This window comes from Rhizobium sp. Root1220, from assembly GCF_001426265.1.
In the GTDB taxonomy this organism is placed as follows: Bacteria; Pseudomonadota; Alphaproteobacteria; order Rhizobiales; family Rhizobiaceae; genus Rhizobium.
On the sequence record NZ_LMDG01000035.1, the window covers coordinates 1 to 57,671 of the forward strand.

A 57,671-nucleotide genomic window follows, 5' to 3' on the forward strand; every position below is an offset into this window, starting at 1 on the left:
GGCGGTGTGGCGAGAATGCCTCGTCGAGTTGAGCTCCGGACGTGCCTGTGTGGCACACAAGGCCCCTCCAGGGGGAAGCGCAGGCTTCTCCCGACGAAGGTCGGGAGGGGAGCCAGAGGGACCGGAGTTGCGGGCATAAACCGCCGAACGGGACGCTGGGAAGCGCCATATTTACTCTACTCTCACGCGGCAATTTCCAGTGCCCCGTCCGAGCAAGCCAGCATGGTCACACCACGGGTGAAAACCGCGTAACCGCGAAGCTGCGTCTAGACGGATGCGGGCGTGAAGCGTGCCACCAGCGCATGCCGGTCACCTGGATAGGTGAAGCGCACATGCGTGACCGGACCGACATTGCTCCAGGTCCGGCGCTCGACGATGAGGCAGGCGGTGTTACGGGCGATATCAAGTGCGGCCGCCTCCCCGGTACCGGCCGAGACGGCATGGATGCGATGCTCGGCGGTGCTCCACGGGATCTGGTTGATGAGCCAGGCGCCAGGCGCGATGTCGGAGAAATCGGCGTTACCAGCTTCGGGTACGGTCGCCAGGCTGATCAGACGCTCTTCCAGGCAAAACGGACGCCCGGCCGCGTGATGGACGCAGATCACCTCCAGCACCGAGGAGCCCGGTTCGACGTCGAGCCTGCGGATATCCTCGGCCTTGGCCTTGCGCTGGACACGCCTGATGACCGCGAAGGAGTAGGCAAGGTTGAGCGATTGCACCTCGGTCTTGATGTCATGGATTTCGAGAACGGCGGATTGCGCCTGTGGCTGGGTGACGAAGCTGCCGGATTTGCGGCGTCGCTCGATAAGGCCCGCTTTGGCAAGCTGGGTCATCACCTTGTTGACGGTCATCCGCGAGCAGTCGTATTGCCTTGTCAGGTCGCTCTCGAACGGGATGCGGTATCCGGGCGGCCACTCGCCCGAGACGATGCGGCCTTCGATATCGCCGAGGATACGCTGGTGCAAGGTTGCGTCCTTGCCTTGGCTCATTGTCACGCTCCGGTTCCTTTTCCCCCCTCTAGTGGCAACCCTCGCCCGAGGAAAGCCCATCAGGCCGCCAGCAGTTCGCCCATTGCCTTCAGGAAGCGACCGTTGATCTCGTCCCGGCCGACGTGCCGCCCGCCCTTGACCTGCTTGCGGCCAAGCGCCCAGACGCTGTCGACGCCCACCCCGCCGGCGAAAACCCAGTGGTCGAGCAACCGATCGCCGGAAAGGTAGGGCACGGCACTCGCATCGAGCGACACGATGTCGGCGCGATTGCCGACAGCCAATCCGCCCGCCGCCTTCAGCGCCGCGCCGCCCCCGGTAATCGCGTGGTCGAAGAGGCTGCGCGCCGTCGAGCCGCCGGGTGCGGCGACGACGTTGCGCGCCTTCAGCGCCAGCCGCTCGGAATATTCGAGCTGCCGCAACTCGCCCGGCAGCGAGATCAGCACGTTGGAATCCGAACCGACGCCATATCGCCCGCCCGCTTCGAGAAACAGCGGCGCCGGAAAGGTGCCGTCGCCGAGATTGGCCTCGGTGATCGGGCAGAGCCCGGCGATCGCGCCGCGCGCTGCCATGCCGCGGGTCTCGTCGTCGGTCATATGCGTCGCATGGATCAGGCACCAACGGCCATCGACCGGCGCGTTTGCCAGCAGCCATTCGACCGGACGCGCGCCGGACCAGGCGATGCAGTCCTCGACTTCCCTGACCTGCTCGGCGACATGGATGTGGATCGGCCCGTCACTAGCCATCGGCACGAGCTCCGCCAGTTCCTCGGGCGTCGCCGCCCGCAGACTGTGCGGTGCAAGCCCGAGCTCGGCGCCGTCGAGCCTGCCGGCAATGGCGCGGCAGCCTTCCATCAGCCTGGCAAAACTGTCGAGGGAATTGATGAAGCGCCGCTGGCCGTCGATCGGGGCGGCGCCGCCGAAGCCGGAGTGGGCGTAGAAAACCGGCAGCAACGTCAGCCCGATGCCCGCCTCGGCGCTCGCCGCGCCGATGCGTTCGGCAAGCTCGGCGATGTTCCCATAGGTCTGGCCATCCTTGTCATGATGCAGGTAGTGGAACTCACCGACGCGGGAAAAGCCGGCTTCCAGCATCTCCATGTAGAGCTGGGCGGCCACCGCCTCGACATGCTCCGGCGTCATCGACAGGGCGAACCGGTACATGACGGTGCGCCAGCTCCAGAAGCTGTCATTGGCCGGTCCCCTCACCTCGGCAAGTCCGGCCATGGCGCGCTGGAAAGCATGGCTGTGAAGGTTCCCCATAGCCGGAACCAGCGTATGATAACGCTCGTCGGTGCCGCCTGCCGCAACGTCCGTTTCGATCCTGGAGATACGGCCGTCGATGAGCGTCAGGCGCACGCCCGTCTGCCATCCATGCGGCAGGAGGGCCGCGCCTGCGTGAAGTGTGGTCACTGCCGTTTGTGCCATGATCGCTCTTTCTCCTCTTTGGCGCCGCGCATCCTTCTCTCACGAAGGCGCACAAATTTCTACTTGTCACCAGTTTATTATGTATATACATATACCAGCATAAGGAAAGGCGCAAAGCTGATGAACGGGAACAGTTTTCCTAGCGATAGTGCATCCACAGAGGCACGTCCTCACCTCTGGCGCAATGCGCGCCTGGCAACGCTCGACCCACGGAAGCAGGGCCTCGGCATCGTCGAAAAGGGCGCCGTCGTTGTCGAGAACGGCCGCATCGCCTTTGCCGGTCCCGAAAGCGAGCTGCCCGTCCAGGCGATCGAGCGCGGCGAGATCACCGATCTCGAAGGCCGCTGGCTCACGCCCGGCCTCGTCGATTGCCACACCCACATCGTCCATGGCGGCAACCGCGCCCGCGAATTCGAAATGCGCCTCGAAGGCGCGACCTACGAAGAAATCGCCCGTTCCGGCGGCGGCATCGTCTCCTCGGTGAAGGCGACCAATGCGCTGTCCGTCGAGGGTCTTGTCGACGCCGCCCTTCCCCGCCTCGACACGCTGCTCGCCGAAGGCCTGACGACGATCGAGATCAAGTCGGGATACGGCCTAAACATCGAGGCCGAGCTCAAGATGCTGCGCGCCGCCCGTAAGCTTGGCCAAGTCCGCCCGGTCCGCGTCGTCACCTCCTATCTCGGCGCCCATGCGACACCGGTCGAATACAAGGGCCGCAACGGCGACTACATCACTGACGTCGTGCTGCCCGGCCTCGAGCAGGCGCATGCCGAAGGCCTCGTCGATGCCGTCGACGGCTTCTGCGAAGGCATCGCCTTTTCGACCGCCGAGATCGCTCGCGTCTTCGACAAGGCGAAGGCTCTCGGTCTGCCGGTGAAGCTGCATGCCGAGCAGCTCTCCAATCTCGGTGGCGCGAAGCTCGCCGCCTCCCACCGGGCGCTGTCGGCCGACCATCTGGAATATCTGGATATCGAGGGCGCCGTCGCCATGGCCGATTCCGGCACCGTCGCCGTGCTTCTGCCCGGCGCCTTCTACGCCATCAATGAGAAGCGGAAGCCGCCGGTCAAGGTGCTGCGCGAGGCGGGCACCCATATCGCCATCGCCACCGACTGCAATCCCGGCACCTCGCCGCTGACCTCGCTGCTGCTGACGATGAACATGTCGGCGACGCTCTTCGGCCTCACCGTCGAGGAATGCATATCAGGCGCCACCCGCGAAGGCGCCCGTGCCCTCGGCCTGCTCAGTGAAACCGGCACGCTGGAAGCCGGCAAGTCCGCCGACTTCGCCATCTGGGACGTCGAGAGCCTGGCGGAACTCGTCTACCGCATCGGCTTCAACCCGCTTCATGCACATGTCTTCAAGGGCGAAAGGATCGACCGTTGACCATTACCCTTCATCCAGGCTCCGTATCGCTGAAGGACCTGGAAACCATCTACTGGACCGGCGTACCGGCGAAGCTCGACGCCTCTTTCGACGCCGGCATCGCCAAGGCCTCCGCCCGCATCGCCGAAATCGCCGCCGGCAACGCCCCTGTCTACGGCATCAATACCGGCTTCGGCAAACTCGCCTCGATCAAGATCGACAGCGCCGACGTGGCGACGCTCCAGCGCAACCTCATCCTGTCGCATTGCTGCGGCGTCGGCGCGCCGCTGCCGGAAAACATTGTCCGGCTGATCATGGCCTTGAAGCTCGTCTCGCTCGGCCGCGGCGCCTCCGGCGTGCGGCTGGAGCTGGTGCGGCTGATCGAGGGCATGCTCGAAAACGGCGTCATCCCGGTCATTCCGGAAAAGGGTTCCGTCGGCGCTTCCGGCGACCTCGCACCGCTCGCCCACATGGCCGCCGTGATGATGGGCGAAGCCGAAGCCTTCTTCGCCGGCGAACGGCTGTCCGGCGCGGACGCCCTTGCAAAGGCTGGCTTGAAGCCCGTCGTGCTCGCCGCCAAGGAGGGCCTGGCACTGATCAATGGCACGCAGACCTCCACCGCCCTTGCCCTCGCCGGTCTCTTCCGCGCCCACCGGGCAGCCCAGGCGGCGCTGATCACCGGCGCGATGTCGACGGATGCGGCCATGGGCTCCTCGGCGCCCTTCCATCCCGACATTCACACGCTGCGCGGCCACAAGGGCCAGATCGACACTGCCGCAGCGCTTCGGGCCCTGCTCGACAATTCCATCATCCGTCAGAGCCATATCGAGGGCGACGAGCGCGTGCAGGATCCCTATTGCATCCGCTGCCAGCCGCAAGTGGACGGCGCCTGTCTCGACCTGCTGCGGTCGGTCGCCCGCACGCTCGAAATCGAAGCCAACGCCGTCACCGACAACCCGCTGGTGCTCTCCGACAATTCCGTCGTCTCCGGCGGCAATTTCCACGCCGAGCCGGTCGCTTTCGCCGCCGACCAGATCGCCATTGCCGTCTGCGAGATCGGCGCCATCGCCCAGCGCCGCATCGCGCTGCTGGTTGACCCTGCCTTGTCCTACGGCCTGCCGGCGTTCCTCGCCAAGAAGCCCGGCCTCAACTCCGGCCTGATGATCGCCGAAGTCACCTCCGCCGCACTGATGTCCGAAAACAAGCAGATGTCGCACCCGGCCTCGGTCGACTCAACGCCGACTTCGGCCAACCAGGAAGACCATGTCTCCATGGCCTGCCACGGCGCCCGCCGACTGCTGCAGATGACCGACAACCTCTTCGCCATCATCGGCATCGAGGCGCTGACCGCCGCCCAGGGCGTCGAGTTCCGCGCCCCGCTTGCCACCAGCCCGGAACTGCAGAAGGCGATTGCCACGATCCGCAGCTCAGTCGCGACGCTGGAGGTCGACCGCTACATGGCGAACGACCTGAAGGCGGCGAGCGAACTGGTGGCGACCGGGGCGCTCAACGCGTCGGTGTCGAGAGGCATTCTGCCAATTCTGGAAGGTTGATGGCAATGGCTTCAGAACTCTTGGGCCTGGCCCCTTCCCCAACCCCTTGCTGGGAATGGTTTCCCCGATGAGCACCCCCCACGAAATCCGCCAGGGCACGTCGCCCGTCATCCTCGGCCTTCCCCACACCGGAACCGAGGTGCCGCCGGAGATCTGGAACCGCCTGAATGACAACGGCCGGCTGCTCGCCGACACCGACTGGCACATCCACCAGCTCTATGACGGCCTGCTCGACGGCGTGACCACCGTGCGCGCCACATTCCACCGCTACGTCATCGACGCCAACCGCGACCCTGAGGGCGTCAGCCTCTATCCCGGCCAGAACACCACCGGCCTCGTTCCGGATACCGACTTCGACGGCAAGCCGATCTGGAAGAATGGCAAGGCGCCGACGCCGGAGGACCTCGCGGAACGGCTGCGGGATTTTCACGCACCTTATCACGCTGCCCTCGCCGCCGAAATCGAGAGAGTCAGGGCGGTCCATGGCGTAGCGATCCTCTACGATTGTCATTCGATCCGCTCGCACATCCCATTTCTGTTTGACGGCAAGCTGCCGGATTTCAACATCGGCACCAACCTGGGCAGGACCTGCGACAGCACCATCGAACAGGCTGTCGCTACAGTGACGTCGTCTGCCGAGGGCTACGACAGCATCCTCAACGGCCGCTTCAAGGGCGGCTGGACCACGCGCCATTACGGCAGGCCGGAAAGCGGCGTGCACGCGATCCAGATGGAACTGGCGCAATCCACCCATCTTACGACCGAGGCGCCACCCTTTACCTACGACCGGGCCAAGGCCGACCGCCTGCGCGTTCACTTGAAAGACATTCTGGCGCGCCTCGCCGAGATCGCACCAAGCCTGAAAAGATGAACCTGAAACGATAAGCCTTCAAACCCAGATCAGGGGAACCACAATGACCAGCAATCCACGCCACAACATTCGCGAAATTCGCAGCCCAAGGGGCAACGAGCTCACCGCCAAGAGCTGGATGACCGAAGCGCCGCTGCGCATGCTGATGAACAATCTCGATCCCGATGTGGCCGAGAACCCACATGAACTGGTAGTTTACGGCGGCATCGGCCGTGCCGCCCGCACCTGGGCCGATTTCGACCAGATTGTTGCGACCCTGAAGACCCTGACAGAGGAAGAGACACTGCTGGTTCAGTCCGGCAAGCCGGTCGGCGTGTTTCGCACCCACAAGGACGCGCCGCGCGTTTTGATCGCCAATTCCAACCTCGTGCCGCACTGGGCGACCTGGGACCACTTCAACGAGCTCGATAAGAAGGGCCTTGCCATGTACGGCCAGATGACGGCCGGCTCGTGGATCTATATCGGCACGCAGGGCATCGTACAGGGTACCTACGAAACCTTCGTCGAGGCCGGCCGCCAGCATTACGGCGGCAACCTCAAGGGCAAGTGGATCCTCACAGGTGGCCTCGGCGGCATGGGTGGCGCCCAGCCGCTGGCGGCTGTCATGGCCGGCGCCTGCTGCCTCGCGGTCGAGAGCGACGAGACCCGCATCGATTTCCGCCTGCGCACCCGCTATGTCGACGCCAAGGCGAAGACGCTCGATGAAGCGCTCGCCCTGATCGACAAGTGGACCAAGGCGGGCGAAGCCAAGTCCGTCGGCCTGCTTGGCAACGCCGCCGAAATCTTCCCGGAGCTCGTGCGCCGCATGAATGCCGGCGGCCCGCGTCCCGATATCGTCACCGACCAGACCTCGGCCCACGACCCGCTCAACGGCTATCTGCCGATCGGCTGGACCGTCGCCGAACACAAGGCCAAGCGCGAAAGCGATCCGAAGGCTGTCGAGGCCGCCGCGCGCGCCTCGATGAAGCAACATGTCGAAGCCATGGTCGCTTTCTGGGATGCTGGTGTGCCAACGCTCGACTACGGCAACAATATCCGCCAGGTCGCCAAGGACGAGGGCCTGGAAAACGCCTTCGCCTTCCCGGGCTTCGTGCCGGCCTATATCCGCCCGCTGTTTTGCCGCGGCATCGGCCCGTTCCGCTGGGCAGCGCTGTCCGGCGATCCGGAGGATATCTACAAGACCGACGCCAAGGTGAAGGAACTGCTGCCCGACAACAAACACCTGCACAACTGGCTCGACATGGCCCGCGAGCGCATTGCCTTCCAGGGCCTGCCGGCGCGCATCTGCTGGGTCGGTCTCGGCGACCGCCACAAGCTCGGCCTCGCCTTCAACGAAATGGTCCGCAACGGTGAACTCTCAGCCCCCATCGTCATCGGTCGCGACCATCTCGACAGCGGCTCCGTCGCCTCGCCGAACCGCGAGACGGAAGCGATGAAGGACGGATCCGATGCCGTCTCCGACTGGCCACTGTTGAACGCCCTGCTCAACACAGCATCCGGCGCCACCTGGGTATCGCTCCATCACGGCGGCGGCGTCGGCATGGGCTTCTCGCAACACTCCGGCATGGTCATCTGCGCCGACGGCTCGGAAGAAGCCGACCGCCGTCTGGAGCGCGTGCTGTGGAATGACCCGGCCACCGGCGTCATGCGTCATGCAGATGCCGGCTACGACATCGCGATTGATTGCGCCGGGGAAAAGGGTCTGCGGCTGCCGGGAATCCTGGGGAACTGACGGGGTCCGCTAGATCATTCGCTTCATGCGTTCGCAAGATTGGAAGCTCGATGCCGCGCGCCACCGTTTTGAGAGCCAGCACCTACCGCCGCATGCCCTGGAAGAACGGCGGCGGCGAGACGGTCGAGATTGCGATTTCACCGGAGGGCGCTGCGCTCTCGGAATTCGACTGGCGCATCAGTATGGCAACGGTGGCGACCGATGGGCCGTTTTCGATCTTTCCCGGCATCGACCGGACGCTGTCGATCATCAAGGGCGACGGCATGTCGCTTGCGATCGCGGGTCGCCCGCCGGTGCTGCTTACGCAGGAAAACCATCCCCTCGCCTTCCCGGCAGACGTTGCAGTGTCCGCAACGCTCGCCTCCGGACCGATCACCGACCTCAACGTGATGACGCGGCGTGCCGGTCTGCGGCACGACGTCGAACGTGCCGAGGTGAACGACCGCTTCAAGGCTGGCATCGGTACCCTCATATGGCTTGTGTTGTGCCACAGAGGCTCTGTCTCCGTGGAATGGCAGCAGGAATCCGAATTTCTCAACTCGGGTGACACGCTTCTCGTTGAAGGCGCGGTTGGCTCCGACGTCACTCTCAGTGGCAAGGCGCTATGCTATCTCATCTCCATCGGCCCCGCCTGAGTTGTCAAATGGTTGCCGTTTCGGCAATGCCCTCATCGGTGACTGGGAAATCATCTCGATGTAGTTTCCTAGTCAACAATAAGGGAAAGTCGATGGTCCCCGTATCCGACCTGACCTCGCATCTTGGCTATTGGCTGCGGTATGTCTCGAACCACGTCTCGCATGAGTTCGCACGCAAGCTCGAGGAGCGCGGTGTGACGGTTGCCGAATGGGTGCTGTTGCGGGGGTTGTACGATATAAAGCCGGCGTCGCCGAGCCATGTCGCTGAGCGACTGGGGATGACGCGCGGCGCCATCAGCAAGCTTGCCGATCGGCTGATCGACAAGAGGCTGGTGGAGAGACGGGCCAATCCCGACGACGCCCGAGCGCAGACGCTTTCCTTGACGCAGGGGGGACGCGCCCTCGTGCCCGAGCTTGCATCGCTCGCCGACAAAAACGACTCCGAATTCTTCGGTCATCTGTCACTTGGCGAGCGCCAGTTGATCCAGCGGATACTGGAAGACGTCGTCAAGCGACGAGACTTGAAGGCGATACCGACAAGCTGACCTCCAGATAAAAGGGATGACCGCGATGCACAATCACGTGAAATCGATCGTCGAAGAATGCAGCAAAGGCTCCGAGGAGAACCGTCTGAACTTTCCGCAGGTGATTGCAAAGTTAGCCGAAGCCGGTGTTGAAGGCTACTTTGCCGATCTGCGTCGATCCAACAAGATCTACTACCTGCCGGATGGGACCAGCATCGAGATGGCGTCCGCGCCGGTCGAATTTCCCGTCGCCGCCACATTCGATGCCACGGGCGTCGAAACGGCAGTCCGCCAGGCGCAACGGTCGGAGATTACCTACAGAATCTTCTGCGAAAGCGTCATGGCCGCCGGCTGCGCAGGTTATCTGGTCTCTCTCCCCGGTCGTCGGGTCGTCTATTTCGGCCGCACGGCCGAGCTGCACGTTGAACATTTCCCAAGCGCCAACTGAAGCGTGGCTGGCACTCAGGCGGAATTGCCGCCCGTGCTAATGGGCAGGACGCGGTTGTCATCCGGGATCACTGCGGAGAGGCGTCGCTTCCCTTGCGTCGCGTTAGCAACGCAGCTCGTATTTGCTCTGTCCTGCTGAGCACAGGCGCGGAGTGCGATACGCTTTCTGCAGGCGATGCGCTGGTGCGCTTCAAACTTTGGTATCGCTCTTGTGCCGCCAGCCTGTCGACCTCGGACACCGGTTCGGCCGGATTGCCTTGCAGGTCATAGCGCATGGCGCCGGGTTGGGCGATCGCGAAGTGGTATCGCTTCGAATGCAGGTAGGCGCCAGTCGCACGCCGAAGGGCCGTGACGCCGGTATCGGGATTCAGGAGAGGGCGGATCTCATTCCAGAGGCCGAGCGCGAACGGTTTGATCGGATCACCGACTTTTGCCGGCAGAATCTCGATCGCGCGCTGCAGCATTGCATTGATCGCCTGCGCCTTAGCGAGATCTGCTTCGTTTGCCGTCACAGGTCCGCGGTTTGTTGTCCAGGGTTTGGTCATGATCATATCCACTTCAGGGCCATACCTAGATATGGATCGTGAAGGGAATTTGAAAGTCCGGCCTGCCGAACGGCAGGTGCATTTAAAATGCCTTGGAGACAATACGGCCGGAAGCCAAGCTTCCGGCCGTGTTTTTCACCCGAATTTTACCAGGTTGAGTGCGGGTAGAGGGCCACCTGGAAACTGGACAAGTTTCCCACCTATCGAGATCGGGCCAAGATCGACGCCGCAAAAGCCGAGTTTGACGATCAGCGCGCCCACTTCGGCCTTCGACCGCGCATCGTCTCCCGATTAGAAGAGGACGCGGCTTCCACCCTCGGCACGCGGATCGCCGGAGATCAGATGCGGAGGAAGATGATTGAACGCCTTCACGACACGGGCGCCTCGTACCATCCCCGCGAAAATTTCCGTCGACAGGCGGCCGTGAAGTTCGACCGGTTTGAAGAGCGGACGCTCGATCGGGTTGTTGGCGTCGATCACGATGCGGCCAGCCCAATCGGGAAGCATCGCCAACGCCTGGGCCAGTTTCGACCACGGCACAGCGACCAGAACGAGATCGGCACGCGCTGCTTCCCTGACCGTCCCTGCCGTAATGTAGGGTGTGAGTTCGCGGGCGAAGTCCTGAAGCGTGTCGGGACTCCGGCTGTTGGAGATCGTTGCTGAGATACCGTTGCGAGCAAGCGCGCGGGCGAAGGCCGAGCCGATCTCGCCGCCTCTGATGATTCCGATGGACATTGGTCCCTCCGGGTTCGATTGATGGTCAGGCGGTGAAGCCGCCATCGGCAACGATGTCGGCGCCCGTGACGAAGGCGGCTTCCGGGCTGGCGAGATAGGCCACGACGCTGGCGATCTCGTAGTCCTTGCCGTAGCGGCCTATCGCCATGCCGGGACCGACGATTTTCGAAACCGGGCCACCGTCGGGGTTCATGTCGGTATCGGTCGGACCGGGATGCACGGTGTTTACCGTGATGCCCTTCGGGCCGAGATCTCGCACCAGGCTACGATTGAAGCCGGCCACCGCGCCCTTCGTCAGCGTATAGAGCGAGGCCGTCGGAAACGCCGCATAGCGGACCATGGAGGAGCCGATATGGATGATGCGGCCGCCTGGTTTCATGCGACGCGCGGCTTCCTGTGTTCCGACGAAGACACCTGTCACGTTGACGGCGATCATACGCTCATAGTCTTCGAACTTGATTTCCTCGATCGGACCGCCGAGCGCGATGCCGGCATTGTTGACGAGAATGTCGAGGGAACCGAATGTCTCTTCGGTCTTGGCGATCGCGGCCCGGACAGAGTCTGGGTTACCGGAGTCGGCATGGATGGCGATGGCACGACCCCCGGCGTCTTCGATTTCCTTCACGACTGCGGCGGCCTTTCCGGCAGACGCGCTGTAGGTTATGGCAAGCGCCGCACCATCGGCGGCGAGGCGCTTTGCGATTGCCGCACCTATCGAACGCGAACCGCCGGTGACGAGAGCGGTCTTTCCGAAGAGTTTCAAGGAAGTGTCAGTCATTGCGATAACTCCATGTTTGGTTTCGGTGGAGTGAATATCGTCTTTCTATTCCGCTATTATTAGACAGAAATTCCTGTTATTAATTTCAAACAATTCTTGAAAAGACCGTGCCGTGGAAACACTGACAAATCTGGAATCGTTCGTTCGTAGTGCGGAGCTCGGCAGCTTCTCGTCGGCCGCCCGCAGGCTTGGAATGACGCCAGCGGCGGTCAGCAGGAACGTCGCCACCCTCGAATCGAACCTCAAGCTTCGACTCTTCCAGCGAAGTACCCGCAGTCTTGCGCTTACGGAGGCCGGCGAGCGCTTTCTTCATTCCATTCGTGATCAACTGGAGAGTCTTCAGGGAGCGATTGCCGAGGCATCCAACGCGCAGAGCGAACCCGCAGGTGTGTTGAGGTTGAGCATGAGCCCCACGTTCGGAGTTGAGTACATCCTCCCGACGCTTCCCGAATTCATGCGAAAATACCCGCGAATCAGACCGGAATGGATGTTCGAGAACCGGCAGGTGGACCTGATCGCCGAGGGATACGACGCTGCAATCGGTGGCGGCCTCGACCTGACGCCGGGCATCATCTCAAAGACACTCGCACCGGCTCACATCATTGCGGTTGCCTCTCCGGAGTACATGCAGGACCGTGTTCCGCCTAACGATCCATCGGGACTGGTCGAACTGGACGGGATCGTTATGCGCTCGATGCGCACCGGTCGAATTCGACAATGGCAGATGCAAAGCGTCTCAGGCGAAGAGCAGCCGGCGCTGTTGACGGAAAGGATCGTCGTGAACGACCCGGCCGCTATGCGACGCGCAGCAATTCTCGGGCTCGGCGTAGCAATGATCGCCAAGCCCGATGCCCTGCTGTATCTCGAAAACGGCGAGCTTATCCGGCTGCTACCCGCGTGGTACGCGGACGCCGGTCCAATTTCGATTTACTACACGAACCGAGCTTTGCTACCGGCGAAAACCCGGGTGTTTATCGATTTCATCGCCGAGGCTTCTCAACGTGAAAGATGGCCGGAACGGCTTGCAGGCACTTTGGGATAGCGTCTTTCCGCCGCGTTCCGATGCATCCGAAGGCGGTTCGTGCGCCAGGGTAAAACGCGGTCAACGTTAGAGAAGGACGGCCGGTTAATTTAGTTAAATGCGATTCCATCCTCGTCCGATTATCCTGCAGGCAGGTGGAGCCCAATGCCGCAGCTATTCACATGAGGTCCAAATGACACGGAAACCGGAACGATCCAGCACCGCTCAACGCCAACAGCGCTTTGAGGAAACCGACCGGACCGCGGCGAAAATGATCAATGCGGAAACGTTGGCCCGGAGGAAGAAGACAGAGCGATTGCAGGCCGCTCGCGAGGAACGCCGGGCATCCCAGTCGAAGACCGGCTGATTGCCTGGATTTGCCTTGCAACCACGCATGCTTTTGTGTCGGCTTGCGCGAAGCGATGCAAACGGCCGCGTCATGGACAAGGGCGCGTGAACTGACCTGCAACGGTGATCCGGGCCGTGCCGCAAAGGCGTTGCGACCGGATCACAAGCCAGTCCGAGATGAGCGATCTGCTTCGTGAACGTTACTCATATTGGAGGTCTTGAAGTTGGCGGGCGGGCGGCGAAAATCATCCGATCACGGAGAGTTGATTTGATGGTGCAGCCCTTGGAACCAAAGCGCTTCGATCATCGCAAGGGACGTGCGAGCAGGCTCTACGCCGCACTGGAGCAAATTCAGGCAGATGAGAGGCAGCTTCGCGGCGACGACCCTGCGAGAAACGCCCATCATTTGACCCATGACGGCGATCTCGTGACCCGCGTGGATGAAAGCCACTTTCTGATCATGCTCAGGGAACCGTAAATCGGTTAGGGCATGCGCGGCTTCAGGCACCAAATGAGGTAGGTCGTTGCTCGAAAGGAGATCGTGCCATCGGTGCGCGATTGCCTACACTCACGCGGCCTCGAGGCCAATCGGGGCGCTCCTGTTGAAGGCCCGCCTCTCACCCATCCCCAAGGCGGGCCTTTTTCCAGAATGATTTCGTCCCGCTTGATTCAACCGATGTTATGCGCCTCGCCGCAGCGCAGACCGCAACGGCGCTGCGCGCGTTCCCCCCTGTCGTTCATGTTCGGCGCTCACAGTCGTCGAACGCAGACGGGAACAACCCTTCTGCCATGTCGTTTACAAACACAGTGAACCGAAAGGGAAAGTGCAATGGCAAACCCGCCACCTCCAGTGCCGACGCTCGCGCTTGAGCAGACGAAGCACGTGCGTTTTGGAAAGAACGGATCGAGATTTTTTCCAATGGAGAGCGACACGAAGTCATTTCGCACCTTCCGACGATAAGTACGGTGTGACTGGATGGCGGCCGTGAAGCGAGGTCCCAGATATTGCTTTGCGAACTTCGACGTAGCCCGATCATCAGGGACCACCTTCCTTTTGGTCGACAACATCAGTGCATTGAAATCGCTTGGTCATTCGTCCTATGGAGTGAGTGCTTCGGCGAGACGTGCATCAATAGAGGAACTGGCGCATCCATCCGCTGCCAGTTGGACTGAAATGGAAGCAAGGCAAACTCCGCGCAGGCGGACTTTTATCGGGGGTAAGATACTCCTTAACGGCGGCGCCAGCGTTTTTGATTGCACGGTGAAAGACCTGTCTACCGGCGGTGCACGTCTCTCGCTCGATGGCGCTTTGGCCGTCCCATCTGAATTCGAATTGTTACTTTCGGATGGACGGATGTTTCACTGTGCCGTCAAGTGGCGCCGGTTGAATACATTGGGCGTCAGCACGTTGCCGAAGGAGGGCAGCTGACCGACAGTGCACGACGCCCCTTGAGCTTGTCGGATCGATCGCGGGGACCACTTAATACGAATGTATGGCCGGCGGTGTCAGGCCATGCATATCGGTTGGCTCGCATCAATGAGACACGTACCGGGGCTTGCCTTTTCGCTCTGTCGAAGCGAAATCCTCGAGCTCCTTTTCGCTCATGGATTCGACCATTTGCTTGGAAGCGCCCTTGAGTTTCGATCTCGGCGCTTTACCGCGCTTGGCCGACAACGCGGCACCTGCGGCCTGTTGCTGGGCTTTGGACTTTGCTGGCATGACGGTTCTCCATGTTCCCATGCCAGAGTTCAGAACACCGATCATCGCGATCTACGAGCTTCCCGAAACCCGCTTACCGGCTAGCTATCGAGATCTGGGGCGGTCTCCATGATGACAAGACCCGCTTCGAGGGCCGCCAGCACAAACGCTTTGCGCGCTTCAACCGCCGGAAGTCCAGCGGTGATCGTATCGAGGCATGCTTTCACCGCATCGAAGTATGCCTCACCGTCATCGAACGGCCAGTCGTGCAGGAGAGCACGTGCCGCGTCGAACGTAGAATTAATGACGAGATAACGGCTTCGTCCTTTGCGTGCCAACCCTACGGGCTTAAACTCATGAATCTGTGCCATTTCGCGACGAATGCCTCTTCTCATACTCAATAATGAGGGAGACTTGCAATTTCCGTGCCGCAGATCACCTCTTGGCGGTGGCGGTACTTCTGCAAACCGTGTCGCCGTCCGCGGTGTTTAAGCCGCAGGATAGCATCTCCGCGCGCGCATTGCCCGACGAGCCCTATCCGCCGCCAACAGCCTGACCGACGCCCTTGTCGGCGGGATTATCGATGTCGGCGACCCGCACTCTGCCCCTGCAAGGGCCGGAGGAACGGCGCTCGATAATCCTGGAAGCAACGTTTATGCGGCGAGCAGGATCGCTTGGCAGTCGCGGCCGCTCAATGCGCTCGAGCAGGAGGCGCAGGCCGACAGCGCCGCATTCCTGGCCTTCCATGCGCACGGTGGTCAGCGACGGCGAAATCTGGGTGGCGGGGGAAAAATCGCCGAAGCCGACGACCGAGACGTCGTCGGGGATGCGATAGCCCTGACCCAGCAATTCGGAAACAACCGTCAGGGCAAGACCGTCGTGCGCGCAGAAGAAGGCGGTCGGCTTCACGCCCTTTTCCTTGAGCGCCCGATAGGCGTCGCCGAAACCGCCCTGCTCGTCGAATTGCATGACGTGCAGCGTGACATCGGGATGCGCCTCGGCGATCTCGCGGGCGCCATAGAAGCGCTCGCGGCGGCCGCGGTATCCGGGCACACCATAGACATAGGCGATGGAGCGGTGACCGAGTTCGACCAGATACTGGATGACAGCCTGGCCCGCCTCGTGGTCGGTGCCCGACACCTGGTCGGCCTGTTCCAAAGGATCCACCCAGCCGAACCGCACGATCGGAATGCCGGTGGCGGTGGCGGCGGCGATGGCCTCGCGGTCATGTGGGCCGACGAGCAGCAGCCCGGCGCAAGCCCGCGCCAGATCTTCCAGCTGTCGGGCGCTATGGGTCCAATGCACGCGCAACCCCATGCCCAGCCTGTGCGCCTCGCCTTGTACGCCGTTCTGGATCTGCATGTAGAGTTCGCTGTTGACCGGGTCGAGATCGTGGAAGGCCACGGCGATGTCATTGGAACCCGACTGGGCGGCAGGCTTGATATAGCCGAGACGCTCGGCCATTTCACGAATGCGTTCGCGCGTCTCCTCACTGACCCCACTCTTGCCGGCAAGCGAACGCGAGACGGCGTATTTCGAGAGACCCACCTCCCGCGCGATCGTCTGCAACGTCACCCGTCCCCTAGTTCCCACATCGCACCTCTGCGTTATCTTTCGATCGCTGCTTCGCTACACTGCTCCAGGCAAGAATGCAAATTCACACAATAACGAAACATAACGCTTTACCTAACAGTATCCAAGTGTAATCTTTCCTCATCCAAGCCCGGGAGCAGAACAATAACAAAAGGGCGCGGATCTTTGGAGGAGATATCCATGATCAAGCTGAAACGTCGTGCGTTTCTGGCCGGGACCTCGGCCGTTCTGATTTTACCGGCATTGCCGGCATTTGCCGCCGATTACAAAGAGGCGGATGTACTGAAGGAAAAGGTTTCGAGCGGCGCGCTGCCTGCACTCAAGAACCGGTTGCCCGCAAACCCCCTCGTCATCAAACCAGTCGAAAGCGTCGGAAAGTACGGCGGGGACTGGAATATGGCGCTGGTCGGCGGCGGATCGCTATCGATGCTGTTCCGCTATCAGGCTTACGAGCCGCTGCTCCGCTACACCCCGGATTGGTCCGGCGTGACGCTCAATGTCGCCGAGGCTTTTGACGGCAACGCCGATTCCACCGTCTATACGATCCGCCTGCGCACGGGCATGAAGTGGTCGGACGGCCAGCCCTATACGACGGCCGACGTGAAATTCTGGTACGATACCGTTCTTACAGACAAACGCGTCGCGGTCACCAGCCAGGGTCACTGGAAGACGGCCGGTAACCCGGCGAAACTCGAAGTCGTCGACGAGCAGACCTTCAAGGTAATCTTCGCGAAACCTAACGGTATGTTCCCGTTGCAGGTAGCCTGGGCCAATAACGACCATACGACGCGTTGCCCGAAACACTACCTCGAACAGTTCCACATCGACTACAATCCGAAGGCCGACGAACTGGCCAAGCAACGCGGCTTCGAAAGCTGGATTGCTGCCTTCCAATCTGCCTCTGGTTTCCAGGACGACAATGCCTTCTTCCTCAATTCCTCGAAGAAGCCCTGTCTCAACGCCTGGATGTTCACGGTCGCGCCCGGCGAGAATACCGAACGCGTACTAGCCGAACGCAATCCCTTTTACTGGAAGGTCGATACCGAGGGCAACCAGTTGCCCTACATGGACCGGATCGTCTACCAGATGGTCTCCGATCCGCAGGTGTTGCTGCTCAAAGCCATGCAGGGCGAGATCGACCTGATGGACCAGTATATCGCCACGCCGAACAACAAGTCGGTGCTCTATGATGCGCGCCAGCAAGGCGGCTACGATTTCTACACGCTGACCTCGACAGAGGCCAACGTGATGAACTTCATCTTCAACCTGAACCACAACGACCAGACCAAGCGTAAGCTTTTCCGGAACAAGGATTTCCGTGCGGCTCTCTCGACGGCGCTCGATCGCCAGGCGCTGATCGATGCCGTGCTCGTCGGCCAGGGAGCCCCGGCCCAACCTTCCATCAAGCCGGAAGATCCGCTCTACAACGAGCAGCTCGCCACGCAGTTCACGACCTATGATGTCGAAAAGGCGAATGCCATGCTCGACCAGATCATACCGAAGCGTGACGACCAGAACTTCCGCCTCGACGACGAGGGGCGGCGAGTGACGGTGATCTTCGAGATCGACCAGGCACGTGCAGTCTTTCTCGATCTGTTCCAGCTGGTCATCCCGATGTTCCAGACGGTCGGGATCGATGCGCAGATGCGCACGATGGACCGGTCGCTTTGGGAAACCCGCGTCCGACAGGGCCGTGATTTCGATGCTACGGCGCACCAGTTCGGTGCGAACGGCGGCATCGCTGCCATGCTCGACCCACGCTACTATGTGCCGACGGATTCGAACGCGATGTATGCCCCGGCCTGGCAGCTCTGGTATCTCGACCGCAACAACGAGAATGCGGAAGAGCCGCCGGAAGAAACGAAGAAGCAGCTCGAGCTCTACGACAAGCTGAAGGCGACATCGGACCCGGCCGCCCAGCAGGAGGTCATGAAGCAGATCCTGCAGGGTGCCGCCGACAGCTTCTATGTCTTCGGCATTTCGTTGCCGCCCGACGGCTACGGTGTCGTCAAGAACAACATGAAAAACATCACGCGGACCATGCCGAATTCCTTTGGCTGGCCGACGCCTGCTCCCACCATGCCGGAGCAGTTCTACAAGGCCTGACGGCCTTTCAGGATCAGATAAGCGTCAGACGCCGGCCGGCATGGCCGGCGGCTGATCCCTCTTTGCCTTTTTTGCCAACGATCGGATGAAGCGATGCTCGATGCCAGAAAACAGAACACCGGAACGCTGAGAACGCCGGACTGGTTCAAGACCGCGACCCGCTGGACCCAGCTGACCTTCGTCGAGGATGATCCGGAGAAATACGACCCGGCCTTCTGGGTCGATGTCTTCAAGCGCACGAAGTCCAACGCGGTCTGCCTCAGCGCCGGCGGTTACATCGCTTTTTACCCGAGCGAGGTGCCGTTTCACTACGTCAGCAAATATCTCGGCGACAAGGATATTTTCGGCGCGCTGGTTGATGCTGCCCGCAAGCTCGACATGCATGTGATGGCCCGCGTCGACCCGCATGCCATCCATGACGATGCGGCCAAGGCCCACCCTGAATGGGTGATGATCAATGCCGACGGCACGCCGCGCCGCCACTGGGCCTATCCCGACGTCTGGGTTACCAACGCTTACGGCGATTACAACACGGTCTTCATGCCGGAGGTGGTGAAAGAGATCGTACGCAAATACGACATCGATGCGGTTTTCGCCAATCGCTGGCAAGGCCACGGCGTCGACTACAGCGAGGACAGTGCTCGCCGCTTCAAGGATATGTTCGGCCACGCCCTACCGACGAAGCCCGACGCCGAGGATCCGGCATGGCAGGCCTGGGTGCAGTGGCGCCGCCGGGTGCTCACCGACATGATCGCCCAATGGGACGACGCGGTGAAGGCGATCCGCCCGCATGCAAGCTTTATCCCCAACATGGGCGGCGCCTCGCTGATGGAATTCGACCTTTCCGTCATCGCCAAGCACTGCCCGTTCCTCGTCGTCGACCACCAGGGCCGAAAGGGTCTGGAACTCGGCTGGTCGGCAGGGCGCAACGGCAAGCGCATCCGCGCGACTTTCCCGGACCGCCCCGTCGTTCTCATCACCTCGATCGGTCCGGAAGAAGAATATCGCTGGAAAGATGCCGTCACCTCGGGCGAGGAGATGCAGCTCTGGATCAACGATGGCACGGCTCATGGCCTGTACGCCTGGTTCACCAAGTTCAACGGAGTGGTGCCAGACGAGCGCTGGGTGGAGCCGGTGGCCGACGCCTTCGCCCTGCAGGCAGCCGTCGAGCCGGTCATCGAGAGCATGAAGCCGACCGCCGAAATCGCTGTCATCGACCCGTCCACGACGCTGCGCCACTGGGCACCCGAGGAGCGACCCAACGCCGAGAAGCACGACCTTGGCTTTTACCACGCGCTTGTCGAGGCCCGCCTTCCCTTCGAGCTTCTTTCGGACCAGGTTCTGACGGAGGAAAATCTCGATCGCTTCAGGCTCATCATCCTTGCCAACACCTCCTGCCTGTCGGATGAACAGAACGCGGCGATCCGTGCCTACGTGGAGCGCGGCGGCAGCGTGATTGCATCCTACGAAACGTCGTTGCGCGACGAGCTTGGCAAACAACGCCCGGAATTCGGCCTGTCCGACGTGCTCGGCGCCAAATTCGTTTCAGGCCCGCGCGGCATCGTCAAGAACGCCTACGTGGCGCTTTCCGGCGATCATCCCCTCAACGAGGGCTATGAAGGCGCCGAACGCATCATGGGCGGTACGCGGCTGCTCCACGTCGAACCGGTGAACGGCGCCGAGACGCCCTTCCTCTACGTGCCCGACTTCCCGGACCTGCCGATGGAGGAGGTTTATCCGCGCAAGGCGCCGGAAGGTGCTGCCGTCATCGCCCGAGAGACCGGAAAGGGCGGCCGCACTGTCTATATTCCCTGGAATATCGGCGAGATCTTCTGGGAAGTCTTTGCCGTCGACCACGCCCGCCTGATTGCCAATGCCGTCCATTGGGCGCTAGGCAAGACGCCACGCATCACCGTCAACGGGCCGGGAGTCGTCGACCTGTCGCTGCGGGAGAATGCCGACGGCATTGCGCTCAGCCTCTTCAATCTCACCAATCCGATGATGATGAAGGGTCCGATACGCGAAAATTACCCACTGGCGGCGCAGTCCGTTTCCGTGGAAATTCCCTCCGGCAAGTCGGTGGCGCGGGCCTGGCTCGTCGTCGCCGACCGCGCCGCGAACGTCAGCATCAGGGATGGCCGTGCACAGGTGGAGGTGCCGGGCATCGAGCGGCTGGAGGTGCTGCACCTCACCTGGAAATGAGGTGTGCTGCAAGGAGGAGCGCTTCTGGCCCCAACGGGCCGGAGGCGGATGGATATCCGAAGAAGGCGGCTGTCAGGCGCTCTCAACGGGAGGAGAAACATTCCGATGCTTGGCTATATCTTCAAGCGCATGCTCTACATGATACCGACCCTGTTCGGCATGTCGTTGATCTCTTTTCTGATCATCCAGCTGCCGCCGGGTGATTATCTTACGTCGATGATCGCAACGATGAGCGACAGCGGGCAAGCCGTCGATCCGGCGCAGATCGAACGGCTGAAGCATATCTACGGCTTCGATGATCCCTTCTATGTCCAATATTTGAAATGGATGTGGGGGATCGTCAGCCGCGGCGACTTCGGCTGGTCCTTCGAATGGAACCAGCCCGTATCGGGCCTCATCTGGGCGCGCATGGGCTCGACACTGGTGATCTCGCTGCTGAGCCTGATCTTCGTCTGGATCGTCGCGTTGCCGATCGGCATCTACTCGGCGGTACGCCGCCATTCCATCGGCGACCACGTGTTCACCTTCTTCGGCTTCATCGGCCTTGCCGTGCCCAACTTCATCCTGGCGCTGACGCTGATGTACATTGCCTACAAATATCTTGGCCTCAGCGTCGGCGGCCTTGTCTCGCCGGAATATGCGGACGCGCCCTGGAGCTTCGCCAAGATGGGCGATTTTCTTGCCCATATCTGGATTCCGATCATCATCATCGGTGCCTCGGGAACGGCAGCGATGATCCGCATCCTGCGCGCCAACCTTACGGACGAACTGCACAAGCCCTATGTCGTCACCGCCCGCGCAAAGGGCCTGCCAGAATACAAGGTCATCCTCAAGTATCCTGTTCGCATTGCCCTGAACCCTTTCGTTTCGGCGATAGGCTGGGTATTGCCGCATCTGGTTTCGGGCGTGACGATCACAGCCATCGTGCTGAACCTGCCGACGGCCGGCCCGCTGCTTTTCCGGGCGCTGGTCTCGCAGGACATGTACCTCGCCGGCAGCTTCATTCTGCTGCTCTCCGCGCTGACCCTCGTCGGCATGCTGCTGTCGGACGTGCTGCTTGCGCTGCTCGATCCGCGCATCCGGTTCAACTGAGGAGAGCCCGATGAGTACGCACGAAACATTCGGAACCCACACCGGTCCGGTCCTTGTCGTCGCCGAAGGCCCGTCGATCAGCCCGTTGAAGCAAGGCAAGGCGGTCTCGACCGCCGCGGTCGGCCCCTGGCGGCTGGTTGCGGGCAAGCTGATACGCCAGAAAGTGGCCATAGTCGCCGGCGGGATCATCCTCTTGCTCTATTTGGTCGGCCTCTTCGCCGAATTCTTGGCACCCAGCCTGCCGTCCACCTCGAGGCCGCAATACACCTATGCGCCGCCACAGGGCATCAGCTTCTTTGTAACCAAGCCCGACGGCAGCTCCGAATTCAATTTTCATGTGAAGGGCTACAAGGTCGAGATCGACAAGGTGGCGCTCAGGCGCACCTTCGTCGTCGACGATACCAAGGTCGTGCCGATCGGATTCTTTGTCAAAGGCCCGGCCTACAGCCTCTGGGGCCTGATCCCGATGAACCGACATTTCATCGGCCCGGTCAATCCGAACGATCCGATGTATTTGCTCGGTGCAGACCGCCTCGGTCGTGACGTCCTTACGCGGTTGATTTACGGCACCCGCGTCTCCATGTCGATCGGGCTCGTCGGCGTCGCCATGTCGCTGATCCTGGGTGTCATGCTCGGTTCGATTTCCGGCTTTTACGGCGGCTGGGTCGATACCATCATCCAACGTGTCATCGAGGTGGTGAGCGCCATGCCGACAATTCCGCTCTGGCTCGGGTTAGCAGCGGCTATCCCGCTGACATGGTCTCCGCTCAACGTCTATTTCGTGATCACCATCATCGTCTCGCTGCTCGGCTGGACCAGTCTTGCCCGCGAAGTGCGAGGGCGATTCCTGGCGCTGCGCAGCGACGATTTCGTCACCGCCGCAAGGCTCGACGGATCGAGTGAGGCGCGACTGATATTCCGTCATATCTTGCCGTCGCTGACGAGCCACATCCTGGCCGTCGTCACGCTCGCGGTGCCGACGATGATCGTCGCGGAAACGTCGCTCTCCTTCCTTGGCATCGGCCTCAAGCCGCCGGTGGTGAGTTGGGGCGTACTGCTGCAGGACGCCCAGAACATCCGCACCGTCGCGACCGCGCCGTGGCTGCTGATCTGGCCGTCGCTCGCGGTGGTCGTTGCCGTGCTTTCCTTCAATTTCTTCGGCGACGGCCTCCGTGACGCTGCCGACCCCTATGACAATTGAGGAGGAAGCCATGCCCGACCTTCCCGACGACGTCGTTCTTTCCGTCGAGGACCTCTCGATCGACTTCCGGCTGCGTACTCATATCCTGCACGCGGTCGAGAACGTCAACTTCCAGCTCAGGCGCGGCCAGACGCTTTGCCTCGTCGGCGAAAGCGGTTCCGGCAAGAGCGTTACCGCTCGCTCGCTGCTGCAGATCGTCGACAGTCCAGGCCGCATCGTCGGCGGCCGGATCCTGCTGCGCAACGGCAGCGACATCACCGACGTCGCGACATTGACGCCTGGCAGCAGCGCCATGCGGGCGATCCGCGGACGGCGCATCGGCCTGATCTTCCAGGAGCCGATGAGCTCGCTGTCGCCCGTCCATACCATCGGCTCGCAGATCGTCGAAGCGGTGCGCCTGCACAGCAATCTCGACAAGAAGGCTGCCCGCGACCTGACGGTCGAACTGTTGCGCCAGGTCGAAATCCCCAATCCCGACAAGATGGTGGACCGCCATACCTTCGAATTTTCCGGTGGCATGCGTCAGCGCGCCATGATCGCCATGGCGCTGGCCGGCAATCCGGATATCCTGATCGCCGACGAGCCGACCACGGCGCTCGACGTCACCACCCAGGCCGAAATCCTCGACCTCATCAAGCGCCTACAGGTGGAGCGCGGCATGGCAATGCTGCTCATCACCCATGACATGGGCGTGGTGGCGGAAGTGGCTGACGAGGTCGCGGTCATGCGCTTCGGAAAGATCGTTGAGCGAGGCCCCGTCGACAAGATCTACCATGCGCCGGAGCACCCCTATACGCGCCAGCTGCTGGCCTCGACGGTCAAGCTCACCCATCATGTCGAAGGCAGGTTGCCCGCCGTCGCGCTGTCGTCCGAGGCGCCGCGACCGATCCTGTCGGTCCGCAATCTCGGCAAGACCTTCGGCTGGCACGGAAGCACCAATACCCTGCGCGCCGTCGACGACGCCAACTTCGATCTCTATCCGGGCGAGAACCTTGGTATCGTCGGCGAAAGCGGCTCCGGCAAGACAACGCTCGGACGGCTCATCCTGCGCACCGTCGAACCGACCAACGGCAGCGTCACCTACCACGGCAGGGACGGAGGCGAGACCGAGGTTACCAAGCTCACAAGCAAGGAGCTGCGCGGCTTTCACCGCGAGGTACGGCTCGTTTTCCAGGATCCTTTCGCCTCGCTCAATCCGCGCATGACGGTCAAGGAGATCATCGGCGACCCGCTCATCGTCAACGGGCTGGCCAAGGGCAAGGCTATGGAGGGCCGTGTTGCCGAACTCATGCGGCTGGTCGGCCTCGACCCGATGGGCATGGAGCGATATCCGCACGCCTTCTCCGGTGGCCAGCGGCAGCGCATCGGCATCGCCCGTGCGCTTGCGCTTGATCCGCGCATCATCATCGCCGACGAAGCCACGTCAGCGCTCGATGTCTCCATCCGCAGCCAGATTCTCGACCTGCTGCTCGACCTCCGCCAGCGACTGAACCTCAGCTTTATCTTCATCTCGCACGACATCTCCGTGGTGCGCTACTTCTGCGACCGTGTCGCGGTGATGCATCGCGGCAAGATCGTCGAACTCGGTGAGGCCGAGCAGATCTGCACCGCGCCGCGAGAAGCCTACACCAAGAGCCTCATCTCAGCCGTTCCCAATCCCGACCCACGCGACAAGCGCATGCTGCACCGGCATCGTTTCGTCGCGCCTGCCAATGCATAAGGACGCTCCAGTGCCCAAATTCTCCGCCAATCTCTCGTTCCTGTACCAGGAGCTTCCCTTCCTCGACCGCTTTGCTGCTGCAGCCAGAGATGGATTCGCTGCGCTCGAATATCTCGGCCCCTACGCCGAGCCGAAGGAGAAGGTCGTGGAAGCGCTGAAGGCAAGCGGCTTGCAGCAGGCGCTCTTCAACGTGCCCTCCGGAGACTGGGCAGGCGGTGAGCGCGGCATCGCCTGCCTGCCCGATCGCATCGACGAATTCCGCAATGGCGTCACATTGGCGCTGGACTACGCAAGGGCGCTCGATTGCCCGCAGATCAACGTCATATCTGGGCTCGCGCCCAATGGAAGCGATCTTGAAGTGCTGGACAGGGTGCTGGTCGAAAACCTCAAATATGCCGCCGAACGCGCAGCCGATGCGGGTGTGAAGCTGCTGATCGAACCGATCAACCTGCGCGACATTCCCGGTTTCTTCCTGTCGACGACCGCCCATGCCGAGCGCATCCTCGACAAGGTCAACTCCGGCAATCTCTACATCCAGTACGATTTCTACCACATGCAGGTCATGCAGGGCGACCTGATCCCCACCTTCACGCGGCTCAAGGACAGGATCGCCCATGTGCAGATCGCCGATAATCCCGGCCGCAACGAACCTGGAACCGGCGAGATCAACTACGGCTTCATCCTCTCCGAACTCAACCGCCTCGGCTACGACGGCTGGGTCGGCTGCGAATACAAGCCGAAGGCCGGCACCAGCGAAGGCCTGAACTGGATGAAACCATATCTGAAGTGAGCGAGAACAGCATGAACATCGGATTTATCGGACTGGGCGTCATGGGCCGCCCGATGGCGGAACACCTGATCGATGCGGGCCACACGCTGCATCTGAGCCGGGTGAAAGAGAGCTCTCAGCATCTCGTCACCAAAGGCGGCAGGGCGGCTTCATCCGCAAAGGCGGTGGCGGAAGCCTCCGACATCGTCATCCTGATGCTGCCGGATACGCCAGATGTCGAGGCGGTGCTTTTCGGCGCGGACGGCGTCGCCTCGGGCCTGTCTGCCGGCAAGCTCGTCATCGATATGAGCTCGATCGCGCCTGTCGCCACCAAGGGCTTCGCCCGCCGCATCGAAGCGCTCGGCTGCGCCTATCTCGATGCCCCGGTCTCCGGCGGCGAGGTCGGCGCCAAGGCGGCTTCACTGACGATCATGGTCGGCGGCACCGATAAGGCCTTCGAACGCGCAAGACCGCTCTTCGAGACGATGGGAAAGAACATCACGCTGGTCGGCAGCGTCGGCGACGGCCAGACGGCCAAGGTCGCCAATCAGATCATCGTCGGGCTGACAATCGAGGCGGTCGCCGAGGCCCTGCTCTTTGCGAAAAGGGCCGGCGCCGATCCGGCCAAGGTGCGCTCCGCGCTAATGGGCGGTTTCGCCGCTTCCCGCATCCTCGAAGTGCATGGCGAGCGCATGGTAAAGGGGACCTTCGAGCCCGGCTTCCGGATCCGCCTGCACCGCAAGGACATGACGCTGGCTGTCGATGCCGCACGCGCGCTCGACCTCGCGCTTCCGAATACGGCTGCGACCCAGCAGCTGATGAACGCCGCGATCGCCAACGGCGACGGCGAACGCGACCATTCCGCCCTCATCCGAACGCTGGACCTTCTTGCCGGAGGGTCGCGCTAGAAAACTGTTCATAGGCAATACCGGACATCATCGTCGACTGCCTTGACCGAAGCCGGGCTTCGGGCGGCGCAGCCATGTCCGAACGCGATCGAAAAAGGACAAGACCATGCTCAACAAAGAAATCCAGTTTCCCTTTGGCGCCGTCTATTTCCGCAAGTCGAACCCGCCGCGGGAGGACTGGGAGAAGGACTACGCAACGGCCGGCGAAGACGGTCTCAACATCTTCCGCCACTGGTTCATGTGGAGCGCCATCGAGACCGCGCCCGGCGTTTACGACTGGGAGGAGTACGACCGCCAGATGGACCTCGCCGCCAAAAACGGCATCAAAACCATCATCGCCGAGTTGATCCACGCCGTGCCGGACTGGGCAGTGCGCAAATATGCCGATGCCCTGCAGGTCAATGCCGACGGCACCAAACTCGGCTCCTATATGGGGGTCTCAGCGGCAACCGGCGGCTTTTCCAACAATGGCGGGGGTGCCGGCGCACTCACACTCAATTGCCCGGAAGTGAAGGAGGCGGCCTGTAAATTCCTGACGGCGCTTGCCACCCGCTACAAGGACCACCCGGCGATCTACGGCTACGACGTCTGGAACGAGTGCAATTATTCCGCCGATGTCGATTACAGCACCTATTCAAAAGCGGCTTTCCGCACCTGGCTCGAAAAGAAATACGGCAGCCTGAAAGCGCTTGCCAAGGCCTGGTACCGCTACAGCTACGCCGAATGGGCGGATGTCGAGCCGCCTGTGCATATGGCGCCCTACCCCGAATGTATCGACTGGCTGCAGTTCAAGCGCGATAATTTCTACGATCAGATGCAGTGGCGCATCGACACGATCCGCGCCGTCGATCCGACGAATGTCATCGCCGCCCACGGCATCTCCGGTGCGATCCCGAACATGGCATCCAACGGTTGCGACGACTGGCTAGCCGCCTCCAAGGTCGAAGTCTACGGCTTCACCTGGATCCAGGCCCGCAAGGGTACCGAACCCTGGAAGACCTGGTACGGCGTCGACATCAACCGCGCCGCCGCACGCGGAAAGCCCTTCTGGCATGCCGAACGCCAGGGCGGGCCGCTCTGGCTGCAGCCCCAGGTGATCGGCCGCGACAAGGAGGACGGCCGTGTCGCCGAGCCCGAGGATATCCGCATCTGGAGCATGACCTCGCTTGCCGGCGGCGCCCGCGGCGTGCTGAACCTGCGCTGGCGCCCTCTGCTCGACGGCCCGCTTTTCGGTGCCTTCGGCGCCTACGGCATGGACGGCTCGCGCACGCCGCGTTCGGACATGCAGAGCGCGTTGGCAAAATGGGCGAACGACCCGGCGCAGACAACCCTGTGGGAGGCAAAGCCGGTGCGCGGCGAGGTCGGCATCCTCGTCGTGCGCGAGACGCAGGAGTGGGACTACCTGCTGAACCATGACCGCAAGGAGAAGCCCTATCCGGACGCCATGTGGGGTGCCTATCGCGCCTTCCTCGACAACGGCCTGCAGCCGGACTGGGTGCATATCGACGACATCGACGCCTACGATTTTCTTTACTTCCCCTATCCGATCATGTTCACCGCCGAACAGGCGGGTAGGCTGAAGATCTGGGTGGAAAAAGGCGGCACGCTGATCGCCGAAGCCTGCCCCGGCTATTTCGGCGACCGCGGCCATGTTGGCCAGGTGCAGCCGAACATGGGTCTCGACGCCGTCTTCGGGGCGCGCGAGGAGGAGGTCGAATTCATGCCCGACATCGGCGACCGGATCCATTTCGAGATGAACGGCCTTGCGGTCGACGGCGGCGGACTGCTGCAGTCCTATCGCCTGACCGGCGGAACAGCCCGTGGCACCTTCACCGACGGCCGTCTCGCCATCGTCGAGAACAGCTTCGGCAAGGGGCGCACCCTGCTGATCGGCACCAACCCCTCGGTCGCCTACTCCCGCACCGACGGCAGGGCCAATGGTGCCTTCTTCGCGGCACTCATCGCATGGAGCGGTCGCGCGAAGCATGTGGCGCTCTCCAACAGCACGCTTTTCGCCCGTGTTCACAAGGGCGAGAACGGCAGTTTCCTGTGGCTCGTCAACCCGACAAGAAAGGCACAGTCAACGGAGGTTATACTGGCCGATGGTCTTGGCGAACTCCAAAACAGCAAAGCCGCCTGGCCGGTTGCCCACGTTTACACTGGCGGCAAAATCGAGGTCCCGGCGCGCGACGTGCTGGTTTTGCCTCTTGGCTAGTCCGAGCAGCCGGGAAGTTTCGCGATTTCCCGGCTGGTCTCTTCCACCTTCAGAACTGCTCGTCGGCGAATCGGGCGGCGGGTCGGCATCGGCGGACCGAAGCGGGGCGGTCTCCCGGCATTCAAATCGCCACGAAATGATGCGGTGAGACCTCGCGGTAATGCTGTGCCCGCAGTTCGTAATCGACTGGCCGGATGGGACTCTTGAGCTCGTCGTAGGCGACCATGCGTTTCGTCGACCGGCGATCGGGATCGGGGACGGGGACGGCCGCGATCAGTTTCCGGGTGTATTCGTGCTGCGGGTTGCCGAAGACGGCGGCGCGCGGCCCGATCTCGACGATTTCCCCCAAATACATGACGGCAACGCGATGGCTGACGCGTTCGACGACCGCCATGTCATGGGAGATGAAAAGGAAGGCAAGGTTGAGGCTCTGCTGCAAATCGAGCATCAGGTTGATGACCTGCGCCTTGATCGACACGTCCAACGCCGACACGCTCTCATCGGCGATGATGACCTTGGGATCGAGCGCAAGTGCGCGGGCGATGCAGATGCGCTGGCGCTGGCCACCGGAGAATTCATGCGGGAAGCGCGATGCCATATCAGGCGAAAGACCGACCTTCGTCAGCAGATCCGCGACCTTTTCCTTCGCCTGCCTTTTGGTGCCCATTTTGTGCTCCAGATAGGGCTCCGCAATCGCCGCCCCGACCCGGATGCGCGGATTGAGGCTCGCGAACGGATCCTGGAAGATCATCTGCACGGTCTTGCGCATCTCGCGCATGCCGCGTTTGTCGAGCGCCAGCACATCTTTGCCATCGACCAGAACAGAGCCGCCATCCGGCTCGATAAGGCGCATGACAGCACGTCCGGTCGTTGATTTGCCGCAGCCGGACTCGCCGACCAGCGATAACGTCTCGCCAGCCCGGAGATCGAAGGAGACATTCTCAACGGCGTGAACGCGCCCGCTGACCCGGCCGAGGAGCCCGGAATGAATGTCGAAACGCTTGGTCAGGCCCTTGACCTCGAGGACCGGACGGGCCATCGCGGCCACGGTGTCTGCAGCCTCTACAGGCAAATCGGATTCTCCGGTTGCTGCATTGACGACGGGAAAGCGCAATGGCCGCTCGCGTCCTCCCATCGAGCCCAGCACAGGCACCGCCGACAGCAGCGCGCGCGTATAGGGATGCCTGCCGCGGTGGAAGATATCGGCCGTCGCACCGGTTTCCACCTGCTCGCCCCGATACATGACGACCGTACGGTCGGCGATCTCGGCGACAACCCCCATGTCGTGGGTGATGAAAAGAACCGAGGTCCCCTCTTCCTCCTGCAGCACCTTGATCAGGTCGAGGATCTGGCCCTGGATGGTAACATCTAGCGCGGTCGTCGGCTCGTCGGCGATCAACAGTCTTGGTTTGGAGGCCAGCGCCATGGCAATCATCACGCGCTGGCGCATGCCGCCGGAGAAACGGTGCGGGTATTCGTCGAAACGCGAGGCTGCGGCGGGAATTCGAACCTTTTCGAGAAGGCGTATGGTTTCCGCACGCGCCTTCGCCTTCGACATCGCCGAGTGGCAAAGCAATGCTTCGGAGATCTGGTCACCGATCGTAAAGAGCGGATTGAGGCTCGTCATCGGCTCCTGGAAGATCATCGCAACCTCATTGCCGCGCACCTGCCGCATCGCGCTTTCCGGCAATGACAGCAGGTTGCGCCCGCCGAGCATGATCCTGCCCTCGATCCGGCTCGAATCCGCCTGTAGCAAGCGCATGATCGACAGCGATGTGACGCTCTTGCCAGAGCCGGATTCCCCGACGATGGCGACCGTTTCGCCGGGCGCCACGTCGAAGGAAACGTCGCGCACGACAGGCTTCCATTCACCCTCGACCAGAAACGATGTCGTCAGATTCTCAACCGATAGAACCGGTTCTGTGCTCTGGATCGCCTGAGCCTGGAAGCTTGCCATTGTCATTTCCTCTTGGTTGCGCAGGATGCGGACGGATCAGTCCGGCCAACGCAGCGCACCGTCGAAACGGTGCTTGCTGCGGTTCTCGAACGGCGTTGCGATGATCTCGTTGGAGGCGCGCGCCTTGTCGAGCTCTTCAGCAAGGCGACCGGCAACGATCTTTTCCTGGCCCGGATGCAGGTTGCAGGGGTCGAGGTAGAAATATCGATGCTCGACCTCGTGGTCACGTACGATGATCGGCGGCGTGCCTCGTGCAAGGGCATCGGACAGATCCCAGGCAGTGATATGCGCCTCCTCGGGGCTGATGATGACGCGCATGCGATCGAGAGGGTTATTGGTCGGGTCTGGTTCGATCAATGCCGTCACGCCCGGCCGACCCTCGAGTGTCTGCTTCCAGAGATTGAGATAGTTGGTCTCGCGTTCGCGGATGCCGGCGTGGTCGCGTTTTTCCCAGGCCTCCAGCGCCGCCATGACGCCAAAAATGCTTTCCTTGCCGACCTTCATACCGCGGCCGATGCCCATGTTCTGCAGGAAGGCACTGCGCACGAGCTCCTTCTTCCCCGCCACGATGCCGGAGGTCGGGCCACCCAGAAACTTGTGGCCGGAGTAGATCGCAATATCGGCGCCCTGCGCCAGGAAGATGCGCAGGTCATATTCCGAGGCGGCATCTACGATTACCGGTACCCCTCTGGCATGGGCGATCTCGACAAACTCCTTGAGGTTCAGCAGCCCGTAGTCAACGACGTGGTGCGACACGACGTAGACCGCCGCCGCGGTTCTTTCGGTGATTGCTTGCTCCATATGGTAGCGATGTGCCGAGGTCGCCTGGCCAACGAGCACGACCTTGCCACCGGCAAGGCGGATTGCCTGGTCAACTGGCGCGCCGTAGCTGACCACATGGCCCATCTGAACCAGCACTTCATCCTTGCCGGCGGTAACCTCCGGCAGCTTCTCGATCGCCAGAAGATTGTTGCCGGTGATGGCGCCGGCGACCGCGAGCGAAATGCCCGCCGAGCACGATGCCGTGACGAAGCCTGCTTCACCACCGGTGAGCCGGTTGATGACGGCGCTTGCCTTGCGCTGCAGGTCGTTGATTTCGACGAACTGCGGCAGGATCGACGACATCGCGGCGATTGCCTCCGGAACCACAATCGATGCGCCAAGACTGGTCATCGTGCCTGAGACGTTGATGACCGGGCGAAGACCGATCGACGTGCGAATATCATCTGACATGCGTATCTCCAATTTCGGCCGGGAACGGGCGCTTATTGTAATCTGCCCTATCGACGGCTATGCCATAGTAATGTAATAGACTCATATTCGAACGCGAGGAACGTGCATTGGACGGCAAGACATCAATCGCAGCCCACCCCGAAGTTGATGCCTTGGTTGACGGCGCCGACGCCAAGGGCGCGCGCCGCTCCCGCGTAAGCGGAATCGACCGGGCGCTGCAGATCATCGACTACCTGTATGAAACCGGCGCGCCGGCGGGAGGCTATGCGATTGCAAAGGCCGTGAACGCGCCGCTCTCCACCGTCTATGTGATTGTCGACGACCTTGTCGAAAAGAACATGCTGACGCGCCACGCAGACGGCTCGGTCTGGCTCGGATCGCGTCTGTACCACTATGGCCTCGCCTATGCCCGCTCCCTGGATTTCATGAGCGTTGCCACGCACGAGATGCATGACCTCTGCCGCGAGGCCGGCGAGACGGTCCAGGTTTGCGGTCGCGACGGCGACCACATGCTGGTGCTCGCCATGGCGGATGGCCCGAGCCATTTCCAGGTTGCGTCCCGTGTCGGAACGCGGGTGCCGCTGAACTGGACGGCGTCGGGCCGCCTGCTCGTCGGCCACCTGCCGCAGGCCGAGCGTATCGAGCTCTTCAAGCGGTGCGCCAAGTCCTCGCCGACCGGCCGGGCCGAGATGGACCCGGGCGTGCTTGCTTCGTCCGCTGGTGACGCATTCCAATCGCGTCTTTCCATCCAGGCCGGCGAATCCGACTATGCGGTTGCGTGCATCGCCTCGCCGATCTGCGACCGGGACGGCCAGTGCGTTGCGACAATTTCCATCGTGCTCCCGGAGCAGAAGGCTTTTTCCTCCGACAACCGCTACACCGCGCATGTGCGCGCATCGGCGGAACGCATTGAAAAGGTCATGGGCTGGCGCAACCACTAGGTTTTCCTCTCAATCGTACAAGGCGACGATCGCCTCGATCTCGACGGTAATATTGCCGGGAAGCGAGCCGAAGCCGACGGCGGAGCGGGCGTGTTGTCCAACCTGCTCGCCGAACACACCGATGAAGAGATCGGAGCAGCCGTTGATGACGCTTGGGTGGTCCGTGAAGAACGGCACGGCGTTCACCATGCCGAGCAGCTTCACAATGCGTTTGACGCGCGATAGATCGCCAAGCGCCTCGTGCATCACCGCAAGCAGATTGATGCCCGTCAGCCGGGCATGGCCATAGGCATCCTCGATCCCGATCTCGGCTCCCACCTTGCCTGTATGCAGGAGGCCATCGGCTTCGCGCGGGCCTTGACCGGACAGATAGAGAAAATTCCCCTCTCGCACATGCGTCACGAAATTGGCGATCGGCGGCGGCGGCGGCGGAAGTTCGATGCCAAGTGCCGCCAGCCTGTCATAAGGCGAGCCGGGCGGCGTCTTGGCCGTTGCTGGAGACGTGTTCACGTAGGCTCCTGTCATGCGATTTGCGTGTTTTAACTAGCGGTACGAATAGCCGTGGCTGTGGCGGACGAGCTTGCGGGCTCGCGGGATGTAACGGCTGGCCGTAATCGCCTCGCTGCCGATCACCGCATATCGCGGGTCGAACAGCTTCTTGAGAACCGCGACGTCACCATTGGAATCCGTCGCCTCGATGTCGGAATCGATGAGGTCGAAGACGGTAAAGTCTGCCCGCTGGCCGACCGCCAGACGATCGTCCATGGACAGCTTGATGACCGACGCCGGCGCATGAGTCACCGCCTCGACCACCTTGTCGAACGGCATGCCAACGGAAAGCAGCTTCGACATGGTCGTGGCCAGATCCCAGACGGGGAAATTCATCGAATGCCCGTGCAGATCCGTCGAGATCGAGAAGGGCAGAAGCCCCCGGTTGATTGCCGCCTCGGCAACCTTGAAGGAGAAGGAAGCACCGCCGTGACCAATATCGAGCCGGATACCCTCGCCGGCGCAACGCTCCGCAAGATTGTAGAGGTCCTCATCTTCCATAATGCTCGATCCCGCCTTGCCGTTGAAACAATGCGTGACGACGTCTCCGGGGCCAAGAATTTCCAGAACTTCATCGTAAAGCGCCGGCGGTTCGCCGACATGTACCATCATCGGCACCTTGAGAATCTTGGCGATCTTCTTGCCTAGCTTGACCGGGGTCACGCCCCAGGAGCCGGTAATCACATGGCTGGCGCGCACCTTGAGCCCGACGATGTGCTCGCTGTTTTCAGCATAGCATTCGAGAATCCGGTCGAGGTCGATGTCGCGAATGTCGCGCAATTCGGTCACGCGGTTGCAGGCGACAAGGCCGATCGAACCCAGGTTCAGGAAGGCCTTGATGCGCTCTCTCGATGGCTCGATGATATATTCGCGGAAGCCATGGAAGTTGGCTTCGCCAGCAGAGCCGGCATCGACCAGCGTCGTCACGCCACGCTCGGCACCGCACTCGGAGGGGCGGATCGAGATATCCGTGCCGCCGTGCCAGATATGGACGTGAAGATCGACCCAGCCAGGCGAGATAAAGGCGCCCTTGCCGTCGACGCGCGTGACGTCATCCGCGACGGAAAGTTGCGGACCGATCTGGGCAATCTTGCCCTCGCCATCGACTAGAATATCGATTGCGCCCGCCGGCGTGCCTGCGCCGAAAGCCATCGGCTTCACATTGGTGAGGAGGAGCGGCTTGCCCGCTTTTTCACCGGTCATTTACAAGTCCTTTCGAAGTTTTGGATCGAGCATGTCGCGTAGCCCGTCGCCGACCATTTGCAGCGAGAGTACGGAAAGAATGATGGCAACGCCGGGAAACAGAGTCATCCAGTCGGCCTGGCCGATATACTGGCGGCCGGCGGCGATCATCGTCCCCCAGGTCGGAATCTCCGGACTGACGCCGAGGCCGAGGAACGAAAGGCCGGCTTCGGCAAGCATGGCGCTGGCGAAAAGAAAGGTCGCCTGGACCAGGATCGGCGACAGCAGATTTCGCAGCACGTGCCGGGTCATGATGTGATAGGTCGAAATGCCGAGCGCCTGGGCTGCTTCGACATAGGGAAGTTCGCGAATGACCAGCGTCGATGCACGAACGATACGGGCGAGACGCGGCGAATAGACGATTGACAGCGCAACGATCACCGTCGTCAGTGACGGCCCGAGCGCGGCAACGAGGGCGATTGCCAGCAGAATATCCGGAAAGGCCATCATCGCATCGATCAATCGTGCAATCGGCGTATCGAGCTTCTTGAAGAAGCCGGCAAGCAGCCCGAGCGTCACGCCGATCAATGCGGAAAGCACAACGACCGCAGCGCCGACCAGCAGAGAAAGGCGCCCGGCGAAGATGGTACGCGACAACACGTCGCGACCGAATTCGTCGGTACCGAACAGATATGCATCGCCCGGTGGCTTCAGGCGGTTGACGATCGAGAGCTTCGACGGTGAATAGGGCGTTATCCACGGCGCCAGAATGGCAAGCAGCACGAAGATGACCAGGATCAGAGCGCCGACGGCAACCGTCTTGCGCTTGAACAGCCGGCGAACGAACTTGCGGCCATCGCTTTCGGCGGGTTTGATTGATAGATCCGACATCAGTAGCGCACCCTCGGGTCGACCAGCAGGTAGAGCATGTCGATCGCAAAATTGATGAGGACATAGAGCGCGGCAATCACCAGCAGCGCTCCCTGAATGACCGGGTAGTCGCGGCGCAAAACCGCCGAAACGACAAGATTGCCGACGCCCGGAAGACCAAAGACGGTCTCGGTGACAACCGCTCCCGAAATCAATACGGCAGCAGTCAGCCCAAGCACAGTGAGGATCGGGATCAGGGCATTTTTCAGCGCATGCTTCAGGATCACGCGGCGTTCGACCAGGCCCTTGGCGCGTGCCGTGCGGATGTAATCGTCGCCCAGCACGTCGAGCATCGATGCGCGCGTGAAGCGCAGGATCAGCGCCGACGAAACGAGGCCGAGCGCGAAGGCAGGCAGCGTCAGGTGATACATGCGGTCGAGGAAGGTCGAGTCGGGACCGCCGTAACCGGAAACCGGGAACAGATTGAAGCGTACGGCAAAGACCTGCATCAAGATCAGACCGAGCCAGAAGCTGGGGATGCTGGCCGCGAACATGGCGAGCATCGTGGCTGCCTGATCGAGGAAGGATCCCCGCCTGTAGGCGGCATAGATGCCGATCGGCAAGGCGATGGCGCTTGCGATGATCAGCGAAAACAGCGTGAGGAAGAATGTCGGTTCCGCGCGCTCCAGCAACGCGGACGTCACGGGCATGTTAAGGAAGATCGACTGGCCGAGATCACCCTTCAGCATCTGCCCGAGGTAGTAGACGTACTGAACGACGAGCGCCTGATCGAGTCCAAGGCGGGTACGAAGCTCGGCGATGTCCTGGGGCGTGGCATCCGGCCCCAGCATGACGGCAGCCGGATCGCCGGGCGTGACGCGGACGATGATGAAGACGATCGTCACGACGAGGAACATGACGACGATCATGCCCGCAAGTCGCTGGAGAATATAACGTATCATGGATGTCTGATCCCTGTGCCGATCTGGGGCACGATGGAACACGGGTATCGGCCGGGCTGGCCGATACCCTGCGATCAAATGCTTACTTCTTGATCGAGGCGTTCCAGAAATACGGCCAAGGAGCCGGGTCGACGCCCTCGAGCTTGTTGGACTCTGCCGCCACCGCGTTGAAGTCTCCGATCTTCATGAACGGCGCATCATCGTAGATCGCCTTCTGGACATTGGCCCACAGGGCCACGCGCTTGGCCGGGTCGACTTCCGAGGTGAACGCATCGACGGCGGCCTTGCGCGCTGGCGTGTCCCACCAGCCCGGCGCACTGGTCGACAGCGAGCCGATAAGGGCCGGCTCCGGGAGGAACGGACTGTGGCTGATGTAGATATCCCAAAGCTTCGGATCAGTACGGCGTTGTGTCAGCGTCGCCCAGTCAACGACCTGCATGTCGACGGTGAAACCGGCAAGCTTCAGATATTCGGCGGCAACCTGCGCCATCTTGTAGTGGAACTCATACTGGCGGCTGGTGAGGATGCGCACGGGCTCGCCGTTGTAGCCCGCCTTCTTCAGTGCTTCAGCCGCTTCCTCGGGTTTTGCTACATTGTAGTTGCCTTCAACGCCTGCATCCGTGTGCCAGGCATAGGCCTCGGGATAGATGTCGCCATCCAGCGCATAGAAATCGGTGCTTCCGAAGGCTGCAGCCATCATGTCTTCCATGCTCAGCGCATGGCGGATCGCTTTGCGCACCTCGACATTCTTCGCAACGCCTTCCTTGGTATTGAAAACGAAGACCGGATAACCGAAGGGCTTCAGCATGACCGGCTGCGACGCAGTGGAACCCTTCAACTTATCGAAGGATTCGACCGGGATGGAATCTACATAGTCATACTGGCCGGAAACCGCTGCCTCGACACGGGTATTCGGATCTGGGACCGGCACGAAGCGGATTTCGTCCAGGTACTGATGGCGAGCGCCGCCGTAGCCGTCGCTCTCACCGTCCCGCGACTTGTAACCATCGAAACGAACCAGCTGGATATACTGGTCGGCCTTGCGCTCCTTGAGCATATAAGGGCCGGTACCGATGAATTCCTTCATCGGCTCGTCCTGCTTCTCGGATGGAATGACGATTGCCGCCGAGTTGTTGAAGGCCAGTAGCGAGGTAAGCGGCGCATAGGGCTGCTTGAGCACGATCTTCACGGTCGCGGGGTCGACAGCAGCGATCGAGTCGATAAAACCGGCAACCTGCTTGCCGCGCGAGGCGATCTTTGTCCAGCGGTTCAGTGACGCGACGACGTCGTCCGAGGTCATGTCGCTGTTGTCGTGGAACTTGATGCCGGTCCGGAGCTTGATCGTATAGGTTTTGCCGTCCGCGCTGATTTCCGGCAGACTTTCGGCCAGCAGCGGCGTCACATTCCATTTCTTGTCGAACGTGTACAGCGTCTCGAAGATATGCTGCGTCACGATACCTACAAGGTCGGCCGTCGACGACATCGGATCAAGCGTCGGCGGTTCGCCGATGGTCGCGACGTTGATGACGCCACCCTTGTCCTGCGCCATCATGGCGGTCGGCATGGCGACGAGCGACGTGCCGAGAAGGAATGCGACGAAATTCTTCATGACTGGTTCCCTATTGTTCTATAATTATGTTGTAGCTAGTCTTACAACAGAATATCGAATGAGGCCCACCTGTCAATGGGCGACCTGGGATTGGCTGAACGTGCCAGTGGGCGGGATCGTCGGAACATGATTGCGCCACCACGCTGAAGCGGTCCCGATACTAAATTTGTGCAGTGCAGCAACTTTTGCTCTTCGATCTCGTTTAGGCTCATCATTGCCAACTTGGCCATGACAGCTAGGAGACCAAATGCGATCCCTGTGCGACACGCTCGAGCGCCTTGCTCGCCTGAGTCGCCATACCCATCCCCATGAGCCCGCTTCCCGGCTTGCCGATCTGGCATTCAGGCCAAACCCGGGTGAGCTGTCCGCAAGGTTATACGTACCGACGGCACTGGCCCACCAGCCAGCGCTCGTGGTGGTGCTCCACGGCTGCACTCAAACTGCCGCGGGATATGATGACAGCTCAGGGTGGTCGACACTTGCCGATCAGTTCGGGTTCGTCGTCCTCTATCCAGAGCAGACACGCGGCAACAATCCCAACCTGTGTTTCAACTGGTTCCAAACGGACGATATCCGTCGCGATCAGGGGGAAGCGCTTTCGATCAGGCAGATGATCGAGACCGTCGTGATAACACACGGAATCGATCGGAAGCGGATATTCGCGACCGGGCTGTCCGCGGGCGGCGCGATGGCCAACGTGATGCTCGCAACCTATCCGGACGTCTTTGCCGGCGGAGCAATCATCGCCGGTCTGCCATACGGAACCGCTTCCACCATTCCAGAGGCATTCGACAGGATGCGCGGTCACGGACTGCCTCGTGCTCCCGAGCTTGCGGAACTCCTCGTCAAAGCAGCTCCCTCTGTCCGCTCTTGGCCGACCGTTTCCATCTGGCACGGCACGGCGGACAAGACGGTCTCCTCGGCCAACGCTATCGCTCTCCTGGACCAGTGGCGTGGGGTTCACAAGCTGAATTCCGAACCAACGGCGATAGAGACGGCAGATCGAGATACGACGAAAGTGTGGAAGGACGATGCGGGCCAAGTCCTTATCTCGTATCACGCCATATCTGGAATGGGCCACGGAACGCCGATCGACGTGGCCAGCACCGGTGAGAAGGCGGCGCCTTTCATGATCGACGTGGGTATTTCCTCCACCCGCCAGATTGCCTACGAGTGGGGTCTTACTCCATCCTTTGAGAAACGACACGATAGTCCCACTGGCAATCCTTCACCGGACAATACCGGGCGACCCGGTGGTATTCAGGAAACGATCGAAGCAGCATTGCGATCGGCGGGGCTGATGAAATGACCTTCCCGGGTACCCATCTTTGTGGGAACCAGTACTTCACTGGCTTTACTGTACTCGTGATTGGAGCCCGGCAATGTTGGTACACCGATGGAAAAAACCGCTCGTGCTGGGGGATAGCCGTATGCGCATCGTTGTCGGCTCTCCCGAAGAAGCCTTGACCTGGCTTATCCATGAGCCGAACCAGGGCACGACCAAATGGCAGCGTGCGTGGACAGCTTGCGTGGCGTCCATCAAGGGTCAGGTTGGTGCGGAAGACGCCAGAACCGCGGTTCAACTCGCGGCCATGCATTAGGCCGACTGTTCGGACGCTGTTGGAGTTCCGACCGCCGCCGCGCGGCCTTCCCTGTTCGATCCGCCGGTTTGCTGGAACCGTTTTGTCCTATCTCCGTTTCCGTTGGAATCGGAAGACAAAAGGTATGGACGGAACCGAGTTCGCATGGTTTGCGGACCGGATATGGCGAACTGGGAATCGTATTTCTTCTCACAGCCGGTTTGGCAGTCTTCTCGGGATCCGGGAGTGGAAAACCGGATACGAAGGCCGCTCTGGATACCCTGTTGAAGCAACCGTTGGGGAGGTATGGCTTAGCCTTGCGGCGGTTGGCTTGCTTGGATTTGTAGCCTGGCGACTGGCTCAAGCGCCCGCCAACGCGGACAGCCATGACGATAATCATCAGGGCTACTGCATACTACGAGCCGTAACCCTCCCCGGCAGACGTGCCCTTGATTGCTCCACAGGCGACGGGCCGTTTTCGCGGGCGCTAGTTCAAAAGTCCCGCCGGTTTCCGGTTCGCAAACTGATAAACGAGCATAATGCCTTGTTCGAGGAGCAATTCGGCCGCCTTCATATCGCGGGCACCAAGGTCTCCAGTCAGGCCTCGGATCGTATTCGCGACGCTCATGGAGTTTGCAACGAAACGGGTATCGCCCTCGTCATCGGCTTCCCCGGCGCTTGCTTCCAGGGCGTCGGCAACGGTGTCGAGAAGGCTGGCCCGTTCGAAAATCGTCATCTCATCCAGTGTCTTAGATATGCCATTCATGATTGTCTCCTCGCGCGGACCGTGGGGGTCGCAGCGTCGGTTGCTCGATGAAGCCTTGGCGGTAACCGGGAGATGGAGATGGCCATGGCCGGACGCAAGTCATGGCTGCCGTGCGCTTGCCGCATGTCAACTGCCCAGCTCTCGCGGACAAAGGCATTCGGCTATTCATCTGCGGTCCAGTAGACGGTCCAGGGGTCTATCCGAGTGTTCGTGCTGCCGCCGGTGCACCACAAGATCTGGCCGGTCAACATGCCGTCAAATGGTTTGGAAGATGGCGACAGGTTGGCAACGAGCTGCAACCGACGTTCAGCGCCCAGTGTCCAGGTCACCCTCAGAACATCGTCCGACGAGGAACCAACGGCCTTGCAATCTCCAAGGTATGGGACGAGCTCCCTCTGACGGATCTGGATGAGATTCCGATACAGTTCAAACCTCTCAGAAGACTCGCTGCTGGATAGTTCGTTCCAATCTAGTTTGGCTGAAAGGAAGGTCTGGATATCGGCTGGGTCGGGCGTCGACTCCGCGCATTTTTCGCTGAACCCCGGCAACTTCGAGAGCTCCTCGCGCCTACCCTGGCGCACGACCGCGTTGAGCTGGTCATCGAAATCGCAGAAGTAGGGAAAGGGCGTTGTGGCGCCCCATTCCTCGCCCATGAAGATCATCGGGATTTGCGGAGAAAGCAGATAGACGCCGGCGATTGCTTGCATCGCTTCAGGTGTCGCAGTGTGTGATAACCGATCGCCGAACGCACGGTTGCCGATCTGATCGTGGTTCTGGATGAAGGAGATAAATGCTGTCGGCGGGAGGTGGCTGCTTGGTTCGCCACGAGGTGCTCCTCGATACGCCATCTCTTCGCCCTGGAAGACAAAACCTTCGGCCAGCGCTTTGGCGAGCTTTGCGTCGTCATGAGCAAAATCGGCATAATAGCCGAAGTCCTCTCCGCTTGCCGTCGCATGCAGGACGTGGTGGATGTCGTCATTCCACTGCGCGGTAAACAGGAAAGCTCTCCCCCTTTCGTCGCGCTCGAGGAGCGAGCTGGCGTTGTCCTCGTTTTCGACAACAAGATGGAGATGGCGGCGTCCCGCTGCCGCGCGTGCGTTTCGGGCAATAGCCTTCAACAGATGTTCATCGCTGTCGTCCTTGATGGCGTGTACGGCGTCGAAGCGAAGTCCGTCGACCCGAAACTCGTCGACCCAGTAGACAACGTTCTCGACGATAAACTTCCGGACCTCAGCCGAGCCTTCGTCATCGTAATTTATGCCGGCACCCCAGGACGATGCGTGCTTGTCGGTAAACAGCGGGGCGTAGGAAGGCATATAGTTGCCGTCGGGTCCGAAGTGATTGTAAACCACGTCGAGAAAGACCGAGATGCCCCGCCGATGGGCCGCGTCGATCAAGTCCTTCAAGTGTTCCGGCCGTCCGTAGCTCTCGTCCGGAGCATAGGGGAGCACGCCGTCATATCCCCATCCCCGCCTTCCTCGGAACTGGTTGACGGGCATGAGTTGGATAGCCGTGACGCCAAGGTCGCAAAGGTGGTCAAGCCGCTCGATGGCGGCGAGAAAGGTGCCTTCCTCCGTGAATGTGCCTGTGTGAAGCTCGTAGACCACCATCTCGTTCCACGGTCGCCCGACCCAATCCGGGTTGGACCAGGGATAGGCTTCGGCACCGACAACCTCGCTCGGGCCGTGCACGTCGTCGGGCTGCGAGCGGGACGCAGGGTCCGGCACGGCCGTTCCGTTGCCCAACACGAAGCTGTAGCGTGTGCCCTGCCCTGCCCCTGCGACACAGAGTTCGAACCATCCCCCTTCCGCAGTCGTCATGGGGGTGTCCGTTCCTTGAGACCGCAGGGAAACCGACACCTCCTTTGGTGCCCAGAGCCGGAACGTGACCCCCTGCTCATCGAGCATTGGTCCGAACGAGAATCCTGTCATGGCTGCCCTTCCCGGAATTCGAGTGAATGGGGATGAACAGCCGCTGCGCGGCAAAGTTCCGCTCGACCTCCCGCTGTACTCAAGCGCAAGACTCGATCAATGCTACTGGCTGCCCTCCCAAGAGTTCGGCAAGCGGCAATATGCCGCCGGGATCGAGGATCCGCCCGGTCAACAGCTCGCATTTCCGGCCTTGAAGCAATTCGGGAAGGACAATGTGGGTATCTGCCCAGAATTCCGGACCTGCAAAGCGCGTTCCAGGGTCCACCCGTCGCAGCATCAAACGCGGCGCTACAGTGATCGTATAGTCTCCGTTTAGTACTCTCGCAAAGGCGACGGCGTGTTGCTTTCGGCTGCCGGTTGCCATCAGCGGCAGGTAACGTCCATTGGCGAACAAGGCGGGGCGACGGTTGCGAAGGTGCAGGCCAATCTCGACGACTCGCTGTTTCAGGGCCGCAGCCGTCAGTTGGCTGGCAGATCCGCCGTCGACGAGCATGGCGGAAAGCACCGTCAGGTCGACCGGCCGGCGGTTATCGGGATCGACCAAGCTGAAATCCAAAGCCTCGGCGCCTTGATAGATGTCGGGAATACCGGGTGCTGTCAGCTTGATTGCCGTCTGGGACAGGCTGTTCACGTAGCCGGCGGCCACCAACGGCTTCAGCACCTTCGAAAAGTCCGTTTCAAAGGCGAGGCGTGCAAAAGATGAAATTGCCGCAGCATAAGCCCTTACAGCATCTTCATAATCCGGATCAGGTTCATCCCAGCTTGTCCGGAGCTTCGCTTCGCGAACCGCCTTTTCCGCATAGTCGACAAAGCGATTGCTCAATCCTTGGTCCAAGCCTTGACAGAGGTCGTCCGGCCAGACGCCTGCAAGCGCTTGATATAGCATCCACTCCACATCCGGTGCCGGAGCTACCCCGGCATGAAGCTCGACCACCTGGTCCCGGTTCATCTGCCGCCAGCGGGCGACGCCGCTGCTCCACATACCGGGGTCTTCGCTCAGCGCATAGAGGCGGGCACGAGCGTCTTCGCCGCGCTTGGTGTCGTGCGTCGACGTGGCCGAAAGTCCGTGCGGCTGCAGCTCGGCCCGTTCCTGCATCAGCTGGTGGAAGGCATTTATGCCACCTGGCGGCTCACCTGGCTCTCCCCCGACCTCATTTGCCGCGAGCAGGCGGTTATGGCGATAGAAGAGCGTGTCCTCCATCGCCTTGGCCATGATCGGACCGCTCAATTGCTGAAAACGGCGCTGGAACTCCTCCGACGGAGACGCGTTGCCGACCAGCCGCGCTACCGCATCGAGGGCTTCTCGGTCAGAAAGCTTATCTCCGGCTTTCGATGCGATCTCGGAGAGCAGCCTGGAATCCGTTGCTTGCATTTCGCGCGCGCGGCCATAGGTGCGGTAAACGGGAAAGGCGATCAGCAACTCCTGGATTGCAGCCGCGAGTTTCGATCCTTCCACCTCGGGCCGGGTGATACCGGCCAACCGAACCAAGCGAGAAACTTCACCTTCAAAGTTACGCTCCACCATCCGTTTTTTGGCGGCACGCAGCCCAGCGGCGAAGTCGGCGGTTTCGGGCGAGATCGCGCCGTAGGCGGCGCCGAGGTCCCTGAGCCCGTCGCCATCGATGTAGATTGCGCTGAGCGCCGCGATGAATTCGTATCCGGTCGTTCCCTCGACAGGCCAGTTCTCGGGCAGGCTTTCGCCCCGGCCCAGAATTTTCTCGACGACGATGAAGGTTTCCGGACCCGTCTCCGCGCGCAGCCTGTCGAGATAGGCGGCTGGATCGGCAAGGCCATCGATATGGTCGATACGCAAACCATCGACGTCGCCGGAGCGGACGAGGTCGAGCACCAGCCTATGGCAGTCAGCGAACACCGCTTCATCCTCGACACGCAAGCCAACGAGCCCCGTCACCTCGAAGAAGCGCCGATAGCTCAAATGCTTCGCCGCCTCCTTCCAGTGGGTGAGGCGCCAATGCTGGAGATCGTGGAGGCGCGAGATCGAGGCGGTATCGCTCGGAATTCCGACGATCCCCCCCGTGCTTTGCGGTTCCAGCGGCAAGGTGGTCTCAAGATATGAAATAACCAGCTCACCGCTCTGCGGATCGCGCTGCAGCCGCAGGTCGCCATCAGCCAGTGCATTGTCAAAAGGCTTGCCGAGGATGGGCAGTGTTACGCGTTCGTTCCAGTCGATATCAAAATAACTCGCGTAGCGGCTCTTCTGGCCATGCTTAAGCATATCGGCCCACCACGCATTCTCCACCGAAGCGGCCATATGGTTCGGCACGATGTCAAGAATCATGCCAAGACCGGCATCCTTCAGCGCCGCGCAGAGACGTTGGAAGCCGTCCATCCCGCCAATGGCGGGATCGATCTCGTTGAAATCAGTTACGTCATAGCCATGGGTTGACCCCGACGTTGCGGTGAAGATCGGAGAGGCATAGAGGTGGCTGATACCGAGCCTCTTGAGATAAGGTACCCATTCGGTCGCGCGGTCTAACGTCATGCCGTTCCGAAACTGGATTCGGTAGGTTGATGTGGGGAGCTTCATGTGCCGTCTTTGTTTGGAGGACGGTGGCGAACGGGTGAAGAGAGTTTTTGTTCCGTGATGATCTGCGCCGGGTGAGGACGGACCATGACGTTGTCGGAACTCGACGGCCTTCACACCTCGCCTCTAGATCACGCTTCTCCTCCAGTCTGCCGAGTCCCGAGGCAGGGAGAACGGGGCGGCTGCAACGATCAGGTGCGTGCCGGAGAATGGCCGATCAATAATTTCGCTCGAGACAATTTTGGGTTGGCAGCGCCCTCGGAAAATTGATTGCAGATGGGAAGCAACGTGGTGACTACGTCGGGCTCCTCACCGTTGGCCTCGAGAAATTCAACGAGGCTTATGCCGGCCGCAAGTTGCCAATAGATCGCACCTTGTGCGGCAGCCTGTCGCATTGCTTGATCAAGCAGGTCCCTGACAATCGACGGGGCGCTAGCGCCCTGGTCCCGGAGAATTTCTCCTTTCTTTCGCAGGAGTTCCGGCACCATCCATCGGCAGCCCTTCTCCTCTGCGAAATCCAGAGCCCCTCCAACTTCCAGCAATGCCTCGTTGAAGCGCCCCAAACCCTGCAGGGCTGATGCAAGCTCGCTGAGAAAGAAAGGATAAAACAACAGGTACGTCGCTTCTCGCATCTCGTTGAGACCCGACCTGAGAGCGGCGATGCCATCCGCCGGCTTGCCTCGCCTGGATGCGAGGCTGCCTTCGACGCACAAGCCTACCGCATGGAAGGGGCGCAGGCCGTGTTTGATTGCGTGTTCCTTGAGCTCGTCGCCCCACTCTTTCGCTCGATCAAGGTCATCGAGGCTTAGCGAAACGAAAGCCGCCGCCCAAGCGAGAGCAACACAAAGAACGAACGGCTGCCGGGTTTCTCGGGCCTCTCGAATGGATAGCTCCGCTGTTCGGGCCGCAGTATCGAGCATCCCGAGCGAAATCAGGTTCACCGAATTATGGGCCATGGATGACGTCCGGATGTCCGCGCCAAGTCTGAGCATGTCGCTCCGACGATTGTCGGAGGGAAGATGCCCGGCAGCCCATTCAAGCTGCCGCAGAGCTTCCCTGTGTGCAGCCCGGTATGTTTCGGGTATTCCAACCAGCCAAGCAGCAGTGGCCCTCGAATGCACGTCGCGTTCCTTGGCCACGCTTTCGTACTCCCGCGCAAAGGCAAGGGCATCGCCCAACTCCATCGACCGGGCGGAAAACAGCCACAGTGCGCAGGTCACTCGCTGCTGATAGTCGAAGTCGCCGAATGTCTTCGCCAGGTCTAGCGCACGGACAAGCACCTCCCTGCCACGGCGGCTCATGCCTTCGGTGTAGATCAACGCGAAACCCAAAGCGCATTTCAATATCATTTCCGTGCGGGTTCCGCTCTCCTCGCCCATGCGATCAAGCGCGCGTTGTGCCCATTCGCCCCCCTCCCCGACCAGAGAAATGGCAGTCCAGAAATCGGTCGTAGCGGCGGCGAGCCTGCCACCCAGAATTCGATCCCCGTCGGAAGATAGCGCCCAATTCAATGCGGCTCGGAGGTTGTCTATTTCTCGCCGGTAGATGCCCGTGTTCTCGATCGCGGCCTGGAGTTCGCGTTCGTCGGAGAATGGCCGGTACAGCTTGAGAAAATACTTTGTAAAACGGCGCATGGTGCGACGGTAGTCTTCTTTTACGCCCAGTTTATCCAGCGAATAGGCTCGAACCGTTTCCAGCAGGCGCCAGCGCGGAGCGGAATCGGAACCCTCGAAACTTATCAGAGACTTGGACACGAGATTGGAGATACCGAGAGCTGTTTGCGCTTCACTTTCGTTACCGACAGCCGTCGCAGCGTCCAAAGTAAATCCGGCAGGAAACGTTGCCAGGTTGCAAAGAAGCCGGCGTTCGTTCTCTGGAAGGAGTTCATAGCTCCAGTCGAGGGTGGCGCGTAGCGTCTGGTGGCGTGGCAATGCCGTTCGTCGTCCCCCCGTCAGCAGCACGAAACGATCGTCAAGTCTCCCCGCTATTTGTTTTATCCCGAGTGTCGCAGCGCGGGCCGCGGCGAATTCTATCGCGAGGGGAATACCGTCCAGATGCCTGCAAATCCCGGCAATTGCAGAGAGCTTCTCCCGATCGGGAGCAAACTCCCGCTGCAAGGCGCGCGTACGTGCGACGAAGAGCTGTATGGCACTGTGCTGCAATGCATTGCTTGCCTCTCCATCGGCGGGCACCTCGAGCGGCGGGACACGGTAGGCGAATTCCCCGTCGATGCGCAGAAGCTCTCTGCTCGTTGCCAAGACCGAGACATTTTTGCAGGTCCGGACGATCGCTTCGATGATCTCTGCCGCTGCATGGACAACGTGTTCGCAATTGTCGATGACCAGGAACATCTTTCTGCTGCCGATGGCCCGCGCAACCAGATCCACGGAAATCTCGTCGCCCTGGAGATGAAGGTCGAGCGCCTGCGCCAAAGCCGTCGGAACCAAGCCCGGATCCGAAAGCGGGACGAGTTCGACGAAGAACGCATTGCAATCGAGCGTGGGCAGCAGTCTTCGCGCAATCTCCGACGCCAGCACGGTTTTTCCGATCCCACCAGGCCCGGTTAGCGTCACCACCCGATAGGCCGATGTCAGCGCTTGAACTTCGCTGATTGCAGCCTCGCGACCGATGACATCGGAGGCCGCGGCGGGAATGTTTGTATGGAATGTCTCGTCGTTGAAACGCAGTGATAGGCCGTGGGACGTCGGCGGAGGTCGATGCGCCGGACCATGACACGCCCAGTTTCCGAGGAGGCGATACCCGCGGCCAGACACCGTTTTTAGAAGGTTGCGATCCTTGCCTAGAGCTTTGCGTATGGCTGAAATGTGAACCTGAAGCGTGTTGTCCTCGACGATCACGCCCGGCCAAACCCGTTTCATGAGGTCGTCTTTGAAGACCACCTCTCCCGCGGAAACGACCAGCGCCTCCAGAATTTCGAATGCCCGACTTCCAATTGGAACAGGCGCTCCGAGTGCACGTAGCTCGCGCTTTGCGAGATCGAGTTCCCACCCACAGAATTCGAAAAGGCCGAGCTCGATCTGTCCCAATGCAATCCGTTCTCTGTTGTTTGAACCATGATAATTTAGGGGTTATGAAATCACAAGGAACCGACAGCCAAATAAACACCACATCGCCGCAAGCATTTCAGAAATTTTCAGGTTCTCTCATGCCACTTAAGACGACCGCGCTCCCGCGATGCGGTACAAGCATGCATGCAGTGCGTAGCGACCGCCCAGTTCAACCACTGGCAACGAAAATCATCCAGAGATGGCGAGCCGCAAAAAATTCTCACCGACTAGCACAGGAGAATGGCATGTACAGTGGCGATATATTCCAGCGTATTAGCATGAAGAATCGTGCGCCAGAAAGAGATGTTCCGACGGTCTTTGTTGTCAGTAACGACGACGTGATCAAAGAAACCCTTTCCAGCAGTGTCATCTTGCATGGATGGCGGTCGAACATCTGCACGTCCGCTAGCGAGTTCCTTGAGATCGAGCGATCCAAGACGTTTGGATGCGTCGTGATCGATGCCAGCATTCCCGACCTTACGGCGCCAGCCTTGATGCAGCTCTTGCTTGCCGCGATCCGGTGGCCAGTCATCCTCCTAACTGGACCGGACGAGGCTATTGCAATGGGTGACGCGGCGAAATTGCATGTTGCTCTCGTACCGAAAAGTGCGGAGGGCAGCACGCTGCTCAATGAGATCCATTCTGCGATTGATGCAAGCGCCGAGACAAGACATCTCGACACACGCTTTCACTCATTGTCGCCTCGTGAGCGCCAGGTAATGCAGTTTGTGGTCGAGGGTCTGCTGAACAAACAAGTCGCCTACGAGCTTTCCATCAGCGAAATCACTGTAAAGGCGCATCGCGGACAGGTTATGCGAAAGATGAATGCCCGTACCTTGCCAGATTTGGTTCACATGGCAACGAAGCTCGACCTCGGTCGCCGGCTTGCGCAAATGGACGCCTGACAACGTTGCACAAGGACATCATCCGTTGGTTCGTGGCGACATCGAAATACAACGCAGCTTCGAAAAGGAAGATACCCTGCCCCGTCTCGTGGAGCCGGTGCCTCGGTTGTTCGAGCATCTGCCGTTTTCAACACAATCCATCCGATAGCGAACATTGACGTCCGCAATCGGATGGATTCTAGGGGACCGTAAAACGACGCTAGCGGCGTTACCCCGCTTTTTTGACCGCCGGGATTACCCATGATCCGTTGAGTATCGACGGCGGCTTGTCGTCCGGCCAATAGAGCCGCATCATCAGAATGAACTTGCCCTTTGGTGCGGGGAGCCAATTGGATTCCTTGTCGGAACCCGGGGATTTGTTCTGGATGTAGATGTCGACCGAACCATCCGCATTGGGCTTCAGATCCTGACGCGCGCTGATCGAGTAGCGGTCGATCGGATTCTCGACGAAAAAGTACTTCTCGTTATACATCGTTATCGACCAGAACCCACGCACGGGTGGCATCTGTCCTTTGGGGAAGTTCACGACGTAGTTCTCCGATCCGTGATAGGCTCGGGAGAAAAGTCCGTCTTTCGATTTCGTCGACGTCGGATAAATGGCATCCTCAGGGCGGTTGGCCCCAAGCCCGATGGCTGCAATGAGAGCCCGCTGCACATAATCGGTGCCGTAGATGCCGGTCTTGGTGGTGTAGCCCCAGCCGTTGATATCCTTGACGTCACCGTCGCTGAGCTTGAAATGCAACATGATGCGCCCGAAGCCAATCTCCGGGATGCGCTTGATGAACCGCGCGTCCAGCTTGCTCTTGTCGAAATCTTGTCCCGGAACAATGCCGATTTCGGCCATCTTGGCCACCATGTCGGCGTCGGCGGCAGTTGGCGGATTGGTCTTCAGCAACTCGCTGAGCAGCGTGAAATACTCGACCGCATCCATTGCGTTGACCTGCTCGCGGACCGCCGTCTTCATATCGATCTTGGGATTGACCTTCCCGAGCGGGGGAGTCCATTCCTTGCCGTAGCTGCTCAGCGGGACCAGCTTGCATTCGTCCTGCAAGGCGTGCACCGCCTTGTAGTCCTCCGGCGTGCCAGTGCAGTAAATGCGTCCGAGTAACCACACGATGCTGGTCGTCGCCTTGTATTCGGTGACGCCGTCAGGCAGTTTTCCTTTCCAGCCGGGACCGGTGATGGCGTATGTCTGCGCTCCACCGCCTGTCGTTCTCTTGCCCGGCACCTCAAAGACGGTGGTCCATCCATCGAGCAACGGGAACAGGAAATACCGGTCCTTCATCTCAGGGATCGATAGCACCCACGGTTCCTTCTCCACGTCGATGAACGCTGTCGTGTACAGCGTATCCGCATTTGGCGCCGTGACATCGGTAAACGATGCGTCTGGGTATTCGCGCAACTTGATGATCTGGCCCATCGGCCCTTTCGTGCCCTTGACCTTGGCGACGTTGGTAATGACCCGCCGCGTCATCTCCATTGTGACCAGCGGATAGCCGTAGATGTATGCATCGACCGCAAGCCAAAAATCGCTTTTCCCCTCGAAGGGATCAAGGAGCGGATCGTCGAGAGCATGCGCAGGTGAAAACGAGGTTGCAGAAAGCAATGCGAGGCCGCCGAGCGACGCGGTACGACGTGTGACTTTCATTTTTTCCCCCCAAGGTCTGGCTTCCGTTCCGGGCCCGAATTGGCCTGCCAACGACTAAGCCACTCTCCAGTATTAGCATCATCTAAATCGATGATAAATACCAGGGAAGACCTATTGGGGAATGTGCCTGCGGGAGCATTCGAAGCTGAGACAGCGTCTGTCTCCGCTACCTATGGTATGCTCAAAGCGAATCCTCGTTGCATTTTCGCGAGGACGTCTCGGCAGCACTTGACGAACGCAATTGCTCAGGGCTTATTATACCGCATTGACGGATACAAACCGGATAATTCGATATACAAAATGGGGGGAGCATGGAGGCTCGAGTTACGGCGCACGCGCGCTATACGATCGCGGATATCGACAAGAGATTGTACGGATCCTTTCTCGAACACCTTGGACGGGCCGTCTACACGGGCATTTACGAGCCGGGACACCCGACGGCTGACGAAAACGGCATGCGCCGTGACGTTCTCGATCTGGTTCGAGGGCTCGACACGCCAGTCTGCCGCTATCCGGGCGGAAATTTCGTTTCTGCCTACAACTGGGAAGACGGCATCGGTCCCAAGAGTGAACGCCCCACCAGGCTTGATCTGGCCTGGCGCACGGCCGAGTCCAACCAGGTCGGCATTCACGAATTTGCGGATTGGGCGAAAGCTGCCGGCACCGAGATGATGCTTGCCGTCAATCTTGGATCCCGCGGGCTGGATGATGCGCGCAACTTTGTCGAATACGTCAACCATCCAGGCGGCAGCTACTGGTCTGACCTTCGCCGCAAGAACGGGCAGGCCGATCCCTGGAATGTGAAACTCTGGTGCCTTGGCAACGAGATGGATGGCCCCTGGCAGGTCGGCCACAAGACCGCGGTGGAATACGGTCACCTGGCAAACGAGACGGCAAAGGCGCTGCGCGCGTTCGACGACAGTCTGGAACTCGTCGTCTGCGGCTCGTCACATTCCGACATGCCGACCTATCCCCAATGGGAAGCGACGGTCCTGGAAGAGACCTATGATCAGGTCGACTACATCTCGCTGCACATGTATTTCGAGAACTACGAGAAAAAGACCTCGGAGTTTCTGGCCCTCCCAGAGAAACTCGATCGCTACATCGGCACGGTCGGCGGCGTCATCGACTATGTGAAGGCGAAGAAGCGCTCCAAGAAGGATGTTCGCATCTCATTCGACGAGTGGAACGTCTGGTACCACGAGCGACGCAGCGACTCCAAGCGCATGAAGGAGTGGGACTGGCCGCATGCGCCAGTGCTGCTGGAGGACGTATACAATTTCGAGGACGTGCTTCAGGTCGGCTGCATCCTCAATACCTTCATCCGAAGGGCAGACGTGGTGCGGATCGCCTGCATAGCGCAGCTGGTCAATGTCATAGCGCCGATCATGACCGCCCCGGGCGGCGCTGCCTGGCGCCAGACCATCTACTTTCCGTTCCAGTTCGCGTCCAACCATGGACGCGGCACGGCTCTTCGCCTCGATGTCGACTGCGCCCACTACGACGCCGATATCGCCGCAGGTGTCTCCTACCTGGACATCGCCGGCGTTCATGACGCGGACGCAGGCACGCTGACTTTCTTCGCGATCAACCGCCACGGCGAGGAGGCCATGACGATCGATCTCTGTGTCGAGGGTTTCGGCAAGGCCAAAAGTGTCGAGCATACGCTGATCAAGCACGACGATCTCGAGGCCCGCAACACAAAGGATGCACCGGAGACGGTTGTCCCGGTGAAGGCCAACGGCGCGACAATCTCAGGCAACGGCGCACAGGTCACCGTGCCTCCATACTCTTACTCGATGATCAGGATCACGCTTTGACTTTGGGGTGAAACATGTGAGCGGCGGGAGGCCGCGAGCAGAAAAGGGAGGAAAATACGATGAGAATGCTCAAACTTGCAAAGTGCATGCTGGTCGCAACCGCGCTCTTCGGGTCGGCTGCGCATGCGCAGGAAACTGTCGCCTGGTGGGATTTCCTCAGCGGTGGTGACGGCGTGCGCATGAAGCAGATGATCGCCGATTTCAACAAGGCCCATGATGGGAAGATCAAGATCGAGGCAACCACTCTGGAATGGGGAACACCGTTTTATTCCAAGGTCCAGACCTCGGCATCGGTCGGCGAGGCACCTGATATCATGACCTATCATGCCAGCCGCATTCCGCTGGCGGTCAAGCAAGGGATTCTGCAGGAGATCACCGCGGACGACTGGTCCAAGATGGGTCTTGCGAAAGACGCCTATGCCAAAACCACGTGGGGCGCCGTCTCGATCGACGACAAGCAGTATGCCGTCCCTTTCGATACCCATCCGATCGTGCTCTACTATAACAAGGATATTCTGAAGAAGGCGGGCCTACTGACCGAGGACGGCAAGCCGAAAGGGCTCGACAGCCGCGAGAACTTCGAAGCGACCCTGAAAGGGTTGAAGGCTGCTGGCGTGAAGTTCCCGCTCGGATCGGTTACCGCCGATGGCAACTTCATGTTCCGGACAATCTACTCTCTCATGGGCCAACAGGACGGAGAGCTGTTGACCGACGGCGAATTCCTCGCCGGTGACAACGGGGAGAAACTGCAAAACGCGCTCGCCCTTCTCCAGGGCTGGACCAAGGATGGCCTGCAGTCCACCTATACCGACTATCCGGCGACCGTCGCACTCTTCACCTCGGGTGAGGCCGCGATGATGATCAACGGGGTATGGGAAGTGCCGACCATGGTCGACCTTAAGAAGCAGGGTAAACTCTTTGAATGGGGTGCTGTGGAACTTCCAGTGCTCTTCGACCACGCTTCGACCTATGCGGACAGCCACACGTTTGCCATCCCTGCCAACAAAGGAAAGGAAATGACGGCAGAGAAAAGAGCCGCGGTCCTGGAAGTCATCTCATGGCTCTCCAAGAACTCGCTCTACTGGGCAAGTGCCGGCCACATCCCGGCCTACGGGCCGGTGACGGAAAGTGCCGAATACAAGGCCATGGAGCCGAACGCGAGCTATTCTCCGCTGACAGCCCACATGATCTTCGATCCGAAGACGCCGCTTGCCGGCGTGGCCGGACCGATCTTTGACGTGATGTCCACTTACTTCGTCCCCACGCTCAACAACGAGATGGATCCGGCCGAAGCCGTCAAGGAAATCAAGGTCGAACTCAACGATCTCTGATACCTCCCTCGACAGGTCGCGGTGCGTTGCCGCGGCCTGTCGAGACCCTCCCGACGCCCCGGATGGCGTCTTTCTGGAACGACGGAAGCTTGCGACAACCATGCTCAGGAACAAACGAAGCGAGGCCTTGATCGCCGCCGTGTTGGTCGCGCCTTTCGTCGCAATCTACGGTCTGGTCTTCATCTACCCGATGGTCAACCTCTTCATCACCAGCTTCACGGATGCCCCGCTGATCGGCAGCGGCGCCTATGTCGGGTTTGAAAACTATGCGCGCCTATGGGGCGAACGGCGCTTCAACATAGCCCTGTGGAACACCGCTTATTTCGTCTTGCTGACGGTCGTACCCGGGACCTTTGCAGCCTTTGCCATCGCGCTCGGAATAAACCGGCTTGCCGGACGGCTGCAGGCCTTCGTGCTGGCGCTGTTCTTCTTGCCCTATATTCTCCCGGTGTCGGTCGTCTACTTGATCTGGGACTGGACACTGAATTTCCAGTTCGGCATCGCAATGTATCTCTTCGACATGGTGGGCATAAGCCGGGTGCCGGTTTTCAAATCGACGACCTGGTTCATGCCGGCTGTCGCTTTCATCACCATCTGGTGGACTGCCGGCTTCTCCATTCTTCTGTTTCTCGCCGGCCTCCGCGCAATCCCGGCGGAGATCTACGAAGCAGCCGCTCTCGACAATGCGGGTCGATGGGCAACGTTGCGGCGGATCACCTGGCCGCTGATGTGGCCAATCACGGCCTTGGTTCTCACCATCCAGTTGATCCTGCAACTGAAGATCTTCGATCAGGTCTATCTGTTTTCGACGGGTGGCCGCCCCAACGACAATCTCGTTCTCGTGTACTATGTCTTCCAGCGTGCCTTCCAGTCCGACCAGGGAGGTCGCGCAGCCGCAGCGGCAGTCGTCCTGTTCGTGATTGTCATCGTCGTCTCGGTGATCAACTTCCAACTCACACGATTGTCGAAAGGAGGCGCGCGATGAGCCCGACCACGGCCAAGCGGCTCAACCTGGCGGGTTTTGCCATCACGCTGACCACCGTCATCATCGCCGTGCTATGGGCATTTCCGCTCTACTGGGGGGTCGTTTCTTCCCTGAAACCGGAGGACGAGGTTGTCCGGCCGTACATCGAATTGTGGCCGGACACCTTCACCATCTCGCATTACGTCTTTGCACTGACCCAGACACAGATCGGCACCTGGTACGTGAACTCGATCGTTACGGCGCTGGCGATCACGGTGCTGACCGTCGCATCGTCTCTGCTTTGCGGGTATGCGATTTCGCAGCTTGAATTTCCGCTCCGGCGCCCGCTCTGGTGGCTGATCCTGGCAAGTTTCATGGTTCCCATGCAGACCATGATCGTCAATCACTTCGAACTTATCGCAAGCCTCGGACTTCTCAACACCTGGAGCGGCATCGTTCTTCCGCAATTGATCCATCCGGTGATCATCATCGTCTACAAGCAGTTCTTCGACGGGGTGCCGAAGGATTTTCGCGAGGCCGCTGTGATGGACAATGCATCGGAATGGCGCATTCTGACGAGGGTCTACCTGCCGATGAACTGGGGGGTCACGGCGGCACTTGCGATCGTCACCTTCATCTGGTCCTGGAATGCCTTTCTCTGGCCATTCCTGGCCGTGACGCAGACCAACATGATGACCATCACCGTGGGCATTACGCAGGTCAACGATGCCTTCGGGGTCTATTATGCCCGACAGCTCTCCGCGGCCGTGCTTGCCGGCCTGCCTGTCGCAATCGCCTATCTCGTGTTCCAGCGCAGGGTGACCGAAGCGATCACCTTGTCGGCCGGCATCAAGGGGTGACGTCGAGGAAAGGAATTGCGAGCGATCCCTCCCCTCTCCGTCGGTGCGGAGTTTCTGCTGGTCAGTGCACGTGATGCGCCTTGCCGTCCTGGTCGAACAGGTGAATGGCACTCGTGTCGAAGGCTATGAAGACAGTATCGCCCGGCTGGATATTGCAACGCCCTGAATCCTGGGCAATCACTTCGGTTCCGTCCTTCAGGCTGCAATAGAGAAGCGTACGGTCGCCGAGCCGCTCAACCACACCAACCTTAGCGGGACTGCCTTGCGCGCTGGCACCCTCGCCTTCCAGGACCCGTACGGATTCCGGCCTGATCCCGAGTTCGTAACGACCGGGGCCTGACGGTGGCAGTGCGATTTTCAACTCAGGCCCCTCTCCCAGCCGCAGAGCCCCTCCGGGCAGCAAGTCCACAGGGAGGAAATTCATCGCCGGGCTGCCGACAAACCCCGCGACGAAACGCGATGCCGGCTTCAGGTAGACCTCCATCGGCGTGCCGATCTGTTCGATCCGGCAGTTGTTGAGTACGACGATCCTGTCGGCGAGCGTCATGGCCTCGGTCTGGTCATGCGTCACATAGATCATCGTCGACTTCATCCGTTGGTGAAGCTCCGCCAGTTCGACGCGGGTGCGCACCCGCAGCGCCGCATCGAGATTGGAAAGCGGCTCGTCGAGCAGAAAGGCCGTCGGATCCTTGACGATCGCACGGCCGATGGCGACGCGCTGTCGCTGCCCACCCGAAAGTTGGGCCGGCCGCCGTTCAAGCAGTTCATCCATCTCCAGCATTCTCGCCGCTTCGCTAACGCGCAGGTCAATGTCCCTTTCCGGCATGCCAATGTTTCGCAGCCCGAAAGCCATGTTCTCCCTGACGGTCATGTGGGGATAAAGCGCATAGTTCTGGAAGACCATGGCCAGGCTGCGCTGGCCGGGCGCCAACGTTTCGCTTCGTACCCCGTTTATGCTCAAGGCCCCACTGGTGATTTCCTCAAGACCGGCAATCATCCGCAGCAGAGTTGATTTTCCGGAACCAGAGGGGCCAAGAAACACCAAAAGCTCCCCGGATATTACTGTCAGCGATATGTCCTCGATGACCTTGACGTTGCCGAAGCTCTTGGAAACATTTTCAAGCCTGATTTCTGCCATTGGTTCCTCCCGAATAAACCATTCTTTCCGATATGTACCGGAAGTCAAGATATCATCGGGGCAAGGGAAGCCTCCACCACCAGACGGAAGCGTCGGCAGCCGCGAAACCGATCAGGCCGCCCGTGTCAAGGCGGCCTCTAGCCGCTGAAGGCTCCGGACCAATGCGCTGGCAGCAATCTCGCTGCACCGAGAACAAGGTCACGTTTTGGTTCTGTACCCTAAACAAATCCGTCAGGCCCCCTAGTTTCTGAAGCGGCTTCGCGCGCCCCTGGCCGCCGGCCTTTCCAAACGAAGCGAAGTGGAGCTGGACATGCAGAAACTTGTTCAACCGGAACTTTCCCGCCGGGAACTGCTTATCTCGTCGGCTGTGACCATCGCGGTCACCGGATCGGTCACCAGAGATGTGGCGGCACAATCAACAGGGAAAACAATGGATTACTCATCGAACGTGTCTTTTTCCGTCAACGGCGCGGCAAAACATCTCGACCTTGACAACAGGACGACGCTACTCGACGCGTTGCGGGAGCATCTTCATCTCACGGGTACGAAGAAGGGATGCGATCACGGGCAGTGCGGCGCATGCACAGTCATGGTCGACGGTCGCCGGATCAACTCCTGCCTGACCTTGGCCGTCATGCACGAAGGAGACGACATCACAACGATCGAAGGCCTTGGCGGTCCAGGCGATCTGCATCCGATGCAGGCCGCGTTCGTGAAGCACGACGGTTTCCAGTGCGGCTACTGTACGCCGGGCCAGATCTGTTCGTCGGTGGCCGTGCTCGCGGAGATCAAGGCAAACATACCGAGTCATGTCACAGGGGACCTGAACAGCCCCGTGCAGTTGACCGCGACCGAAGTTCGCGAACGCATGAGCGGCAACATCTGTCGATGCGGTGCCTACTCCAACATCCTCGACGCCATTTCCGAAGTCGGGGGGATGCGAGCATGAGAGCCTTCACCTACGAACGTGCCTCGTCAGTCGAAGCCGCGGCCAAGGCAGCCGCAGCAAATCCTGAAGCCAAGTTCATCGCCGGCGGCACGAACCTTCTCGATCTCATGAAGCTCGAGATTGAGACGCCGACGCACCTGATCGACGTCAACGGTCTCGGCGTGAACAAGATCGAAGCAACTCCGGAAAGTGGGCTGCGTATCGGCGCCCTCGTAAGCAATACGGACCTTGCTGCTCACGACGTAGTTCGTCGCGATTACGGCTTGCTGTCACGGGCGATCGTCGCGGGTGCGTCAGGGCAACTCCGCAACAAGGCAACGACGGCTGGGAACCTGCTGCAGCGGACGCGCTGTCCGTACTTCTACGACACCAATCAGCCGTGTAACAAACGGCAGCC

General features: G+C 60.6%; 49 protein-coding genes and 2 pseudogenes (1 of these 51 running past the window's edge). 30 read left to right on the forward strand and 21 right to left on the reverse strand.

Features of this window, described 5'->3' with window-relative positions; translation table 11 throughout:
- Positions 1-266: 266 nt before the first annotated feature.
- Positions 267-989 carry a histidine utilization repressor gene (hutC, locus tag ASC90_RS23365; protein WP_056545829.1) on the reverse strand — a complete coding sequence of 241 codons (723 nt, stop codon included), beginning with the start codon at positions 987-989 and terminating at the stop codon, positions 267-269.
- A 59-nt stretch (positions 990-1,048) separates the two neighbouring features.
- Positions 1,049-2,395, reverse strand: coding sequence for a formimidoylglutamate deiminase (locus ASC90_RS23370; protein ID WP_200950944.1), 1,347 nt, complete (start codon positions 2,393-2,395; stop codon positions 1,049-1,051).
- Positions 2,396-2,530: 135 nt separating this feature from the next.
- Here ASC90_RS23370 and hutI point away from each other — a divergent pair, with 135 nt between their 5' ends.
- The 7 genes from hutI to ASC90_RS23405 all read left to right on the forward strand — a co-directional run bounded on the left by hutI (position 2,531) and on the right by ASC90_RS23405 (position 9,535).
- Entirely contained in the window at positions 2,531-3,793 is a 1,263-nt protein-coding gene (gene hutI, locus ASC90_RS23375; protein WP_056545833.1) for an imidazolonepropionase, read from the forward strand.
- Positions 3,790-5,325, forward strand: a complete 1,536-nt coding sequence (gene hutH / locus ASC90_RS23380; RefSeq protein WP_056545835.1) for a histidine ammonia-lyase — start codon at positions 3,790-3,792, stop codon at positions 5,323-5,325. The genes hutI and hutH overlap by 4 nt, the downstream gene beginning before the upstream one ends.
- A 67-nt stretch (positions 5,326-5,392) precedes the next feature.
- A complete protein-coding gene (gene hutG / locus ASC90_RS23385; RefSeq protein WP_056545837.1) occupies positions 5,393-6,196 on the forward strand; it encodes an N-formylglutamate deformylase in 804 nt (267 codons plus the stop codon).
- A 43-nt stretch (positions 6,197-6,239) separates the two neighbouring features.
- Positions 6,240-7,928 carry a urocanate hydratase gene (gene hutU / locus ASC90_RS23390; RefSeq protein ID WP_056545840.1) on the forward strand — a complete coding sequence of 563 codons (1,689 nt, stop codon included), beginning with the start codon at positions 6,240-6,242 and terminating at the stop codon, positions 7,926-7,928.
- Positions 7,929-7,978: 50 nt separating this feature from the next.
- Positions 7,979-8,563, forward strand: coding sequence for a HutD family protein (locus tag ASC90_RS23395; RefSeq protein WP_056545842.1), 585 nt, complete (start codon positions 7,979-7,981; stop codon positions 8,561-8,563).
- 92 nt (positions 8,564-8,655) lie between these two features.
- Complete coding sequence (locus tag ASC90_RS23400; protein WP_056545844.1) at positions 8,656-9,108, forward strand: MarR family transcriptional regulator; 453 nt, start codon at positions 8,656-8,658, stop codon at positions 9,106-9,108.
- A gap of 25 nt (positions 9,109-9,133) precedes the next feature.
- On the forward strand, positions 9,134-9,535 hold the full coding sequence (locus ASC90_RS23405; protein ID WP_056546366.1) for a DUF1398 family protein: 402 nt from the start codon (positions 9,134-9,136) through the stop codon (positions 9,533-9,535).
- A gap of 67 nt (positions 9,536-9,602) precedes the next feature.
- Here the strand turns inward: ASC90_RS23405 and ASC90_RS23410 are convergent, their stop codons facing one another.
- The 3 genes and pseudogenes from ASC90_RS23410 to ASC90_RS23420 form a co-directional block, all read right to left on the reverse strand.
- Positions 9,603-10,079 (reverse strand): ProQ/FINO family protein, encoded by a 477-nt coding sequence (locus tag ASC90_RS23410; protein WP_056546371.1) that lies wholly within the window; start codon positions 10,077-10,079, stop codon positions 9,603-9,605.
- Between the two features lie 135 nt (positions 10,080-10,214).
- Positions 10,215-10,814: pseudogene (locus ASC90_RS23415) on the reverse strand (NAD(P)-binding domain-containing protein).
- Between the two features lie 25 nt (positions 10,815-10,839).
- On the reverse strand, positions 10,840-11,592 hold the full coding sequence (locus ASC90_RS23420) for a 3-oxoacyl-ACP reductase family protein (protein ID WP_056545846.1): 753 nt from the start codon (positions 11,590-11,592) through the stop codon (positions 10,840-10,842).
- A 112-nt stretch (positions 11,593-11,704) separates the two neighbouring features.
- Here ASC90_RS23420 and ASC90_RS23425 point away from each other — a divergent pair, with 112 nt between their 5' ends.
- From ASC90_RS23425 to ASC90_RS23440, 4 genes are all read left to right on the forward strand, one after another.
- Positions 11,705-12,634: a LysR family transcriptional regulator gene (locus ASC90_RS23425; RefSeq protein ID WP_056545848.1), complete on the forward strand. Its 930-nt coding sequence runs from the start codon at positions 11,705-11,707 to the stop codon at positions 12,632-12,634.
- A gap of 172 nt (positions 12,635-12,806) precedes the next feature.
- Entirely contained in the window at positions 12,807-12,980 is a 174-nt protein-coding gene (locus ASC90_RS29495; protein WP_200950941.1) for a hypothetical protein, read from the forward strand.
- A gap of 252 nt (positions 12,981-13,232) precedes the next feature.
- Positions 13,233-13,439 carry a hypothetical protein gene (locus ASC90_RS23435; RefSeq protein ID WP_056545852.1) on the forward strand — a complete coding sequence of 69 codons (207 nt, stop codon included), beginning with the start codon at positions 13,233-13,235 and terminating at the stop codon, positions 13,437-13,439.
- A gap of 576 nt (positions 13,440-14,015) precedes the next feature.
- Positions 14,016-14,390 carry a PilZ domain-containing protein gene (locus tag ASC90_RS23440; RefSeq protein ID WP_244480439.1) on the forward strand — a complete coding sequence of 125 codons (375 nt, stop codon included), beginning with the start codon at positions 14,016-14,018 and terminating at the stop codon, positions 14,388-14,390.
- Positions 14,391-14,495: 105 nt separating this feature from the next.
- Here ASC90_RS23440 and ASC90_RS23445 read toward each other — a convergent pair whose 3' ends face one another.
- From ASC90_RS23445 to ASC90_RS23455, 3 genes are all read right to left on the reverse strand, one after another.
- Positions 14,496-14,681 (reverse strand): DUF3008 family protein, encoded by a 186-nt coding sequence (locus ASC90_RS23445; RefSeq protein WP_056545856.1) that lies wholly within the window; start codon positions 14,679-14,681, stop codon positions 14,496-14,498.
- A gap of 80 nt (positions 14,682-14,761) precedes the next feature.
- Positions 14,762-15,031, reverse strand: coding sequence for a DUF982 domain-containing protein (locus ASC90_RS23450; protein ID WP_056545858.1), 270 nt, complete (start codon positions 15,029-15,031; stop codon positions 14,762-14,764).
- Positions 15,032-15,194: 163 nt separating this feature from the next.
- A complete protein-coding gene (locus tag ASC90_RS23455) occupies positions 15,195-16,253 on the reverse strand; it encodes a LacI family DNA-binding transcriptional regulator (protein WP_056545860.1) in 1,059 nt (352 codons plus the stop codon).
- 180 nt (positions 16,254-16,433) lie between these two features.
- Here ASC90_RS23455 and ASC90_RS23460 point away from each other — a divergent pair, with 180 nt between their 5' ends.
- The 8 genes from ASC90_RS23460 to ASC90_RS23495 all read left to right on the forward strand — a co-directional run bounded on the left by ASC90_RS23460 (position 16,434) and on the right by ASC90_RS23495 (position 28,466).
- On the forward strand, positions 16,434-18,359 hold the full coding sequence (locus ASC90_RS23460; RefSeq protein WP_056545862.1) for an ABC transporter substrate-binding protein: 1,926 nt from the start codon (positions 16,434-16,436) through the stop codon (positions 18,357-18,359).
- A 93-nt stretch (positions 18,360-18,452) separates the two neighbouring features.
- Positions 18,453-20,561: an alpha-amylase family protein gene (locus tag ASC90_RS23465; RefSeq protein WP_056545864.1), complete on the forward strand. Its 2,109-nt coding sequence runs from the start codon at positions 18,453-18,455 to the stop codon at positions 20,559-20,561.
- A 105-nt stretch (positions 20,562-20,666) separates the two neighbouring features.
- Positions 20,667-21,653 carry an ABC transporter permease gene (locus tag ASC90_RS23470; protein WP_056545865.1) on the forward strand — a complete coding sequence of 329 codons (987 nt, stop codon included), beginning with the start codon at positions 20,667-20,669 and terminating at the stop codon, positions 21,651-21,653.
- A 10-nt stretch (positions 21,654-21,663) separates the two neighbouring features.
- The gene (locus tag ASC90_RS23475) at positions 21,664-22,854 is read left to right on the forward strand and encodes an ABC transporter permease (protein ID WP_056545867.1); all 1,191 of its coding nucleotides are present in this window, start codon (positions 21,664-21,666) and stop codon (positions 22,852-22,854) included.
- 10 nt (positions 22,855-22,864) lie between these two features.
- Positions 22,865-24,574, forward strand: a complete 1,710-nt coding sequence (locus ASC90_RS23480) for an ABC transporter ATP-binding protein (protein ID WP_056545869.1) — start codon at positions 22,865-22,867, stop codon at positions 24,572-24,574.
- A gap of 10 nt (positions 24,575-24,584) precedes the next feature.
- A complete protein-coding gene (gene otnI, locus ASC90_RS23485) occupies positions 24,585-25,364 on the forward strand; it encodes a 2-oxo-tetronate isomerase (protein WP_056545871.1) in 780 nt (259 codons plus the stop codon).
- An 11-nt stretch (positions 25,365-25,375) separates the two neighbouring features.
- On the forward strand, positions 25,376-26,251 hold the full coding sequence (locus ASC90_RS23490) for a 2-hydroxy-3-oxopropionate reductase (RefSeq protein ID WP_056545873.1): 876 nt from the start codon (positions 25,376-25,378) through the stop codon (positions 26,249-26,251).
- Positions 26,252-26,357: 106 nt separating this feature from the next.
- Positions 26,358-28,466: a beta-galactosidase gene (locus ASC90_RS23495; protein WP_056545874.1), complete on the forward strand. Its 2,109-nt coding sequence runs from the start codon at positions 26,358-26,360 to the stop codon at positions 28,464-28,466.
- 121 nt (positions 28,467-28,587) lie between these two features.
- Here the strand turns inward: ASC90_RS23495 and ASC90_RS23500 are convergent, their stop codons facing one another.
- Positions 28,588-30,423, reverse strand: a complete 1,836-nt coding sequence (locus tag ASC90_RS23500) for an ABC transporter ATP-binding protein (protein WP_056545875.1) — start codon at positions 30,421-30,423, stop codon at positions 28,588-28,590.
- Between the two features lie 36 nt (positions 30,424-30,459).
- Positions 30,460-31,656, reverse strand: a complete 1,197-nt coding sequence (locus ASC90_RS23505) for an aminotransferase class V-fold PLP-dependent enzyme (protein WP_056545877.1) — start codon at positions 31,654-31,656, stop codon at positions 30,460-30,462.
- A gap of 107 nt (positions 31,657-31,763) precedes the next feature.
- Between ASC90_RS23505 and ASC90_RS23510 the strand changes: the two genes are divergently transcribed.
- On the forward strand, positions 31,764-32,597 hold the full coding sequence (locus ASC90_RS23510) for an IclR family transcriptional regulator (protein WP_056545879.1): 834 nt from the start codon (positions 31,764-31,766) through the stop codon (positions 32,595-32,597).
- Positions 32,598-32,606: 9 nt separating this feature from the next.
- Here ASC90_RS23510 and ASC90_RS23515 read toward each other — a convergent pair whose 3' ends face one another.
- The 5 genes from ASC90_RS23515 to ASC90_RS23535 form a co-directional block, all read right to left on the reverse strand.
- Entirely contained in the window at positions 32,607-33,107 is a 501-nt protein-coding gene (locus ASC90_RS23515) for a RidA family protein (RefSeq protein ID WP_244480440.1), read from the reverse strand.
- 33 nt (positions 33,108-33,140) lie between these two features.
- Positions 33,141-34,349 (reverse strand): amidohydrolase/deacetylase family metallohydrolase, encoded by a 1,209-nt coding sequence (locus ASC90_RS23520; RefSeq protein ID WP_056545882.1) that lies wholly within the window; start codon positions 34,347-34,349, stop codon positions 33,141-33,143.
- The gene (locus tag ASC90_RS23525; RefSeq protein WP_056545884.1) at positions 34,350-35,219 is read right to left on the reverse strand and encodes an ABC transporter permease; all 870 of its coding nucleotides are present in this window, start codon (positions 35,217-35,219) and stop codon (positions 34,350-34,352) included.
- Entirely contained in the window at positions 35,219-36,160 is a 942-nt protein-coding gene (locus ASC90_RS23530) for an ABC transporter permease (RefSeq protein WP_056545886.1), read from the reverse strand. Before ASC90_RS23530 ends, ASC90_RS23525 begins: the two co-directional genes overlap by 1 nt.
- A gap of 82 nt (positions 36,161-36,242) precedes the next feature.
- Positions 36,243-37,769 carry an ABC transporter substrate-binding protein gene (locus ASC90_RS23535; RefSeq protein ID WP_056545888.1) on the reverse strand — a complete coding sequence of 509 codons (1,527 nt, stop codon included), beginning with the start codon at positions 37,767-37,769 and terminating at the stop codon, positions 36,243-36,245.
- Positions 37,770-38,016: 247 nt separating this feature from the next.
- Here ASC90_RS23535 and ASC90_RS23540 point away from each other — a divergent pair, with 247 nt between their 5' ends.
- From ASC90_RS23540 to ASC90_RS30130, 3 genes and pseudogenes are all read left to right on the forward strand, one after another.
- The gene (locus ASC90_RS23540; protein WP_056545890.1) at positions 38,017-39,078 is read left to right on the forward strand and encodes a PHB depolymerase family esterase; all 1,062 of its coding nucleotides are present in this window, start codon (positions 38,017-38,019) and stop codon (positions 39,076-39,078) included.
- 73 nt (positions 39,079-39,151) lie between these two features.
- On the forward strand, positions 39,152-39,370 hold the full coding sequence (locus ASC90_RS23545) for a DUF982 domain-containing protein (RefSeq protein WP_056545893.1): 219 nt from the start codon (positions 39,152-39,154) through the stop codon (positions 39,368-39,370).
- Between the two features lie 149 nt (positions 39,371-39,519).
- A pseudogene (locus tag ASC90_RS30130) lies at positions 39,520-39,737 on the forward strand (DUF1206 domain-containing protein); the annotation flags it as partial.
- A 99-nt stretch (positions 39,738-39,836) separates the two neighbouring features.
- On the opposite strand, the gene ASC90_RS23550 reads toward ASC90_RS30130, so the two are convergent.
- From ASC90_RS23550 to ASC90_RS23565, 4 genes are all read right to left on the reverse strand, one after another.
- Entirely contained in the window at positions 39,837-40,115 is a 279-nt protein-coding gene (locus tag ASC90_RS23550) for a hypothetical protein (protein ID WP_056545895.1), read from the reverse strand.
- Positions 40,116-40,276: 161 nt separating this feature from the next.
- Positions 40,277-42,046 carry a malto-oligosyltrehalose trehalohydrolase gene (gene treZ / locus ASC90_RS23555; RefSeq protein ID WP_056545898.1) on the reverse strand — a complete coding sequence of 590 codons (1,770 nt, stop codon included), beginning with the start codon at positions 42,044-42,046 and terminating at the stop codon, positions 40,277-40,279.
- 79 nt (positions 42,047-42,125) lie between these two features.
- Positions 42,126-44,594, reverse strand: coding sequence for a malto-oligosyltrehalose synthase (treY, locus tag ASC90_RS23560; protein WP_056545901.1), 2,469 nt, complete (start codon positions 44,592-44,594; stop codon positions 42,126-42,128).
- A 188-nt stretch (positions 44,595-44,782) separates the two neighbouring features.
- Positions 44,783-47,638, reverse strand: coding sequence for a winged helix-turn-helix domain-containing protein (locus ASC90_RS23565; RefSeq protein WP_056545903.1), 2,856 nt, complete (start codon positions 47,636-47,638; stop codon positions 44,783-44,785).
- Between the two features lie 170 nt (positions 47,639-47,808).
- Here ASC90_RS23565 and ASC90_RS23570 point away from each other — a divergent pair, with 170 nt between their 5' ends.
- The gene (locus ASC90_RS23570) at positions 47,809-48,564 is read left to right on the forward strand and encodes a LuxR C-terminal-related transcriptional regulator (protein ID WP_244480441.1); all 756 of its coding nucleotides are present in this window, start codon (positions 47,809-47,811) and stop codon (positions 48,562-48,564) included.
- Positions 48,565-48,772: 208 nt separating this feature from the next.
- Here ASC90_RS23570 and ASC90_RS23575 read toward each other — a convergent pair whose 3' ends face one another.
- A complete protein-coding gene (locus ASC90_RS23575) occupies positions 48,773-50,212 on the reverse strand; it encodes a DUF1254 domain-containing protein (RefSeq protein ID WP_056545907.1) in 1,440 nt (479 codons plus the stop codon).
- Between the two features lie 311 nt (positions 50,213-50,523).
- Between ASC90_RS23575 and ASC90_RS23580 the strand changes: the two genes are divergently transcribed.
- The 4 genes from ASC90_RS23580 to ASC90_RS23595 all read left to right on the forward strand — a co-directional run bounded on the left by ASC90_RS23580 (position 50,524) and on the right by ASC90_RS23595 (position 55,187).
- Positions 50,524-52,032, forward strand: coding sequence for an alpha-N-arabinofuranosidase (locus ASC90_RS23580; RefSeq protein ID WP_056545909.1), 1,509 nt, complete (start codon positions 50,524-50,526; stop codon positions 52,030-52,032).
- A gap of 65 nt (positions 52,033-52,097) precedes the next feature.
- Complete coding sequence (locus tag ASC90_RS23585) at positions 52,098-53,363, forward strand: extracellular solute-binding protein (RefSeq protein WP_056546373.1); 1,266 nt, start codon at positions 52,098-52,100, stop codon at positions 53,361-53,363.
- 100 nt (positions 53,364-53,463) lie between these two features.
- Positions 53,464-54,348 (forward strand): sugar ABC transporter permease, encoded by an 885-nt coding sequence (locus tag ASC90_RS23590; protein WP_056545911.1) that lies wholly within the window; start codon positions 53,464-53,466, stop codon positions 54,346-54,348.
- On the forward strand, positions 54,345-55,187 hold the full coding sequence (locus tag ASC90_RS23595) for a carbohydrate ABC transporter permease (protein ID WP_056545914.1): 843 nt from the start codon (positions 54,345-54,347) through the stop codon (positions 55,185-55,187). Before ASC90_RS23590 ends, ASC90_RS23595 begins: the two co-directional genes overlap by 4 nt.
- Positions 55,188-55,248: 61 nt before the next feature.
- Here ASC90_RS23595 and ugpC read toward each other — a convergent pair whose 3' ends face one another.
- A complete protein-coding gene (ugpC, locus tag ASC90_RS23600) occupies positions 55,249-56,325 on the reverse strand; it encodes a sn-glycerol-3-phosphate ABC transporter ATP-binding protein UgpC (protein ID WP_056545916.1) in 1,077 nt (358 codons plus the stop codon).
- Positions 56,326-56,635: 310 nt separating this feature from the next.
- On the opposite strand from ugpC, the gene paoA reads away from it, so the two are divergent.
- Together paoA and ASC90_RS23615 are read left to right on the forward strand one after the other, a co-directional pair.
- Complete coding sequence (gene paoA / locus ASC90_RS23610; protein WP_056545921.1) at positions 56,636-57,274, forward strand: aldehyde dehydrogenase iron-sulfur subunit PaoA; 639 nt, start codon at positions 56,636-56,638, stop codon at positions 57,272-57,274.
- A protein-coding gene (locus tag ASC90_RS23615) for a xanthine dehydrogenase family protein subunit M (protein WP_056545923.1) crosses the window boundary here: on the forward strand, positions 57,271-57,671 show its 5' end (the start). Its footprint extends 550 nt past the window's final position; only the first 401 of its 951 coding nucleotides appear in the window; the start codon lies at positions 57,271-57,273; its stop codon lies beyond the right edge, outside the window. The genes paoA and ASC90_RS23615 overlap by 4 nt, the downstream gene beginning before the upstream one ends.

What these genes read in the sequence shown, in the direction of transcription:
- hutC (WP_056545829.1), bottom strand. Translation starts at nt 989, where the DNA reads ATGAGCCAAGGCAAGGACGCAACCTTGCACCAGCGTATCCTCGGCGAT.
- hutI (WP_056545833.1), top strand. Translation starts at nt 2,531, where the DNA reads ATGAACGGGAACAGTTTTCCTAGCGATAGTGCATCCACAGAGGCACGT.
- hutG (WP_056545837.1), top strand. Translation starts at nt 5,393, where the DNA reads ATGAGCACCCCCCACGAAATCCGCCAGGGCACGTCGCCCGTCATCCTC.
- hutU (WP_056545840.1), top strand. Translation starts at nt 6,240, where the DNA reads ATGACCAGCAATCCACGCCACAACATTCGCGAAATTCGCAGCCCAAGG.
- ASC90_RS23395 (WP_056545842.1), top strand. Translation starts at nt 7,979, where the DNA reads ATGCCGCGCGCCACCGTTTTGAGAGCCAGCACCTACCGCCGCATGCCC.
- ASC90_RS23400 (WP_056545844.1), top strand. Translation starts at nt 8,656, where the DNA reads ATGGTCCCCGTATCCGACCTGACCTCGCATCTTGGCTATTGGCTGCGG.
- ASC90_RS23405 (WP_056546366.1), top strand. Translation starts at nt 9,134, where the DNA reads ATGCACAATCACGTGAAATCGATCGTCGAAGAATGCAGCAAAGGCTCC.
- ASC90_RS23410 (WP_056546371.1), bottom strand. Translation starts at nt 10,079, where the DNA reads ATGACCAAACCCTGGACAACAAACCGCGGACCTGTGACGGCAAACGAA.
- ASC90_RS23420 (WP_056545846.1), bottom strand. Translation starts at nt 11,592, where the DNA reads ATGACTGACACTTCCTTGAAACTCTTCGGAAAGACCGCTCTCGTCACC.
- ASC90_RS29495 (WP_200950941.1), top strand. Translation starts at nt 12,807, where the DNA reads ATGACACGGAAACCGGAACGATCCAGCACCGCTCAACGCCAACAGCGC.
- ASC90_RS23435 (WP_056545852.1), top strand. Translation starts at nt 13,233, where the DNA reads ATGGTGCAGCCCTTGGAACCAAAGCGCTTCGATCATCGCAAGGGACGT.
- ASC90_RS23445 (WP_056545856.1), bottom strand. Translation starts at nt 14,681, where the DNA reads ATGCCAGCAAAGTCCAAAGCCCAGCAACAGGCCGCAGGTGCCGCGTTG.
- ASC90_RS23450 (WP_056545858.1), bottom strand. Translation starts at nt 15,031, where the DNA reads ATGGCACAGATTCATGAGTTTAAGCCCGTAGGGTTGGCACGCAAAGGA.
- ASC90_RS23460 (WP_056545862.1), top strand. Translation starts at nt 16,434, where the DNA reads ATGATCAAGCTGAAACGTCGTGCGTTTCTGGCCGGGACCTCGGCCGTT.
- ASC90_RS23465 (WP_056545864.1), top strand. Translation starts at nt 18,453, where the DNA reads ATGCTCGATGCCAGAAAACAGAACACCGGAACGCTGAGAACGCCGGAC.
- ASC90_RS23470 (WP_056545865.1), top strand. Translation starts at nt 20,667, where the DNA reads ATGCTTGGCTATATCTTCAAGCGCATGCTCTACATGATACCGACCCTG.
- ASC90_RS23475 (WP_056545867.1), top strand. Translation starts at nt 21,664, where the DNA reads ATGAGTACGCACGAAACATTCGGAACCCACACCGGTCCGGTCCTTGTC.
- ASC90_RS23480 (WP_056545869.1), top strand. Translation starts at nt 22,865, where the DNA reads ATGCCCGACCTTCCCGACGACGTCGTTCTTTCCGTCGAGGACCTCTCG.
- ASC90_RS23490 (WP_056545873.1), top strand. Translation starts at nt 25,376, where the DNA reads ATGAACATCGGATTTATCGGACTGGGCGTCATGGGCCGCCCGATGGCG.
- ASC90_RS23495 (WP_056545874.1), top strand. Translation starts at nt 26,358, where the DNA reads ATGCTCAACAAAGAAATCCAGTTTCCCTTTGGCGCCGTCTATTTCCGC.
- ASC90_RS23500 (WP_056545875.1), bottom strand. Translation starts at nt 30,423, where the DNA reads ATGGCAAGCTTCCAGGCTCAGGCGATCCAGAGCACAGAACCGGTTCTA.
- ASC90_RS23505 (WP_056545877.1), bottom strand. Translation starts at nt 31,656, where the DNA reads ATGTCAGATGATATTCGCACGTCGATCGGTCTTCGCCCGGTCATCAAC.
- ASC90_RS23520 (WP_056545882.1), bottom strand. Translation starts at nt 34,349, where the DNA reads ATGACCGGTGAAAAAGCGGGCAAGCCGCTCCTCCTCACCAATGTGAAG.
- ASC90_RS23525 (WP_056545884.1), bottom strand. Translation starts at nt 35,219, where the DNA reads ATGTCGGATCTATCAATCAAACCCGCCGAAAGCGATGGCCGCAAGTTC.
- ASC90_RS23530 (WP_056545886.1), bottom strand. Translation starts at nt 36,160, where the DNA reads ATGATACGTTATATTCTCCAGCGACTTGCGGGCATGATCGTCGTCATG.
- ASC90_RS23535 (WP_056545888.1), bottom strand. Translation starts at nt 37,769, where the DNA reads ATGAAGAATTTCGTCGCATTCCTTCTCGGCACGTCGCTCGTCGCCATG.
- ASC90_RS23540 (WP_056545890.1), top strand. Translation starts at nt 38,017, where the DNA reads ATGCGATCCCTGTGCGACACGCTCGAGCGCCTTGCTCGCCTGAGTCGC.
- ASC90_RS23545 (WP_056545893.1), top strand. Translation starts at nt 39,152, where the DNA reads ATGTTGGTACACCGATGGAAAAAACCGCTCGTGCTGGGGGATAGCCGT.
- ASC90_RS23550 (WP_056545895.1), bottom strand. Translation starts at nt 40,115, where the DNA reads ATGAATGGCATATCTAAGACACTGGATGAGATGACGATTTTCGAACGG.
- treZ (WP_056545898.1), bottom strand. Translation starts at nt 42,046, where the DNA reads ATGACAGGATTCTCGTTCGGACCAATGCTCGATGAGCAGGGGGTCACG.
- treY (WP_056545901.1), bottom strand. Translation starts at nt 44,594, where the DNA reads ATGAAGCTCCCCACATCAACCTACCGAATCCAGTTTCGGAACGGCATG.
- ASC90_RS23575 (WP_056545907.1), bottom strand. Translation starts at nt 50,212, where the DNA reads ATGAAAGTCACACGTCGTACCGCGTCGCTCGGCGGCCTCGCATTGCTT.
- ASC90_RS23580 (WP_056545909.1), top strand. Translation starts at nt 50,524, where the DNA reads ATGGAGGCTCGAGTTACGGCGCACGCGCGCTATACGATCGCGGATATC.
- ASC90_RS23585 (WP_056546373.1), top strand. Translation starts at nt 52,098, where the DNA reads ATGCTCAAACTTGCAAAGTGCATGCTGGTCGCAACCGCGCTCTTCGGG.
- ASC90_RS23590 (WP_056545911.1), top strand. Translation starts at nt 53,464, where the DNA reads ATGCTCAGGAACAAACGAAGCGAGGCCTTGATCGCCGCCGTGTTGGTC.
- ASC90_RS23595 (WP_056545914.1), top strand. Translation starts at nt 54,345, where the DNA reads ATGAGCCCGACCACGGCCAAGCGGCTCAACCTGGCGGGTTTTGCCATC.
- ugpC (WP_056545916.1), bottom strand. Translation starts at nt 56,325, where the DNA reads ATGGCAGAAATCAGGCTTGAAAATGTTTCCAAGAGCTTCGGCAACGTC.
- paoA (WP_056545921.1), top strand. Translation starts at nt 56,636, where the DNA reads ATGCAGAAACTTGTTCAACCGGAACTTTCCCGCCGGGAACTGCTTATC.